Raw genomic sequence first — 57,671 nt, 5'->3', positions numbered from 1 at the left:
AACGGTGGGGATTCGGTTAAAGCCTTAGTTTTTTTGACAATAATTCTTACCGTATTTCTGCAATCCCTCACGGCTCAACCGATCGCGAAACTCCTAGGGATTACCTCCCAGGAAGTAACAGGAGCGGTGATTGTGGGCTGTAACCCCTTAAGTGCCTTGCTGGCTAGATTTTTCTTGGAGCGGGGGGAAACCGTAACTGTGATTGATACCGCTCCGGATTCCAGCTTGTTTACTCCCCAGGCAAACTTAAAAATTCTAACCAGTACAGCTTTGGATGCCGCAGTTTTGGAAGAAGCGGGACTGGCGGCGATCGGAACTTTTTTGGCCGTGACGGACAATGGTGAAGTGAATGCGGTTTTGGCTCAACGGGCTGCGGAGGAATTTCAGCCGCCGCGCGTGCTGGCTGTCTTCCCTCGTGAAGGCACAACTGCTAACGGACAAGTTAACCAAGCTTTTTCGACCCATGCGTCTTTAAAAACTTGGAACGAGTATCTCCAAAATGATGCCGTTCGCTTGGGCGAAACCATCCTCCACGAAGGCGACTTAGAGGGACAACGTCAACGACTGCTCAAGTTGATTAACCAAGGGGAATTGCTGCCTCTTCTACTCGATCGCAAAACATTTCTACAAGTGATTCCTGCGGAAATTGAGTTTAAGGTCGGCGATCGCATCATTTACCTGTTGCATGATCCACGCCCTAAATTACTCAAACTGCTCTCCGGTGCCACCCAACCCCGATTGATGTTGGAAAAACTGTCGGAAGTTGAAGGCAGCATTCAATCGGCCTAATTTTTGCCGATGATCCAACGTTTACCATTTGGTATAACTGGAGCCCAGGTAATCTTATTTTTGCTTGCTAAGCATCCGATCTCCCTAAATCTTCCTATCTTCTATGGAGAGGCTACGCCAAGAAACAGGGGGACCTTAACAGAATTTATCTAAATTTCCCCCTTTTTTTAGGTTTTAAGGGGTTGTCGAATCTGTCGCATCAATGAATTAATTTGATACCACTGTATTTGATACCACTGTCCTAAATTCATGGAATACGGCTATAAATTCGACAGGTGATAGCCATCCGGATGCAGTCCTGATAGGTTCAAGGAGATCATTTCGCTTTAGGTAGAAGGTACCATCCGTTTTTTTAATGAAGTCAATCGCCTTTTTGCAGTGTCATTTTTGGGCTCATAGACTAATGCTTGCTCATAGGATTCTAGGGCTTTATTGTCCAAGTTTTTGCGCTCGTAGGCATGCCCCAAGTTGTTCCACGCCGTCGGGTATTCCTCATAGGCTTTTAGCGCATCTTTGTAGGTACGAATTGCCAAATCGTACTGTTCTTGCGCAAAGTAGGCATATCCCAACGCATTGCAAACTGCAGCCAAGTCTTGGCCTTCTAGCTGATTGGCCTTGATTGCCTTTTGGAGCTGAGTCACCGATTGGGCAAATAACCGTTTGTCGAGATAAATACTTCCGAGTTCGTAGTATTCCTGGGCTGTTCCCTTGCCTTGAGCTAATTTGCGTTGCAAGCGAGACAGGGCATTTTCAAGTTTGCGCGTTTTGAGCACCTGGCGTAAGACGATCGCGCCCGCTGCAACCAAAATGACAAGCAAAATGCTGATGTAAAAAATGGGTAAGTTATCCTGCATACTGTAGCGATACCAAACAGTGTTTTGAGTTCAGGGTTATTTTCCCATTTCCCGATCCCTCCTATCTAGGGAAGGGACAGAAGATTTTCCAGAAGCAGGGGGAGTGTGACTAACAGGTTCCTCCAGCCCCCAATATCGTAGCCGATCGTTCAACCACCCCTGCTGCTTGAGCCGTTGGAGTGTTTGATTGACTTGATTACGGAGCTCCGCAAATTGCAACCCTCGCGGCAAGACAATGCTCAAGGGATAACGACCTAGGGCTTCCGGCAGAATGCGATCGCTAGGATACTGACGGACCCAAGCGAGGGCTGTGGTGAAATCTAAAGCCAAGGCAGCAATTTCGCCTGAGGCTAGTTTTTCTTGGCCAGCTTGATAGGAAGGGAGTTCAACCAGAGTCTGCTGGGGAAACTGGACTTGCAATAGGGCGATCGCGCTGGACTGTTTTAAAACGCCGATAGGGAAGCTGGTGAACTGAGTCAGGCGGGACAGTTGCGGTTGGTTAGTCAGCAAAACGGTGCGGTTGTAGTAATAGGGGGGGCTGAAATCGACCATACGCCGCCGTGAAGTGGTTGCCGTCATTTGGGCGATCGCCAAATCGACCCGATCATCCATCACCGCTTGCAAGCGATCTCGATAACGAACCACTTGAAATCGAACTGCTTCCGGTTTCCCTAGAAGCTCTTGTGCAAGTTGGTGGGCTAAGTCAATTTCGAAGCCTTGAAGTTGTCCCGTTTCATCTCGAAAGGCTATGGGATAAGCGTCTTCAGTGACTGCTACGGTTAAATATCCTCGTTTTTGAATGGTGACCCAATCCGCTGCCCAGACAGACTCGATCGCAGCATTGGATCCCAAAAGTCCGGTAGTGGCTGAGATCGTAACCAGTAAGGTTTTTCCCATCATGGTTGTTGCCTGAAGCGTTCGCTGCCAGCGTTGGCTTAACAATTGAAGCATTGGCCTAAGGGAACAGGGTGCAAATAAAATTCCAAGGGGAAGGGAATGGGGTGGGAGAGTAGGAGGGTGAACAGGGATGTCATTTCTCAGCTAATCCCTGAATATTAAAAGGGTGAACCAGAATCGTTTCTTGTTTTGACTTTCATCAAAACGAAGACGCCTTCAGGCTTCACCCTTAAAATAATCGCTATTTGACTGAGTTAGTAATTGGTCTGAGTTAGGGAGTTTTCTAAGCTTCAGATAGATAACTCTGTTCACTGCTAGAAATACTCTAGTTAATGTTTAATTAATGCCTAACTCACCCAGCGCCTAACTCGGGTGTATCACCCATTTCTCTAGCTGGCTTTCTTCGCAAGTTCAACCACTTCAGCAAATCCTGCGGGATCCAAAACAGCTAGTTGAGCCAACATTTTGCGGTTGATTTGGATATCAGCCTTCTTCAGCTTACCGATCAGTTGGCTGTAGCTAATTCCATGCATCCGAGCTGCGGCGTTAATCCGGGCAATCCATAGACGACGGAAGTCGCGCTTTTTCTTACGACGATCGCGGTAGGCATTGCGCAATGCCTTCATGACTTGCTGGTTAGCAATCCGGAACAACCGGGAGTGAGATCCACGGAAGCCCTTCGCCAGCTTTAAAATCTTCTTACGACGCTTGCGGGCAACATTCCCGCGTTTTACACGTGCCATGAGTAACCTCTACTTTGGGGTATGGGTGAAAATTGTGACCGGGAACCAGGCAGTAGAAAGCCCTAGCCCAAGTCTGAGCACAGCTAACTGAATCAAGTAACTGAATCAAGAGCCAGTCTTTATCAAGTTAGTCTGCTTAGGAAGCGAGTCTTCAGATTTCATCCTACTCGTCCTAACGGGGTCGTTTTAATAGGTCAGTCCGATCTAACTGATCTAACTGAATCTATCTGATACGACGATCTGCCTTACAGATAGGGCAGCATCTTCCGTACGTTTTCGGCATCCCGCTCATTGACAACAGTCATTCCAGCAAGACGACGCTTGCGGCTGGGGCTCTTGTGTTCCAACAGGTGGGCGCGCGAGCTCTTGCGACGCAGGATCTTGCCACTGCCGCTGGCCTTAAAGCGCCGAGCCGCAGATTTCCGTGATTTCAGCTTAGGCATGGATGAAAATCCAAATCGACACAGTCTCTAATCCTACTGTGATTTTCTGTCAGATGGCAAGTGGTAATTCGATCGGATGCACAATTTATCCACTTCTGAAAGAATCCGCTAAACTAAATAGCAAGACGAACAGGCATCTGTTCACGACCAGACTCCATGAAACCTATTTAGTTCATGAGAAGTGGGCCAAGCCCCACTTTTTTTATTGCCATCCTCCTATGACCCATCCTCTCATTCCCCAAGTCATCGACCTTGCTGCACCCGTTGCTGCTGAACTCGGGTTAGAAGTGGTTTCAGCAGTGTTCCGGACAAATCAAACCCCACCAGTCCTACGGGTGGATGTACGAAATCTGCAACAAGATACCGGCTTAGACGATTGTGAGCGCATGAGTCGTGCGTTGGAGGCCGTTTTAGATGAGGTGGGAATTATTCCTGATGCCTATGTTTTAGAAGTTTCTAGCCCTGGAATTTCTCGAGTGCTGAAGACCGATCGTGAATTCATTTCCTTTAAAGGCTTTCCTGTCATTGTTACCTTAGATAGCCCACTGGATGGCAAAGCCGAATGGATGGGTAACTTAGTGGGGCGAGATGATGGGTTTGTTTATCTCAACCAAAAAGGCCGCACGATGAACTTGCCGCGCGATCGGGTTGTCCAGATTCAGTTGGATGAGCGGAAGAAGCGCTAACCGACTCCACTATCCCTTTAAGGGTTAGATTGCCATCTGCCTATGCTAGGGATCCCGTTCAGAATTTTCAATCTTGAATTTTAATTTTAGGTTCGTCATAGTGCGATTCTCTCACTCCCTTCGCCTAGCCAGCCACTCAGCAATAGCCACTCAGCAATGAATTTTTCTTAAATTATCCCTTTGAAGTTTAAGTCCTGAGTCTAACGCCTACCCTCTCAATATATTGGAGAATTACCATGTCAAGTATTCCTTTGCCCGGTCTTAAAGAAATGATCGATGGCATTAGCCGAGAGCGCAACTTGCCCAAAGTTGCTGTTCAAGAAGCCCTACGCGAAGCCTTGATGAAAGGGTATGAGCGCTTCCGGCGGACGCAGAAAATGGATGCCTTTGATGAAGAGTATTTCAACCGGTTTGAGGTGGAGCTAGATATTGATGAAGAAAGTTTCCGGGTTCTAGCAACGAAAACGATCGTTGAAGAAGTCACCAACACTGACCACCAAATCGGCTTGTCAGAGGTTCAAGATGCAGGGCTACAAGAAGCAAAGGAAGGGGAAGAAGTATTAGTCGATGTCACCCCTGACCAGGGTGAGTTTGGCCGTATGGCGGCCATTCAAACGAAGCAAGTCCTGGCTCAAAAGTTGCGGGATCAGCAACGCAAGTTGATTCAAGAAGAATTTCAAGAACTGGAAAATACAATTCTGCAAGCCCGAGTTCTGCGGTTTGAGCGCCAGTCGGTCATTATGGCCGTTAGTAGCGGCTTTGGACAGCCAGAAGTGGAAGCAGAATTGTTGAAGCGAGATCAATTGCCCAATGACAACTACCGCGCCAATGCCACTTTTAAGGTTTACCTCAAAAAAGTCAGTGAAGGGGCACACCGGGGACCGCAGTTGTTGGTATCTCGGGCCGATGCAGGACTTGTGGTCTATCTGTTTGAAAATGAAGTTCCGGAGATCCAGGATGACGTAGTGCGGATCGTGGCGGTGGCGCGGGAAGCTAATCCCCCCTCTCGCTTTGTGGGCCCCCGAACTAAAATTGCGGTAGATACCTTAGAGCGGGATGTTGATCCCGTTGGGGCTTGCATTGGCGCACGGGGATCTCGGATCCAGGCAGTGGTGAACGAGCTACGGGGTGAAAAAATTGACGTGATTCGCTGGTCCCCTGATCCTGCCACTTATATTGCCAATGCCCTGAGTCCTGCACGGGTCGATGAGGTTCGTCTCATGGATCCTGAAGGTCGGCAAGCCCATGTTTTAGTGGCGGAAGATCAGCTCAGTCTTGCGATCGGGAAAGAAGGCCAAAACGTCCGACTAGCGGCTCGTTTAACCGGTTGGAAGATCGATATCAAGGATGGTGCGAAGTACGATCGTGCAGCAGAGGATGCCAAGATCGCGGTTGAACTTAAACAACGGGCTGATGCAGCTGCGGCTGCGGCTGCAGAGGAAGAAGAATTTGAAGATTTGGAAGAGTTTGAAGAACCTTTGGAGGACGTTACGCCTCTGGAGGATCGGGAGTCCGAACTGCCGGAAATCGATGAAGAAGATGACAATGCAGAAGAGTAACCCTGAGAGAACGTCTTGGCTGTCATCGGCGATCGTGAATCGGCCTTGCCTACGGAGCACTCGCGATAAAGGGCCCCTGTAATCTATGGAACCTAACTACCGTCGATGTGTGAGTTGCCGCAAAGTCGCTCCTAAAGCTGACTTTTGGCGGATTGTCCGGACTGTTCCCGATCAAGTTGTTCAATTAGACGAGGGGATGGGGCGATCGGCCTACCTGTGCCCGAATGCGAATTGCTTGCGAGAGGCGGAACGCAAAGATCGCTTGAGTCGATCCCTACGATCGCCGATCTCAAAATCTCTCTACCAAATGCTTTGGCATCGTCTTGCTGAACCCTCTAGCTCAGGCTAGGGGATTAACCCTCTATCCTCAGGATGGTCAGGGTTATACCGATTAAATTCCCCTTAGTAAATCGATAACCTTCAACTCGAAAACTAGAGATTTCCTGGACTGGACTGACCCGGTTGGGACAGTCCAGCAATAGAATGATAAGAGTAAGGGGAAATTCAGTCTTCCAAACGAGTTGACAAGCTGCTGTTTGCGCTCTAGGCTAAAGCGACTTCGGATCGTTTAGCAAAAGCAGTGATGATCTCCTTTGCCTAATGATCAAGAGACAGGCTTCCCGGTCAATTTTCGCTTAAGGTCTAGTTACCCCTAGCAAAGCCGAGGAGTTCTAGAGCACACCTTCAGCGTGGGTCGGTTGTATTTATGCTTCGCCCATCATTATGCTGGTAAAGGTTGAATTGAAAAGGTCGATTGTGGCTTAATCAACTTAAGCGCAAGCGCTAAGGTTCAGCCTGAGTAGTAGTTCTAGTCAAGTACAGAAGGCGACTTATGTGACATCTGGATTGAACGAGGGATTAGTGGATGAACAACGGAAAAGTGAGAATTTACGAGTTATCAAAGGAACTAAACTTAGAAAACAAAGACATTCTGGCGATTTGTGATCAATTGCAGATTGCCTACAAAAGCCATAGCAGTACGATTACAGAAGCAGAGGCAGAAGGCATTCGCAGCGCAGCGCAGCAATATTCATCCACTCAGGTTAATCCCTCGAAACCGTCTCCTGTCCGTAAATCCAGTGCGCCCACCGTTAAACCTAGGAACAACACGCCCTTGAACAGTCAGAAAAAGCAACAAATTTTGGAAATTCGTCGTCCTGTTACGCGGTCTGACGCCTCTGGTAGTGAAAAACCTGAACTGCTAGGGCCACCTGCTTTACAAACTTCCCGGCCTTCGGAAGTATCGGTTGCAGTCATGCCAACGGAGGTGGAGCCTTCCGATCGAGTTGCCGTCACTACACCCATTGAGGACGCTGGCTCCCCCGTTGCTCCTCGAGAAGAATGGGCTCAACCGATCGACCCCGAGCAGATTGCGCCGTTGTCTCCAGTGAACCCCGATCATTCCTCTGAAGCAGAAGTTATCCAGTCTGCTGCAACTCACGCTTCAGAGCAGGGAGTCTCTGAGAGCGAGGCTAAGCCCACGGCTACAAAACCCGTTGCCGTGAAGCCAGTGGAAGGCAAGTCAATGGAGGATAAACCTGCCTTTGCAGCGAAGCCTCCTATGCCTAACAAAGAGACTGCTCCCAACAAAGAAGGGGTCAGTAAAGAGACTGCAAGTAGTAGTCCGGCTACGAACAAATCGGATGGAAGCAATAAACCGGGTGGAACCGCTGGTAGTTCCACTAAACCAGAAGCGCCCTCTCGTCCCTCTGCGCCTCCACGGCCTGTTCTCAACAGTAAACCCATTCTCAAGGCTAAAGCTGCGACCGGTGGGGAGAAAGCAGCTCCTTCCTCCCCCGGTAAGTCTACTGGTGAGGGCAAGAGAACGGGAGATCGACGTCCTGCGGCTCCTGGTAAAGCCCCGATCGCGCCTGCTAAGCCCCAGATTGTTGAGCTAAAACGGCCTAAGCCCATCGCTTCCCCTGAAGAGAGTGGGACGGAAGAAGTGTCAACCAGGGAGCAGCCTGTTCTGAAGGGGCGGCCTAGTCGCAGCGGAACTCCAGAGAAAGAAGCAACGACGTCCCCCGTTGAACTCTTGGCTAAACCAACACCGCCCAAAGCTCGTCGCAAGGTGTGGGAGGACGAAGACGAGGAGAGCGCTGAAAAAGCCAAGGTAGGGCCAAAGGCTAAACGTCGGGGGCCTCGCATTGAAGAGGATGATGACGAAGATTTTGATCTACTGGAAGATGATGATTCAGCTGTTACACCAGCCCAAGTTAGTCTGTCCTTAGCACGGCCTCCTAAGCCAAAATCTACTACTGCAGCCAAGCCTGTTGCATCGTTAGCGCCGACCAGTCAGCCTAAGCGCCGTCAGTTTACGCGTCGCGATCGGCGAGATCAAGGCTCCAATAAAACTGAAAAGCCAGAAATTATTACTTTGACCGGCGGCGTCACCGTTCAAGAACTGGCCCAAATGATGGCGGTTTCCGATACGGAAATTATTCGGAACCTCTTCATGAAAGGTATCGCTGCGACCGTCACCCAGACCCTTGATGTGGCGACTGCAACGATGGTGGCCGAAGAGATGGGAGTCTTGGTAGATCAGGCCGAGAAGGAATCGGAAGCGAAGAAAGTCACCGAAATGATTTCCGAGGAGGATCTGGAAAATCTCCAGCGCCGTCCACCGGTGGTTACCATCATGGGTCACGTTGACCACGGGAAAACCACGTTGCTTGACTCGATTCGTAAGACCAAAGTGGCAGCGGGTGAGGCTGGCGGGATCACCCAGCACATTGGTGCTTATCATGTTGATGTTGAGCACAATGACGAAATGCAACAGGTGGTCTTCCTGGATACCCCTGGTCACGAAGCCTTCACTGCAATGCGGGCACGGGGAGCACGGGTCACGGATGTGGCCATCTTAGTGGTGGCCGCCGATGATGGCGTTCGGCCCCAGACAATTGAGGCTATCAGCCACGCAAAAGCAGCGGGTGTTCCAATTATTGTTGCTATCAACAAAGTCGATAAAGAAGAAGCTCAGCCCGATCGGGTGAAGCAGGAACTCACTGAATTTGAGTTGGTTCCAGAAGAGTGGGGCGGCAGTACTGTGATGGTACCGGTCAGTGCAATGACGGGTCAGAACTTGGATACCCTACTGGAGATGATCCTGCTGGTGTCTGAGGTAGAGGATCTGAATGCAAATCCGAACCGACTAGCCAAGGGAACCGTGATTGAAGCCAACCTAGATAAGGCGAAAGGGCCAGTCGCAACCCTACTGGTTCAGAACGGAACCTTGCATGTGGGCGATATTATCGTTGCAGGTTCTGCACTAGGTAAGGTGCGTGCCATGGTGGACGATCGGGGTCGCCGGGTGAAGGAAGCTAGCCCATCCTTTGCTGTAGAAGTTCTTGGATTAGGTGATGTACCCGCTGCAGGGGACGAATTTGAAGTCTATAAGGACGAGAAAGAAGCCCGTGCGGTTGCGGATAGCCGTGCAGAAGCGAAACGCCAGTCTCGCCTGATGGCAGCGATGTCCTCCCGTCGAGTCAGCCTAAATACCTTGTCTAGCAAGGCCCAGGAAGGCGAACTCAAGGAACTTAACATCGTCATGAAGGCAGACGTTCAAGGGTCTGTTGAGGCAATCTTGGGATCCCTCAAACAGTTGCCCCAGAACGAAGTTCAAGTGCGGGTTCTCTTTGCAGCACCTGGTGAAATTTCCGAGACGGATGTGGACTTGGCTGCCGCATCGGAAGCAGTTTTGATTGGCTTCAATACAACCCTGGCAACGGGTGCGCGTCAAGCCGCCGATCGGGCCGGGGTAGATGTCCGGGAGTACAACATCATCTACAACTTGTTGGATGATATCCAGGCAGCCATGGAAGGTTTACTGGAGCCAGAACTGGTGGAAGAGCCCCTGGGTCAAGTGGAAGTCCGAGCGGTCTTCCCGGTGGGCAAGGGGGCTGTGGCCGGTTGCTACATTCAGTCCGGTAAAGCGATTCGGAACTGCAAGGTTCGCGTTAAACGTCGCGGTAACTTGATCTTTGAAGGTAATTTGGATTCCTTGAAACGGATGAAGGAAGATACCAAGGAAGTCAATGCTGGATACGAGTGCGGGATTGGCATCGACAACTTCAACGCCTGGGAAGAGGGCGATATTATCGAAACCTTCCGGATGGTGACGAAACGTCGTACTCTGTCCCCCTCTCGGTAACAGTAGCGTTCCCGCGTGGGTATAGTCTGCATGGGCTAACTTGCCTCCGCGATCGCTTAATTCAATAAGAAATGAGAGAGCAGGGACAAATGCCTGCTCTTTTGTTTTATGTCTGTAGTTTTGGATCCAGATTTGGATGTCTGAGTTGGAACAGGTTTGAGGCGAGGGCTATGCAATATCGTCGGTTCGGTAAAACTCAGCTTCAGATGTCCGTGGCGTCGCTAGGAACAATGCGCTGCTTGGCGTCGCAAGCGGTGATGGAGCAAACGGTACAAACCGCGATCGCTGCGGGGATCAATCATCTGGAAACAGCCCAGGGCTATGGCCACAGTGAACGGCTTTTGGGGCAAGTCTTGCAGCAGGGCCAATGGCCACGATCGAATTATATTTTGACGACAAAGTTAGTTCCGACCCCGGATGCAGAGTCCATGGAGCGGGCCATCGATCAATCCCTGGAACGACTCCAAACTGACTACTTAGACTGCTTAGCCATCCATGGAATCAACACTTTAACTCATTTGGATTGGATCCAATCTACAACGGGTTGTGTGCAAGCGGTGCAACAGGCGATCGCCGATGGGCGAGTGCGACATCTTGGTTTTTCGACCCATGGATCCTTAAAAGTGATTTTAGACGCGATCGCGACTGGACACTTTTCCTTCGTCAATTTGCACTATGGTCTATTCTTCCAGCGAAATTTAGCGGCGATCGCCCAAGCCCAAGCCCAAGATCTGGGGGTATTTATTATTTCTCCTGGAGATAAAGGAGGAATGCTCTATACACCTCCGGATCTATTGCAAAAACTCTGTCACCCTTGGTCTCCATTGGCTGCAAACTATGGCTTTTTACTAACGGATCCTAGAATTACTACCCTGAGCCTGGGGCCTGCGAATCCCCAAGAACTTAAGGCTGCCTTAAATGAGGTAGAGATAGCTACAGGGGAAATCAATTCTGCATTAGAAGATGCATCCACGATCGCAACCACCGTCGCCCAGACGATCGCACAACGGTTAGAAACTCATCAAAAACAGGTGTTAGATCGCGATCGCTGTAGCCAATGCTATGAATGCTTACCCTGTCCGGAGGAGATCAATATCCCCGAAGTCCTACGGTTACGCAACTTGGCGGTGGCCTATGACATGCAGCAGTTTGGGGAATATCGCTATGGCATGTTTGAAAATGCGGGACATTGGTTTCCAGGCAAAAAAGCGAACCATTGTACTGACTGTGGCGACTGTCTACCCCGGTGTCCTGAACAGCTAGAGATTCCAAAATTGCTCCGCGATACCCACGATCGCCTAGGAGGTAAGCCCCGCCGCAGACTTTGGGGAGACTAGCGCCAGTAACTCAGCACCTGACTAGCGCCAGTACCGTCGTCCTTGGATAAAAATGCCTACCGTCCAGCCCAGAATATCCTCCAGAGTGAGTGAATTAGCCACCTTAACGAAAAGATGGGTCACGCTCATTGTTTTAGTGAAGAAAAACTGCATGACGCCTAAGGGGGTAATCGGTAGAACTTCCTTCAAAATCCAAGCTAATAGCAAGCAGGGAACTAATCCCCAAAGAACCTCCGTCGTAATGCTCAACCGCCAAAATCGTTGATGCTCCAAAATGAAAACGGCTAATGCACCGATCGCCAGCGCGATCGCAAAGGGAAGAATTCCAGCGAAGGGAGAGGTTAAAACGATATTAAGCAGCGACCCTAATAGATTGGGCCATAACGTAAGACCCAGAAAAAACAGCCATTCTACCGCTACGACTCCTAGGACCGTCATCAATGCGACTCCCAGCAGCGCATCCCAGGGTAGGTAACGCAATGGCCCCCAAGGGCTTCGTCTTAGCACAATATCGGTTCTCCGTGTAAGCTGAGTTTATCTAGATCAGCGTTTATTTAGATTAGGTTTGTCTAAGTCGGTTAAGGGTTTGGAACAGGGTTGACGAATAATCAACCAGATTGGGTAATCAAGAGTTTAGAGGATTGTAAGCGATGGGATTGATGAACTCCAATAGCCAGACTGGTTTTCAGCCGATCGCCGGATCTCCTCCGATTCCCTCTGCAATCGTCCAGTGCCTGACGGTTAGTTTAGCGATGAGTAGTCTAGTTCTGGGAATCTGCATTCCTGCTAAGTCTGCCCCAGCCACTGCCCCAACCACTGCTCCAACCATTGCTCCAACCACTGACCCAGTAACTCGTCAAACAACTGATCAAGCCACTGACCAAGAGGCTCCCAAGGGAATCACTAAAGATCGTACAAAAGCGCTTAACCCAGATAGCCCGACCTATCAAGATAGCCAAAATTCTACGATCGCATCTCTCCAGCCCGATCTTACGCCGTTTGGTGTGAAGCAGTTGAATCAGGGGATGTGTGAATCTTCGGTGCCCGGTGTGAGCGATCGGATTGACTTTCAATCCAACTTAAGTCTTCCCAGCCTTTGGTTGGCTCGGGATCAATTTTCGGCTCAGGCCAAATTTGGGAGCAAACTCCTAGAAGGATGGCTTGCCTGTCCCCAGAATGCGATCGCCCAGCCTAAAGTCAGTGTCATCATTAATGAACAACTCTGGAGCCTCCTGGATTATCTAGAGCGCTATCAATTTCTCAACCAATTTGGCACCGCAGCCCAACAGGAAGGTTTTAATCTGCGTCTTTTCAGCCGTCAGGGGCATATGCTAGCCGCCTATACCTGCGTTGTGCCCGGTCAAACAGAACCCGTGAATGGGGGGCAACGCCCCTGTGCGATGCAACTGGACGCCTTAGGACGGGGAAGTGTGCGAGGGCGGTCTACGGGGCTTTTCGGATCGATTCCCACAACTGGCGGTATTGCTCAGCCATAGCCGGGGAAAGGGGCTGAAGAAACTCACTTTGATTAAATCGATCGAGATCGGGCAGTAACAGTGTATTGCGCTGCAGGTCAGCCGATAGCGTATCGGGTTTTAGGGTCACCAGACTGGGTGAAGTGCCTTGACTAATCAACGTGAACTGGGGGGCAAACTGTGGTTGCAAACCCAACGTGGTCCATTGGGCGATGAGGCGATCGAGATTTGAATGGGTCGTGACTGGCGGGGTCGGGGTGGGTTGTACCCAGAGATCAGCCCAGAGCAGGGTGCCAGAGGGGGGGAATACAGCAGCAAGGTTTGGATTGCGACGTAGTTGAGTGAGAATTTCGCTTGAGGAGCCAACCGCCACCCAGGTATCACCCAGAATCAAGGCTTGTAAATAATGTTTAGAACTGTAGAATTTGACATTGCTTTGCAGCGATCGTAGCTCTGAAGCAAGATTAGACAGTTTTTGTAGATCGTTAGGATTGCAGGATTGACCAAGCTTTTTCAGGACTAGGCCAATGACTTCGCGCGGTTGATCCGGTAGTGATAATCGTCCCTGAAACTCCGATCTCCATAGATCAGCCCAATCTGAGGGAGGAGCCATGCCCTTCTGTTCTAGTAAATCCTTGCGATATACGATCGCCAAACTCCCCCAGCGATAGGGAATGCCCCAGATCTGCCCATTGCCCGCATTAAAACCCTCGTCGTTACGCCGCACTAAATCTTGAAAAATTCGAGGTAAGTTGTTCCAAGCAGCCCAAGCTTCAGGTGCGCTGCCTTGCCAACTATCCACCCCGATCGGTTGAATCAACTTTTGACGAATTGCGATCGAAAGCCAATCATTCCCCAAACTAACTACATTGGCCGCTTGCTGATTGGGAGATGGGCCAATCCAGGGAAGGGGCAAGGGCACGATCGGTTTCGGCGTGGGAATCTCGCCCGTGGCTTGACGTTTCCAGCGTTGCAGCAGATTAAATAAATCCTGTAACTGAGCCTCTGGCCGCACATCCAGATTTATTGAGTTTTCCTGGGGAAGGCGCTTGCGAAATTCCTTGGTTAGCAATGCAGGTACTGATCCCCGCAGTAGCCGAATGCGAAAGCTGGATTGGCTAGCTACCTGACATCCTGTCAAAGCAGATCCAAGGGCTAGGGCAGTAGTACTCGACAAAAAGGTTCGACGATCCATGATGAGGACGAGGCTGACGGGACAAGATTGAGGGCTAGGATTTGGCCGCATTGCAGCATCCTGAATTCTAACCGTTGTTCGCGCTAATTTTGCTGAATTGGTAGGGAGGGATTGAGGAATTGTGAAGGATCCCTATCATCCCACTGGAGAAGCCTGCCGATGTTCCACGCCAAAACCGACCAGAAGAATTTCCGAAGGTGGGACAGCGGTAATAGGACGGTGGTAAGTGACGATCGTTCGCAGTCGGGTATCTGGGGAAATAAAGCGCATTTGATCGACCGCGACGGATTTCCGGTAAAAGGTAGTCATTTCCAAAATCTGGCGGCTAGGTTGGTAGGTGAAGCGACCTGCGATCGATCCCCCTTCGGAATAGCCTTCATCCCGAAGATAAACCCCACGAATAATCGAGTCATCCTGGTCTGCGGTGGCGGCGGCAACTGGGAGCGGTAATTCCCCCCCCGCAACTAAGTCAGCATTGAGGAGATTTTCTGGAACAAATAGGGCCTTAAGACTCATGCCAACCCGATCTCCCTTTTCCGAGACGGTGTCGAAGTGAATAGCAAATCCTGGACAGGCATGGGGAGCGTCATTTTGCGCTTGCTCGGACAAAACCGTTGTTAACAATTTTTGCTTGGTCAAGTCATCTAAGGGACTGGCTTGAAACTCAGTGTGCGATCGTTCAATTTCATTCTCCGCAAGATAATGATAGGTACGCTCGGTAGCCCAATGTCCTGCGCAGGCTTCAAAAAATGCTTGGAAACTCAGCATTCACAATTCACAAATTCAACTAGGGTGATCCTAGAAGATCGCTCGGCTGAAAAGCAAATTACCCCTGAAAAGCAAAGTACAACAGTCATCAAATTAAGGTCGTCAAACACGGTCGTCCAATACAACTGACAGTAACAGGGCATTACGATTTAGTTACAAATTCTTGCGTTATATAGCAAGTTCCGTAGATAATTCAGCCTAAGCGTTCTCGAGATCCTGTAGAAAACTCGAACTCTTTTAAATAGGATTGGGTTGCAGAAGATTTTGGGTCGTATATTATCAACTTCTTGATTCCTGTCTGATTGATTTTTAGATTAAATATTTCGCAACGTAAACTAAATTTTGCGTCTTAAGTAACGGCTTTTCCATAAAACGTTAAATGATTCCGCAGGAAATCCACCTTCGATCGAATCCCTCCCTAAGATGGGGGGTATTACACGGAGCATGGGGTCGATCGCATGGACACGCTACAAACCCAAGTTACGTTGCTCAATCAAAAGATGGATGCATTATTCCAGGCGATTGAAGAACTAAGTCGTCAGGTTTCTAATGCACTCGGTGAGATGCGAGCAACTACCCAAATCCATTCACGTTCGCATAGTGGTGAAACGAATCATCATCGTCACATTTTGGATGATCTTTCCGATCACAAAGATATTTTGATCGATAGTAACGGCGCGGAAACGATGGCTGCAAGTAGCGATCGAATCATGTCCCCGGAGTTGCAAATTCAACGGCTGACGGCTCAATTGACCGCTGCTTACAATCGAATTGCAGCCTTGGAAGAACAATTATTAGCTCGTCGAATTTCTTAATCTTGTAGATGCTGTTGACGGTCTAATAGATCTTCCACGGCAGTTACGAGTTGTTGATTATTCCACTGTTGGTAGAGATGGGCTGCGATCGCGCAGCCACCTGCTCCTACGCCTTCTTTGACAAATCCCTGTTCATAGACTTGTAACTGGGGATAGCGGGACTGGGTAAAATCTAACGCAGTGGCAATCAGTGGAACCTTGCCAATACTTTTACTCAACCCGATCGTATCTCCGGTGGGATCTTCCGCTACCCAGCGTGTGGTTCCCACAAGGATATTCTCAGGGTTCCAGACAAACTGCTGCAAATTCTGTCGGTTTCTATGATCGGTTTCAAAATCTGAAGTTCCATGCTGCTGAATGCGTTGGGCGAGGGCATAGACCGCTAACATTTGTGTTCCCCCTGCTAGCAGTACACCACAAAACGAACTGGCCGCAATCATCATACCAGCGACTACAGGTTGCATGGGATCCCCGATCGCGGCCAGTAGTTGTAAGGGATATTGGGCATCGTTCGGGGAGAGGATAAGATTTTGCAGCGCTGATTGAACTAACTGTTGCTTTTGGGTGTGGTTGCAGGTGGGATGGCTACTATTGACCTTGCCTAGAGCTGGAATGCCCAATCCCAATAGTAATGCCAATGCAGTTGTTGTGCCTCCGACAACGCACTCCCCAATAATGAGATAGCGATTTTGCAAATGCTGGCCTAATTTTTGGCCGAGTTGAAGTCCGGTTTGAAATAAATGCTTCACTGTCGTCAGATCCAAGGCTTGACCGGTGCTAAGACAACGGGCTGCCTCTCCCCCGCAATCAATAGAGGGAATGGGGGGAGAATCTAATAATCCAGCATTAACGATATGGGTAGGGATGGAAAGTTGCTCCACGATCGCCCGAGAAATCAACGTCGGCGAAGCCCCAGCTTGTAAGGGGGGTAAGGGATAGCGGGGTTGGGATTGCACACCGTAATAGAGAAATTCAGCATCGGCAAGGGCCGTATGGCGTCGATCGTTTGGCGTTGCCCCCGCTGCGGAAATGCCTGGAATCAATCCGGTCTCTGTAAATCCCAGGACACAAACAAATTCTGGTTGTTGTCCTTGGTAGCACTGAAGCCAACGTTCTGCCTGCGATCGTTGTGTATAGATGTTAATCATCCCAATCAATTATCCAGTCAATTATCGGGTCGATTATCCAAAGTATGGCGTACTTGCAACGATTACTCATCCATCAACACTTGTATCCATTTGGGCGGATCGGGAATGGGATTGCCAAGGCGATTGCATAGAATATAAGCCACTACATGCACTAAGCCAACATAGAGGATATTTTTGATGACGATCGCGGTCACCGTTAGCCCTTGAACTAAATTCAAACTCGGCTGTTGCAGAATGCCCAGAACATTAAAAATCCATTCCACAAACCCCGTGACCTGAATCGTGGCATAGAGCCATAGGTCATCCCCTAGCAAAATTGATACTAGCCAAATCCGAAAAAAGGTTCCAAAGGTCGTCAGCACCGTGCCTATAAAAATGGCAAAGCTCCAACGGCTGCGACGAAACCATAGGCTCCCAAACGTCCAACCCAAAACACCATAGGGCATCAAAAACTGAATCGCCCGCACAGGCCCCATCAACACACTTAACAGCAAAGTTGACACGAGCACCCCCATCCCTGCCGCCCGATTGCCCCATCGCAGATAAATAATCGCGATCGGCAGCGGAAAGAAGAGCAGCATTGGCCCTAGGGGAAAGTAAAAATTGACCAACCACAGCAAGCCCGCAGCACTGGCCAGAAAAGCAGTTTCCACCATGACGATCGGGCTATGGGGATCAACCCCCTGCCGCTTAGTTTCGGGGGATTGTTCCAAATTAGGCACAATATCATCGATCCAGCCCCGATCGTCATTGGCTTCGGGAGAACCTTGGGAATTGTTGGGAATAGGAGCAGTCATGCCAGCGGCTTAGGATTCAACAGATCTAATGTAACGTTAGTTCGAAATTGTCACATTCATAAAAAAAATCACGCACCCACCCACCTACTCGTTCTACCCTCCTACCCACCTACTCGTTCTACCCTCCTACCCCTGCACCACCTGTACCTTGGCTGCACAAGCCTTTGCTCGATTGCGTGCTTCCTCGATCGTCTCGCCCAAGGCCAGCGCCACCCCCATGCGACGGTTGGCATAGCTCTTGGGCTTACCAAAGAGCCGTAACTTACTCGTCGGTACCTGTAAAGCTTCTGCCACGCCTGTGAATTGCGGATTCTCCGTCGATTCCGTCCCCAGAATCACGGCTGAGGCACCGGGTTTAAGCAGGTCAATTTCGCCGATCGGCAAACCCGCGATCGCCCGCACATGCAACTCAAATTCGGACATGTTTTGGCTAATCAGGGTTACCATGCCCGTATCGTGGGGGCGGGGGCTGACTTCACTGAAGTAGACCGTCTGTTCCCCAGCGGGATCCCCCTCAATGAATAATTCCACTCCAAACAGTCCCCAACCGCCCAAGGCTTCTGTAATTTTGGCCGCGATCGCCTGACATTTCGCCAGGGTTGCTTCTGACAGCGGACAGGGTTGCCAGGATTCGCGATAATCGCCGCTAATTTGCACATGGCCGATCGGCGGGCAAAAATGGGTGCCATCGATCGCCCGTACCGTCAGCAACGTGATTTCTGTGTGGAAATTGACAAACCCTTCAATGATGACCCGATCATTCTGCGTCCGTCCCTTGGCGTGGGCATAGTCCCAAGCGGGGAGAACATCCGCCTCCGTCTTCACTGTACTTTGGCCTTTGCCCGAGGAACTCATCACGGGCTTGACCACGCAGGGCAGCCCAATTTCCGCGATCGCCGCTTGGTATTCCGCTGCGGTATCTGCAAAGCGATAGGGCGAAGTTTTCAATCCCAGGGTTTCTGCTGCCAGTCGTCGGATCCCTTCCCGGTTCATGGTCAGAAACGTAGCGTTGGCCGTTGGAATGACTCGCCAGCCCTGCTTTTCCAGTTCAATCAACGTCGGTGTTGCGATCGCTTCCACCTCCGGCACGATGAAACTCGGTTGCTCCTGTTCAATTACCGATTGCAGGGCGGATCCGTCTAACATGCTGATCACATGGGAACGGTGGGCGAATTGCATGGCTGGGGCATCGGCGTAGGCATCCACTGCAATCACTTCAATGCCTAACCGCATCGCTTCGATCGCCACTTCCCGCCCCAATTCCCCTGAACCAAGGAGTAACAGGCGTTGCGCTCCGGGTTTGAGGGGGGTTCCCCACGGGGATAGGTCAGCAGTAGAGGGTACGGCAGGTTGGTTCATAGCCATTTTCCTAAGCAGTTTCCTAAGCAGGTGCACGCTGGATTATCTCACTCCTCGGGGACGCAACCGATCGCCAGCCGCGTTACACATTGCAATCTTTGACCATCCGTCTTATTACAGTTCTGCAATCTTTGACATTCTGTCTTTTGACCCGGTAAATCCTTTCTTAACAGAATGGGGGACGGTAATCCTCGAGCGTAGAACACTGGTACTCAAATGTTAAGAAAGCTTTTTCTGGGATTGATCGCGATCGTTGCCACCCTTTCCTTTGCCCTGCCATCCTATGCTGCCGATGCTGCCGCAGGTGCTAAGGTTTTCGCGGCCAACTGTGCAGCTTGCCATGCTGGTGGACGCAATGCTGTGAACCCCACAAAAACTCTGCAACAGGCTGATCTCGACAAATATGGGATGGCTTCCGCAGAAGCAATCATCAAACAGATCACGAACGGCAAAAACGCCATGCCTGCCTTTGGTAGTAAGCTCCAACCAGAGCAAATTGAGAATGTGGCGGCTTATGTACTGGCTCAAGCCGGTAATGGTTGGGCAAAGTAAGGAGATAGGCACAGCCGAACCTGGGTAAGGTCTGACTTGGGCAAAGTAAGCACCGGGCAAAGTTAATACGAGTAAGGTACACAATGGATCAAGTCTGACCTTTGTGAGTGAACTTTGTGGGGCTGTGAGTCAGAGTTGCCTGTGAGTCAGACTGCCATTAATTGTCAATATTCACCCTAGGAAGAGGCTTAACCATTCTTAAGCCTCTTTTCTCTTTGACCTAGCGACTGCGTCTCTTGGGGTTTCTGCTGTAGATGCTTATTCTGTTTGGGGCAACTTTTCCGGTTGTTTGGAGGTCTATAGAGAAGATAGAGTAAGAGCAACTATTGTGCAAAATCACCGTTGCGCAAAATGACCGTTTTTGATCCTGATTCCCTCTAGGGTCGTCATCATTCATCCTAGAAAACCTAAGGGATGAGCCTTACTGTGGCCGTTCCAACCGCACAAGCTAGGGGTTGAAACCTCTAATGCAAGCGTGTCTAGCACCTCAATGATGACAGCCCCCAGTGGTTCGCCAACCATGGATGGATGAATAGTTAGGGATTTGCAAAGAAATAATATCCCCTCTTCATTCCCCTACCCTCCTACCCTTTTACTCTCCTACCCCTACCCAATTGGGATTTTATTTATGCGCTATGCCCTTATGACCGGAAAGGTTCTTTTGGGAAGGAATTTTGTCCCTCAAAGCAGGGGTTTTGTCCCTCGAAAATGTTGGCCTAACCCCTCGTTTTAGGAGCAGATCCGCTAGGATACATTTGTTGTGAAATCCATCTTTGGATTGATGCTGAAATACGGGTTTTCGGTTTTCTCGATCATTCTGGCCAGGATCGGTCTAGATTAGTAAGAACTCAAGTTGATTTGGACTTTATAGGATATGCGATCGCAGTTTCTGGGTATCGTGGGCGGTGTAGCGCTCAGCCTCAGCCTTGGTGGGGTGTTTAGTGGAGTGGCCACAGCGGCAATGACGGACGGTCAAGTGTCGCGAGTGGTGGAGTCTCTTCGGCAGGTTGGTGTACAAAGTCCCAAAAGTGAGGGTCTGTATAGTGATTGGCGCGTTAAAGCCACCAATATCCCCATTTGGTCCAAGTCTTGCCTAGGGAAACCCTTAACGCCGCAGCAGTTCAATGATAGTCCTGTCACCGCCCGCAACATTGTGAACTGCGTGATTAAAGACGTGGCGACGACGGAAAATCAGCAGGCCAACGGCGATGAAGCGTTGACTGTGAGACGGATTGCAGCTTGGTGGATGACGGGAGATAGCAGCCTTTACAATAGTCCTGGTACTGCTGCCTATACGAATCAAGTCCTTAGCTTGTACCAACAATCCCAAGACAAGCCTGCCAATACTGCTAAGCCCACAGGTAACACCAAGCCTACGGACAGCGGGGCGACCAGTTCCAGTACTGCGGATAAAACGGTCAAGGTGTCCGCAGGGCGCAGTACTGCCTACGATCGCTACATGCAAGTGGGCTACACCGCCACCCAAAAGCGTAACCATCGCACAGCTTTAATCTTTTTCCGACGGGCACTGGACGAACGTCCCAATGATACCTACGCGATACAAGCAATTAAGAACGTAGAAGCCTATCTGGCTCAAGGTAAGGGTAGCACGGCTGCCTCTCCATCCGACAATCAACCGTCCCCGGAACCCCCCAAACCCTAATCAAGCTGTTATTCGATATTTTGTTGGAAAGGTGCTGGCTTGAAATTTGCTTGAAATTTGCTTGAAATTTGTTAAGTCCGTCTTGATTGGAGACCGATTGATGAAACGTTTAGCTGCTTGGGCGATCGCCTGTTCAATCCTAGTGCTGCCGAATGCTGCGATCGCTGCGGAATGGAAGAAAATTACTGAAAATTCTGTCAAAGATACCTTTTTCATTGACACCAGTTCAATCCAGCGTTCTGGCAATACGGTGACCTACTGGGAATACCGTGAGTTTCCAGAGCCTAATAATCCTTTTTTAGAAAATACGATCGAGGAAGCGCTCCATGGGGTTGTGATTCGGTGGTCTGCGGATTGCAGCTCCAAAACCCAACGCCTCCGCCGAGTTAATGCGTTTGGCAAGGATCGGAAATTGATCCAGCGATTTGACTATGGAGATACAGGCACCTTAGTGCAGCCGCGTCAGGGTAGCAGTGGTTACGAGGTTTTACAGTATGCCTGTGCCCAGCCCGTCACCTAGGTCGCCGGGGGGGCCGGGGGGGCCGGGGGGATGTCAGCATTCTACTTCAGTCAACCCTACACTTCACTCGCTATACTTCACTCGCCGTTCAACCCCTTAATCCTCACTTTTTTTCTTAGGACGGTTTAGCTCTTGGCTTTTGGCTTTTGCTGCTTCGTAGGCGGTTTGGTATGCCTTGCCGCCTAGCATGACATCGCCGTAGTACTCGTAGGGCATTTCTCCATAAATAGGGAGTGGATCGTCTTCTGGGTAATCCTCTTGTGCTTCTTCGATCGCAGCTTTAAGTTCTTTGAGGGTCAGTGATTGGGCAGAAAAATAATACAAATCTTCTGCCTTCTGTTTAAGTTGATGGATATTGGGATCCACTAAGCAATCTGCCAGTTCCAACCAGCAATGTTCGATCGGTTGAAAAGGCGTACCGGGAAATACCAGAAAGCCCTGTACATACAGCACCTCTTCTCCTATCTCCAAGGCAGCTTGGTACGCAGTGTCAAATGGAGATTTGCCCTTACGACCGGTTTTTTGGGCGATCGCGCGGGATTGTTCGAGATTTAGAGGTTTATTCATAGAGACTGGAAATACCGAAACACAGGCTAATCGGCTAATAGCGTAGCGTAGCGACTGACGACGATCAAGCCACGATTTCAAGTCAGAACGTTCTACTGGAGCGTTGGATTACTGAATTAATTTTTGATTTAAGCAAAGAAATAAATCTTTCAAGGTCTTCAACTCGTTCAAATCAAAGGTTGGACACAACTCAACCCCAAACTGACCTTCGAACTCTTCACAGAGATCCCATTCCCAGTCATACCAACAAACCAAGGGAATATGAAGATCCTCAATCAGGCGATCGCTCGGGAGCAACCGAGCCGCTTCTAAGCCGGAGTACGTTTCTAATTTGCTATAGAGAAACTGAGCCAGTTCCGGTTTGATACCTAAAGGCTCCCAGAAGCAACGATACCAATCATGGGATCCGTAGGCAGAGCGATCGCGCAAGGTTTTATTAATTTTTCGGCGCAGTTGTAGGTCGGGCCTCATATCGGGATAGGTCCGGATTGCTTGCCACCAATTGTTAAACTTGCGCCACATGCGTATAGAGAAATCGAAGTTTGATGCGTAACCCACGCCCTCAGTATTCCCCGCACCTTTGGAAGAATTGAAATCGTCGGGGAATTGACATGGGAACAAAACTTGAAAAACTCTATCACGCTGCTCGATCGGGAATTAGCCCCAGTCCGGCAGCTAGTTTGGCTGTGCCATAGGCAGCTTCGGTGTAAGGAGCAGCTTGTACAGGGATTCCGAGAGATTTTGCCCGAATTTGCGTCCAAGTCGTATTTTTTGCCCCTCCTCCAGCTGTATAGACCTGCTGTAAGGGCGTCGCGCCGAGGTCTTCTAGTAAGCGATAGCCTTGGGTCTCAATGCGGGCGATTCCTTCTAACAGTCCCTGCAAAAACTCTTTAGAACTGGCTGGACGGGGTGCCAAGCGGGGGGGCAAGGTTGGATCGTTAATGGGAAAGCGATCGCCGGGTTGGAGTAAGGGGTAATAATCATACTGAGTGGGCTGGTTTGGATCGATTTGTTGACTGAGTTGTGCGATTTCGGCATCGGTAAAAAGTTTTCGGAGAACCGCGCCTCCCGTATTTGATGCACCGCCCACGAGCCACAAGTTGCCTAGACGATGGCTGTAAATGCCGTAGCGGGACACCTCTAGTCGCGTGGAACTCAATAGCTTCAAGACCAAAGTGGATCCCAACGATGTTACGGCTTCCCCTGGCTGCTGGGCTCCACTGGCTAAAAAGGCTGCAATGCTATCGGTAGTACCCGCATGGATCAGACAAGTGGCTGGAATGTGAAACCGTTGTGCTAGGGGCGATCGAATCGGCCCGATCGCTTGGCCTGGAGCCACAACCTGCGGCAGTAGGGACTGGAGGGAATGAGTTTCTAACCAGCTCGGATAGGCCAAGGTTTCTACGTCATAGCCCAGTTTGAGGCTATTGTGATAGTCGCTGATACCTAACTGTCCATGGAGTAAAAAACTGAGCCAGTCAGCTTGGTGGAGCAGACAGCGAGCCTGGTCAAAATAGGGCTGATCTGCAAACCACAGGAGTTTGGCGAGGCTAGAAGTGGCGCTGAGGACAGTGTGATCAGGCGGTGCCAGGGTTTGCAGCATGGCAACTTTGTCAGCGGCGCGACTATCGTTGTAGAGAATGGGGTCTGAGATCGGTCTACCTAACGTATCGCAGACCAGAACGGTAGACGACGTGCCATCGATCGCAATGCCTGCCAAGTTCGATCGCACGCTAATGGGTAATTGTTCCAACAATCGATAAAGAGTTTGTTGCCAGAGATCGGTCAGGGGCTGATCCGGCAGGGCTGCGGGATACTGAAGGGGAACTTGGGCTTGAATTGCGCCCGTAGCGTCGATCGCGATCGCCCGTGCCCCAGAGGTACCAAAATCAATTCCTAAAAACAAAGCACTCGATCGCATGGATAGGGAAGATGGAAATCAGTTTAAACCCCTACGGCTTATCTAATTTGCTGTAGCTAAACCAACAAATTGTCTGCAATTTTCTTGAAATATTTAAATTTTCTCCCATCTTATTTGATGGAATGGGTCAATTCTCAACAATGGTTAAAATATGTTCATCTCTGCTATACAATCTCGTTGCAATTTTCTAGAATAGATACTTTCAAAATGTTGTTTTTCTTCTCAAGAGTTGTCCATGAAGTATTTATTTGACATTGTGGGCGTTGCACCAATTTTATACTTTTTTGAACAACAACAGGAACGGTCTAGTCAGATACATCCAGTCCAAGTGGAATATGTTTTGAGTAATCGCTGTACGTTGGATGCTGTATTAACTTCGATCGAGCAAATTCCTCGGAACCATGATTGGATCTTGGATGAGGTGGTGGATTCGGTGGTGCAGTTTTGGATGAATAATTTAGAGGTGATCCAGCATTGGAAAACACGCTTAGAAGATGGTGGAAAGGAACAGGTTTTAATCAGTCGTGTTGGAGATTTGAGTAGTTTACGCAATGAACTCAATTTCCTTTTCCATCAATAGCGATCGCGATTTGATATAAGGAATTCCTCGAACACTTTCCCGATGTCAAAGCAGTGATTTTGAACGGTACAGAGAGCCCCGCGCAATGCCCCCAAACCCCGTGCAACAGCAGAAACATGACTCAGGTAAGAAGCATCAGAACGACTGCCCACGGGTCACCTAAAAAGTCGATCGCTCTTGCATTACAAAAACGTAGAAAAGGACGCGATCGCGCAATGCCTCCTATCTCTGTTTTCACAGATGGGTTTCTGGGGAAGTGGGTGCTAGATCTCAATTGGGATCTAAATCGGGTGCTGTTGCAGTGAATGGATGAGCAAGCTCAGCGAGGGGAAGAGTAATCGTAAAGCAACTCCCTTCGCCCACTTGGCTGTGGAGCCCTACTTCCCCACCATGCATTTCCACAATACGTTTGACTAAGGAGAGTCCTAGCCCCGTGCCTTGGTACTGCCGATTCAAGGCGCTGTCCACTTGGATAAACGGTTGGAATAGCTTTTTGATATTCTCTGGAGCAATGCCAATGCCAGTATCAATGACAGCAAACTGAATGGCGGCGGTGGACATCGTTGCCGTGGTTGCTACCGCACTTACTTCTAGAGTAATGGTTCCGCCTTCCGGCGTAAATTTCACTGCATTCGTTAGAAGATTAATCAGTACCTGGCGCATTCGTCGCTCATCCACCCACAGATCCGGCAGTCCCTTGGGAATTGTCACTTGAAGTTGAATTTGTTTCTTTAACGCCTGTTGCCGAATAAAGACTAAGCTGGATTGGCAAAGCTGATTAATTGGGGTGGTTGAACACTCTAATGTGACTTGACCTGCTTCAATTTTAGCGAGATCTAAAATATCATTGATCAATTCCAGTAAGTGATTGCTGCTGCGTTCGATCGTGTTCAGAGCTTTGAGTTGTAGCGGATTAATCTCACCAAACACGGCATCTTGTAAGCCTTCCGTCATGCCTAAAATTGCATTCAAGGGAGTCCGGAGTTCATGGCTCATATTTGCAAGAAATTCATCCTTTAATCGGGTGGCGCGAGCTAATTGTTCATTCGTTTGTTGTAACTGTGCTTCATACTCTTTGTAATCGCTGATATCCCGACAGACACAAATCATTAAGCCTTCGTCGGTTAATGTGAGGGAGAGCCCCTCTGCAAATTGCGTACCATCTTTTCGAGTCGCGATCGCTTCGCCCTGCCAGGATCGATCGCGCCCTAATACAGGCAACACTTCTTGCCCAAACCGTTCGATTTCCTCTGGACTGTATAACATTCGCCAACTTTGGCCCAAGAGTTCCTCTGGTTGCTCGTAACCAAACAGTGACAAATGGGCTTGATTGAGATAGATATAAGTATCATTTTGTAAAATGGCAATGCCATCGATCGCCGCTTCTATAGCTGCCAGTTGGCGTTTCATCGCCTGTTCAATCTGTTTGCGATCGGTGACATCTTCAGAAATGCTTAACAAATATTGCGGATTGCCTTCTTCATCGGCAATGGCTAACTTTTTGGTATGGAGGAAGCGTACGCCTTGATGATGGGTGTGAATTTCATTTTCTAGGAGCTCTGAAACTTGTTGAGAGGCTAAAACTGCTCGATCTTGGGCTGTAAATTCATCTGCCTCTTCCGGGGCGAACAAATTATAGTTATTTTTGCCAATTAACGCTTCTCGCGGATAGCCTAAAAGTTCCTCTCCCGCCTTATTAAATCGCACAAACCGCAAATCCTTGGCTTCCTTCACACAAATCATATTGGGAATATTTTCGATAATAGAATCCAAGAATTTTTCGCTATTCTGCAACGCTTGTTCTGCTTGGCGACGATCGGTAATATCGCGCAAAATGGCACGGGTGGCAACGGGTCGATCGGCCTCGTAGCGACAGTTAATACTGCCTTCCACCAACACTTTACGCTGGTCTTTCGTAATCAACGTTAGTTCAACTTGTTCAACTCTGAATAACGTTCCCGCTTGCATGGAGTCAATCATGGCTTGATAGTGAATTTGGCAAGTGGGATGTAGCACATCAAATAGCGTCATTGCCTGAACTTCGGCCTCTGTGTAGCCCAGGGTTTCTCGCCATGCTTTGTTGACATATTCCAAACAACCCGTTGTAAGCGCAACACTTTGAATCAAGTCGTTGGCATTGTCGAGAAAGTCCTGAAGTTGGGCTTCCCGCTCTTGTAATTCTGCTGTTCGTAGGGCAACTCGATGTTCCAGTTCCGTATTGAGTTCTTCTAATGCCTGATTGGCCTGTTGGAGTTGAGCCGTGCGTTCTTCCACTTTCCGTTCTAGCTCTTCTCGGGCGATGCGAAGATCTTGCTCCACTTGCTTCAGGGAACTAATGTTCCGCAGAATTCCAATCCGCAGAAGATGGCCGCCCGGTTGAGCTAAGTGAGATTCCGAGAGTAGCATGGGGCTGGCTACGCCACTGGAATCCCAAATTTCGACTTCTGTATCCGAGGCTAACTGATCAAAATCAGCAGCCCTCGCCGTGACCAGTTGGGTGAGGGCTGGCTGGTTGAGGACTTGCATCGATCGCCCGATCGCCGCAGCCGGAGAACAGTTACAAATGGCTGCTAGGGATTGATTAATAAACAGTAAGCGATTGTCTTGATCCGCAATATAAATGCCATCGCGCACATGCTGGACGGCGTGGGTTAGTAATTGAATCAGTTCTTCAGCCTGTTTCCGCGCGATCGCTTTATCAACTGTGGTAGATAGGATTTTAAGATAATTGCGATCGGGGTCTTTAATTAAATAATCGTAAGCTCCCTGTTGCATTAAGCGTACTGCAATTTCTTCATCACCGCTGCCCGTTGCAATAATGAAGGGTAGCTTATGGGCCTGGACTTGTTCCACGAGCTCCAAAGCCGTTCCATCCCCTAAATGGAAATCCAGAATTGCGACATCAAAGGAGTCTTGGGCTAAAACAGATTGCGCCTCCGCCAGAGAAGTTGCTACGGTATATTGATAGGGAAGAAACGTCTGCTTGACGCAACGAGTAAAAGCCAATTGATCAATGACATCGTCTTCCACTAGTAGAACTTTGATGGATGGAGCAGCAGCAGAGCTCATAGGAATGTTAGAGGGTAAGTGCGAAACAAGTCAGTGCGAAACAAGTCAGCGTAAAACAAGTCAGTGTGAAACAGTAGCAAAACAGCCAGGAAGCTTAGTTCTTGATTAATTAACCATAGAATACTAGATAGTTCACTATGAACTCATCTCGTTGGGAGATTGGCTGAGTAGCCAGTATTGGTAAATAGCCTGTAGAATTTCTAGAAAGTTTTCGTAATCTAAGGGTTTAACCATATATCCTGCAACACTCAGCCTAAAACTTTCTTGTCGATCTTTTTCCTCCTGGGAAGTTGTAAGAATAATCACCGGAATCATCTTTAACACTGGATCACCTTTGAGCACTTGAAGTAACTCTAATCCATTCATACGGGGCATATTCAGATCTAGTAAAATTAGAGCAGGTTTAGGATTCTGGGCATTCCGTAAAAATTCTAAAGCTTCTTCGCCATCTTCTACGACATACAATGGGTTGGTGGCCTGAATCTCGCGAAGTCCTCGTTTGACGTTAAGGACATCGATCCGATCGTCTTCTACCAGCAGAATAGGGTCAGAACGTTTCATACATCCTCAATCAGGCAGTTTGAATCAGAAAGACCATAGGGCAGGGTAAAAAAGAACGTACTCCCTTGGCCCACTTTAGATTGGAGCCAGAGTTGTCCACCATAGAGTTCAACAATTTTTTTGACAATCGCTAAGCCGACGCCTGTACTTTCCGATTTATCTCGGGGTACTAGGGTTTGGAAAATTTGGAATACTTTGTCAAAATGTCGTTCCTCAATACCAATGCCTGTGTCTGCAACAAAAAATTGCCAGAAGTTTTCTTCCTGGGTATGACCAATTCGAATGGTGCCCTCGGGTTTGCCCATATACTTGACCGCATTGCTAATCAAATTTTGAAAGACTTGCTGAATCCGGGTGCGTTCCACCAAAACCGTCGGTAACGTGGTCTCAATCATAATCTTCATCTCTCCTGGCACAGCAACCATATCAATCACCTCCGCCACGAGTTGGTTCAGATCAACCTCGGTTTTTTCGTCTCGGACTCGGCCCACCCGAGAATATTGCAAGACGCCGTCGATTAAAGTCCCCATGCGCCTTACCCGACCTCGCATCAGTTGCAGCATTTCCTGCCCGTCTTCATCCAAGCGATCGGCATAATCCCGCAACAACCAGTCGGCTAAGGATGCGATGCCTCGTAGGGGGGCTTTGAGATCGTGGGATACGATGTAGGCAAAGTCCTTCAGTTCTTGATTTGCGATCGCTAACTCTGCCACCAGTTGATTTTGTCGCAGTTCCGATCGCTTCCGTTCGATCGCATGCAAAATCGAACGTTCCAACAGGGTTGCACTCAAAGTTTTGCCCTTCACTAAGTAATCTGACGCCCCCGCTGCCATCACCTTCTGATCAATGTCGTGATCTCCTACCCCGGTTAACAAAATAATTGGTTTTTTACAGCCCAATTGCAACGCAGCTTGTAAAAGTTCCAGCCCATTTTCCTTCCCTAGACGAAAATCTAACAAGTAGACATCATGACGATTTTGGCTAATTTCTGCGAGTCCAGCCTTGTAGTGATCTACCCAGGTAAGTTTGAAGACAACCTGCTCGGCCTCACTCAAAAAATCTCGGGTGACAATGTAGTCATCTTCGTCATCATCGACCAATAAAACTCGGCAAATCTCTGTAGCCATGGATGAACTCGTTGGAGAGGCAGAACGGTTGTGGATCGAATCATAGGGGCGAAAGATGGACAACTTGATGGTAATAAAGGGTGCTCGAGAACCGGGATACCTCAAGGGCATCCCCAAGGATCAGCCTAGGTCATAACCCGCGCAGTAAAGTTCCTGCTAGAAATTTCTTATTAAATCGGAGCCTGCTGTTGCAGGGGTAAGGTGATGACAAAGGTGGCTCCGGCACCGGGTTGACTGTAGGGAACGATCGTTCCTCGGTGGCGTTCTACAATTTTGCGGCAAATCGAGAGGCCAATGCCCGTTCCTTCATAGTCCGATCGACCATGGAGGCGTTGAAATACTTCAAAGATGCGATCGTGATACTTTTCCTCAAATCCAATCCCGTTATCGGCGACAGAGATCTTCACCTTTTCCTGTTCCACGGTTGCAGTGACCCTGACCACTGGCGGCACCCCCTCGTGGCTGAATTTAAGGGCATTGCCTAACAGATTTTGAAACAGTTGACGCATTTGCTGAGGATCGGCTTCAATCCTAGGCAATTCACCCACCTCAACAGTTCCGCCCACTCGTTCAATGCGAATTTCTAGGTCGGACAACACTCCATCAATGACATCTCGTAAATTGACCGCTGTAAAGGGTTGATTTTTGGTGGTCACCCGCGAAAAGGTAAGCAGGTTGTCAATCAGCACTTGAGCGCGGTTGGCTGCGTTCAGCATGCGCTGTAGGTAGTCTTGACTTTTTTCGTCTAGTAAATGACGCGATCGACTGTTCAGCCGATCGCCAAAGGCTTGAATTTTGCGCAGGGGTTCTTGTAAATCATGGGAAGACACATAGGCAAAGCTTTCCAACTCCTTATTGCTACGCTCTAGGCGTTCTGTGAGTTCCCGTAACTCCGCTTCCACTTTTTTCCGTTCCTCCAGTTCTACCTGCAAACAACGATAGAGTTCCGCTTGCTCTAAAGGAATTTCCAGTTGTCTTGCCAATTGACGCATGAAAGCGACTTCCCAATCCTGCCACTTGCGCGGCTGAGAACATTGATGGGAGAGGATCAGTCCCCAGAGCCGATCGCCCAAAATAATCGGGATCGAAAGCCACGCCTGCACATCAAAGGTCGCCATAAACCCGCGCATGTAGTCCACAATCTCCGCCTGCTCCCGATCGCAAATGCGGGTAATTCTGCCGTTCAGATAACTGTTGTAGCAGCTCTGGGGAAAGGCTTCCGGAGGAAAGGTGACTTCAAAAATACTGCCCCAGGATTCCCCGACCGATTCCGCAGTGGCTTTGCTGGTGCCGTCGGCAAACACTTGGAACACCACCACCCGATCGGCCTGAAGGAAGCTTCTAACTTCTTCCACGATCGTCGTTAAAATCTGGTCTAGCTCCAGGGAGCTGCGAATTCTTTGGAGGACGGAGGCCAACAAGGTGGATTGGGTCAGTTGTTGCTGGAGTGCCAAATCGCAGCCTGTCAGTTGTGTAAGGTTTCCTGCATCAGTCATAGCTTGTGTGCGGTTCTTGGGTGTGCGGTTCTTGAATGTAATGATGGACAAGCTCTGGTGTGCAATATGGGAGCGAAGGGGCAAGGATCGCGAGGGTGGTTTAGGAGGCTCGATCGGGTAACTCGACAATTTCAAACCAATAGGTGCCCAGCATTTTCATAATTTGCACCATGGATTCAAACACCACTGGCTTAGCTATGAATGAACTGACCCCCAAATCATAGGTACGCAGAATATCTTCTTCCGCCTTGGAGGTGGTGAGTACCACAATGGGAATTTGCCGTAATTCAGGATCAGCTTTGATTTCCTTGAGGGCTTCACGACCGTCCTTCCGTGGCATATTCAAATCTAAGAGAATTAAACTGGGGCGGGGTGCGGTTTTGGGATCATGATAGGCCCCGCGATGGAGCAAATAATCCATTAACTCTTCCCCATCCACGACGAAATGCAGATCGTTAGCAAGGCGATTTTCTTCTAGCGCCTCTTGCATCAGAAACCGATCGTCCTCATCGTCTTCTGCGACTAAGATTGTGATGCTTTTTCTTTTGTTAGCCATGGTCATTTCTTTGGGGTAAATGGTTTCCAGAAGCTGTCAGGAGAGACTCCACCGGGATAGATTCTATCGGAAGAGACTCCATTGGGACAGGCTCCATTGGGGCAGACTTTAGCGGCAAGGTGAAGATAAACGTTGCACCTTGATCGGGTTGGCTTTCAGCGGTTAAGGTTCCGCCGTGGCGTTCTGCAATTTTACGGCAGATTGCCAAGCCAATCCCCGTGCCTTCATAGGTGCCGCGTCCATGGAGACGTTGGAAAATGTGGAAAATACGATCGGTATATTTCTGTTCAAAGCCAATGCCGTTATCGATAATCCTTAATTCACACCAAGCTTGGTTATTTTTGGTCATGATTTGCGATCGCACCTGAATTTTGGGGGCGCTGTCTTCGCGGCAGAACTTGAGGGCGTTACTCAGTAAGTTTTGCAGAATTTGGCGCATTTGTAGGGGATCGGCTTGCACAATCGGGAGCGGATCGCAATCGATCGTGGCTTCCGTTTTCTCAATCCGAATCTCGAGATCAGACAATACCCCTTCTAGTACCTCCTCCAAATTCACAGATTCAAACGGCTGGCCCTTGGTTGTGACCCGAGAAAAGGCTAACAAATCATTAATCAAAACTTGGGCACGACTGGCCGCATTCAACATCCGCTCTAAATAATCTTGTCCCTTGTCATTCAGCGAGTCATGGCAGGTCGCTTTTAAGCGATCGCCAAAAGCCTGAATTTTGCGCAGGGGTTCCTGTAAATCGTGGGAAGAAACATAGGCAAAATCCTGGAGTTCACGGTTACTAATTTCTAACTGCTCTGCTAATTGATGCAGCTCTTGAACAGCCCGTTGACGTTCCTCCACCTCGTTTTGCAAATGTGTTTCCATCCGTTTGCGATCGGTAATTTCACTTTCGATCGCAATGAAATGCGTCAATTGGCCAGATTCAGCAAAAATCGGATTAATCTGTAACAGAATCCAATAGGGCGTGCCATCTTTGTGATAGTTCAAAATCTCGCCCGAGAAGGGTTGCTGCTGGATGAGGGATTGACGAATCTCGGCGATGGTGGCTGAGGCGGTATCTGGCCCTTGCAAAATATTTCCCGGTTTACAACCGACCACCTCCTCCAATTGGTAGCCCGTGACGCGGTAAAAACCATCATTGACCCATTCAATATAGCCTTGGGCATCCGTGACAATGACCACGTTATCGGTTTTACTGGCAATCAGAGAGAGCTTTTGTAACTCTGCTTCCGCGTTTTTCTTGGCGGTGATATCGGTGCGAATGGCTAAGTATTGATAGGGTCTACCTTGAGTATCCAGAAATGGCACGATCGTAGTGTCCACCCAATAGTCGGATCCATCTTTGGCTTGGTTTTTGATTTCGCCCCGCCAAGTATGGCCCTGGGCGATCGTGCGCCACATCTCTGCAAAAAACTGACGGGAATGGTACCCCGAATTCACAACTTGGTGAGTTTGCCCAAGCAATTCTTCCCGCTGATATTGGGAGATTTCACAGAACTTGTCATTGACAAAGGTAATGATTCCTTGGGCATCGGTAATCGCGACAATGGCAGTCTGATTTAGAGCAGCGTTGATATCCTGGAGTTTCTGTTCCGCTTGTTTTTGAGCGGTAATATCCTTGGCAATGCCCAGAAATCCCGTAATTTCATCGTGCTCCTTCCGAATGGCCGTAATCGAAAGCAGCACAGGGAACCGTGACCCATCTTTGCGAATATAGGTCCACTCTTCCTCCGAAATTTGTCCCCGCTTGGCCCTCGCGACAAAGACTTCAAAGCCAGGTTCGATCGAAGTTTCCAACTCGATGGATAACCGCCGTGATCGATCGACCACCTCTTGGCCATCATGAATCAGCGCGGGCGTCACTTTGCCCACCACTTCCGCCGCTGTGTACCCTAATAGCCGCTCGGCGGCAACGTTAAAGGATTGAATAGTGCCATTCAGATCCGTGGAAATAATGGCAAAGTTAGCGCTATCTAAAATGGCCTGTTGGAAGGTCGATAAGCCCGTCAGTTCCTGCGAAATTTGTTCTAAATATTGATTCTGTTCATGTAATGCCTGTAATGCTTGCTCTAATTGAAGGGTTTTCTTAATTGATTCCTGTTCATAAAGGGATTGCAGTTGCTCAAGGGTAGCAACCTGTTCTCGCAGTTGATCTAGTTCACTAAAATGGGTATTTCTCATCATCACTCCCAGGGATCATTCACAGAGCCCACACACAGGTTTAAGGGGTCAACGGCTGTCATTTATCGGGGTAGCCCCTTTGCAACTTGGCGCAGTGCTGCACCACGGGCCATTATTTCCTTTCGTCCAAAAACAGTCAGGTCATCCATAAGAAGCCTATTTCAACCCAGTTGAAGAGTACGAGGAGTGCGTTCTACCCATGGTTCAAGGTTGTGCCTCAATCCCCTGTGATGCGGGGTCTAGGGGGCTCGATCGCAATGAATCACGACTTAATCACAACGCAATCACAACGCGATCACAACTAATCGAAACGCAATCACAACGCAATCACAACGCAATCACAACTAAAACGTGTGCAATCGTATTGTGCAATCGTAAGCAGGATGAGGATGGGTAGAATGATCAACGAAGGACAAAAAGGAGAAAATTGAAGGAGAAATCGCCGTTATTCTAGATTTATGAACCTTATTTGTGCATAATTCATGCAATCCCGGTGGTAAAACGTAGAATGACAGTGGAGCATGGCTCCATGCCACCCAGTGAAACTTGGGATGATTCCCTCTAAGGCTTTCCTAGATATCATTATTCTACCCAGACTGCAACAGGTAGCTACTATGAGTCACAATAACTCACAATATTAAACGAAATCCTGGCGTGGATTCCATCGCGATACCTTGCAACAGGCTCTGTGATTTGGTGGCTAGACCACTTGGTAGGTAAAGCGCAATGTTGCCCAGGTTTGGTGGTCAAGGGCGATCGTTTCTGGTTGGCTGACACTTTGCGCCGTTGGACTGGCGGCTTGGAGATCCTGAAGGATGGCTTGGACAATTTCCAAGGGCCGATCGAGGGGGTGAAGAAAATTATCAGGATCGGTGGGCACACAGGCTTGAGTGCGAGAAAAGGGAGTTGTACTGGCGATCAGAAAGGCTTCGGCCATCCCCGTCGTATTGCGCACAATCCATTCCGGATTGGCTGGACTGCTCATCAATGGCTGAGTTAAACCAGGGACAATTTCTCCAAAGGCGGAATTCAAGGTCGGTAGAATCAAATAACTATTGCGCCGACTATCCCAACCGACCAAAAGCCAGTACAGCATTTGGGAACCCAAATTTTGTAGATGATATTGCAGATGACTGCCTGCGGGAACCGTTGGACTGTCTAGGGATACGATCGTCTTGGCACGGATGGGCCCTGTCATTTGCTGGGTCAATGCTTTGACCTCCGGAGAGACCATGTCCAGGGTGGCTCGAAGTCCCAGTTTAGAGGCGGTTATATTTTCTGTACTGCGGAGAATTTTTTTAGCTAAGAGGGTTTGGAGGGTTGGCGATAGACGTTTAATGGCCACTTTAACAGCTTCCCCCCGATCGCCTTGGGTGTGGGGAATAGGGGCTTGGGTGGGGGTAAAGAGCCCATAACCGACGGGAACCACCAATTCTGACATCGGTGTATTAGGCAACAGCGCAACTTGGGTTGCCTGCTCATCCATTTTGGCCAGCAGGCAGTCTGCGGCTCCCTCTCCTGCATTGATGGCAGTCAAGTAGGGAACGTTGGACAGCGCACTGACGGCATCGACCCGTTCAACCTTCGTCAGGTGCTGATCGAGGGCGATCGTTAATTCCGACTGTCGGGGTAAGACTCGGATTGATTCCTGAAGTGCTTGCCCCGGAGCGATCGCCCAAAGGTGCTCTGGGGTGGTGGATTCGACAAACCGCACTTTGGCACGTAGACCCGTTCGTTCCAAGAGTTGAACCTGACCTACGATGCCCTCCTCGGCTTGAATCAATAACAGCGATCGAACCATCAATTGTTCGAGAACCGTGGCAGGCAGCCCTCCTAACCAAGCTTCGCCAATACCCGTTTCAGGATTGACGGTGGTGATGATACCAATGCCACCACTGGAGTTAAGGGAGAAGGCCCCAGGGGCTGAGGCTTGTTCCTTGAGCTTGGTGCCCGTCAATCCTGGCGATTGGGGCTGCATGGCTGCTCGGGTCATTGCCCAGACCGTCTGGAACGGTGTGCCTGGAGCCGCCTGCCAGAGGGCCTGGGTCAAGCCATAGGTCAACCGTCCAGCGCTCCAAGAGGCAAAATCCAGTTCGGTGGCTGATTGTAGAACAGCTTGCCCAGAAGGTGTAGCGCCAGGGAATCGGTCAGTGGTGGCGGTCACAAGTAGCCCTGGAAAGGACGGCAGTTGGGAGAGGGTAGAAAAGGCTGTATCCGGAGCGGTATCCAGATCGGAGAAGTCAGCAGTGACTAAGGGAGGGCGCGATCGCAGACGCACATTGCCCTGCACGCCCTCGCCACTGGATTGAAAACTGGTATCGAGAATAGTGGTGATTTTGTCTGTGGGCAGCGCCCCTAACCACTGTGCCAATTGGGCCAAGGGTATTTCCCCTTTGTTCGCCGTCAGCAAGGTGGGCTGTCCCGTTTTGCCAATGCAGCCAAGGCCGCTGAAGTGGACGAAGACGATCGTGCTCGCAGTCGCCTGTTGCCCTAAGTGTTCGCGAATGGTTGCAGCGATCGCGTCGGAAGTGGCGGCACTATCCGCCAAGGTTAAAATATTCTCAGGCGCAAATCCCAAGCGATGAATCAAGAGTTTCTGTTGCAATTCGAGATCCGTCAGACATCCCTTCAAGCTAGCGTCGGGGTATTGATTAATTCCAATCAGCAGAGCTAATTTTTGGGGGTTCTGCCCGATCGGTGCAGCTTCAGCCGCAGGGATTGGCCAAAGGGTCTGGGATAGCACGGTTTGGCCCACGCCCAACCCCGTGAGTACCTGTCCTGATCTCCACAGAAAATCCCGCCGCTTCATGGGAAACAAGATGCTTGACTGAATCTGATCCCCATTGTAGAGGGCAAAGGGCCGCTCTGACTGTCTGGGTGCGCTGCATCCCAAGGAATGTAAAAGCCCAAAAAACACGATTTTTTAGCCTAAATAACGGAATTGAGCCAGAATTGAACTAAACCAAAACCCAACAAAACCTTAACACTGACCAAGAACGGAACAGGTCACGCTAAGCTGTAGGGCAAGTCCACCCAGCGTTCCGATTGAGGTGCTATGCGGGTTTTATTAATTTATCCTCAGTTTCCAAAGAGTTTTTGGTCTTTTGAGAAAGCGTTGGAACTGGTCGATCGCAAAGCCATGTTACCGCCTTTGGGGCTGGCGACCGTTGCTGCAATTTTGCCCCAACAATGGGAATTTAAACTGGTCGATCACAATGTCACGGAGATTACACCAGCGGATTGGGATTGGGCCGATCTGGTGATTCTCTCCGCCATGATTGTGCAAAAAGAAGATTTTCTGGCCCAAATTCAAGCGGCTAAACAGCGCCAGAAACTGGTTGCCGTGGGGGGGCCCTATGCCACAGCCCTGCCCCAGGAAGCGATCGCGTCGGGGGCGGATTTTTTAATCTTAGATGAGGGCGAAATTACACTACCGCTTTTTGTGGCGGCGATCGACCAGGGGGAGCGATCGGGTATTTTCCGCTCCAATGGAGAGAAACCGGACGTGACCACTACGCCCATTCCTCGATTTGATTTACTGGATTTTGATGCCTACGATAGTATGTCCGTGCAATTTTCGCGGGGCTGCCCCTTTCAGTGCGAATTTTGTGACATTATTGTGCTCTATGGCCGTAAGCCCCGCACGAAGTCTCCCAGCCAACTCCTAGCAGAATTGGAGCGGCTGTACGAATTGGGGTGGCGGCGCAGTATTTTCATGGTGGATGATAACTTTATTGGCAATAAACGCAATGTCAAGTTATTACTCCGGGAACTAAAGCCATGGATGGCGGCCCATAATTATCCCTTTCGGTTTAATACAGAAGCATCAATCGATCTGGCTCATGATCAAGAATTGATGGACTTAATGGTGGCGTGTAATTTTAATGCGGTCTTTTTGGGGATTGAGACTCCTGATGAAGCCAGTTTGGCTTTAACGCAAAAATTCCAAAATACACGATCGTCCCTGGCAGAATCGGTGGAAAAAATTGTCCAGTCAGGATTACGAGTCATGGCTGGGTTTATTATTGGCTTTGATGGAGAACAGGCCGGCGCGGGCGATCGGATTGTGCGGTTTGTGGAACAAACAACGATTCCCACAGCGATGTTCAGTATGTTGCAGGCATTACCTGACACAGCGTTGTGGCATCGGCTCAATCGGGAGGGGCGGTTGGTTGATCCCGATCGCAACACCTCGGGGATGAATCAAACCACCTTGATGAATTTTGTGCCGACTCGTCCGATCGAAGACATTGCGCAGGAGTACGTCGATGCGTTTTGGCGGTTGTATGATCCCATGGCCTATCTGGATCGCACCTATCGCCATTTCCTGAAATTGGGTGCCCCGGTGTGTCCCAGTCGAGTCCGTCAGGTGAGCTGGGTGAATATTCGAGCCTTGTTAACCCTCTGTTGGCGGCAAGGGATCGTTCGTAAGACGCGCTGGCGTTTTTGGTGGTATTTACTCAACATTTTTCGGCACAATCCCAAGGTGTGGGAACCCTATTTGGGCATTTGTGCCTTGGGAGAACATTTCTTGGAATATCGGCAAATTGTTCGGACTCAGATTAAGGCTCAGTTGGCGGAATATGTGACAACATCCCCCAATCCAGACCCAATGCCCCAGGAACCGACCCTGACATTGCCCGATCGAGTCGGAGTATAGGACTTTTCGCCGCCTCATTTATTCATCACTGAATGAATGAATCACTGACTGACTGAATTGCTGACGTAGTTAATCACTGTTAATCACTGGCATGTTCATTCCTTTAATTCATCACTGACTCATTAATTTTTGATTGTGAATTCATGGAGAATTGCCCTAGTGGTCTGTCAATTTTGATTTTGTGCGTTAGTGATCTCCAGAATCCTTATGGAATAGTCGATTTGGAATAATGTCACTCACAATTTTAAGCTTGACGCTCCACTAGGGTGATTCTCCATGAATTTGTTCAGGTTTTGTTTTTTTAGCTTTTCTAGAAAATTAGAAGGGCATGATTCAGAAAATTCTACAGATTCATCCCCCACCTTGGAGATTTCCTGTGCTATAGTCAGGTCGTAAAGATGATTTTTTCGGCTCTGGAACTCAAATTTGCTTCACCCAAACAGTGTTCAACGGTGTTTCTCCGAATTTAGCCTCTCTACACGTATTTTTTCGGAGATTCAGACATGTCGATTTACGTTGGTAACCTATCCTATCAAGTGACGCAGGAAGATTTGGAGCGTACATTTGCAGAATATGGTGCGGTTAAGCGTATCCAACTACCGGTTGATAGGGAAACGGGGCGTTTCCGGGGATTTGCTTTTGTGGAGATGGCAACGTCTGCGGAAGAGGATGTCGCGATCGAGGCATTGGATGGGGCTGAGTGGATGGGGCGCGATCTGAAGGTCAACAAGGCTAAGCCTCGGGAAGAGCGGAGCCCCTCTTCCGGCGGTTGGGGTAATGGTGGTGGTGGTGGCGGTCGCCGCGATCGTCGGTACTAAAACCTTCTGTTTACCCTAGCCAAATGGGATCGCCCTTAAATTTCACTTGGATTGAATGGCCAAGATCAAACATCTTGGATCGTAAGCATCTCAGGTTGAGCGATTTAGGTTGAACATCTTAGATTGAGCAATGTAGGTTGAATCGAGAATTCATCCAAGTGAATCTAGGGGGCGCAAAAATTAAGGTTTAGTCTTGGTTTGACCAGACCGTAGCATCCATCATCACTGCATCTCGCTGAACAATAGCAGAGCCCTTGTAGATTCGAGTAGCTACGCGATTCTACAGGTCGTTTTGTTATTTTCGCTTCAGAAGATGATTACTTTCAACAGGAGGAGAATGGCAGCATGGCTCAAATTATCTTGGGTGAAAACGAAGGAATTGAATCGGCATTACGACGATTCAAACGCCAAGTTTCTAGGGCAGGGATCTTTCAAGATATGAGAAAGAAGCGCCATTTTGAAACTCCCCTGGAAAAGGAAAAGCGGAAAGCGCTAGCGAAGCATAAACAAAGTAGACAGCGCTTTCGTAGTCGCTAAGCATTGCCGCTTTAACTTAGCGTTTACGCTTAATCAGCTTTTATGATCATTGGGCCACCTGACTTGTTTGCTGCAAGGGGTGGCCTGACTGTTTAGAAGCCCGATCGGGAGATTCCAAGCTTTCCTAGCTTTGATTGCCAGGTTTCGCTTCTACAGCTTCCAGGAGAGGAGATTGCCCCTCACTATTTAATATCACTGGAGGTTGGTGGTTCTGAGAGGGGCTGATCGGGCGCACTCGGATTGGGCGAAGGGGCAACAGTGGCTGGAATAGCTGGTATGAAGGGAGTTCCTGATGTGGGACTAATAGGAGCATCCGTTGGGCTGAATGGAAAGCCTAGTAAATTATTTGCTGTCCGATAATAAGTAGCCCAAGTTCGAGTGTCCGGACGTGTTCGCCAATTTTCGCGAGTTACCTCCAACGTCAGTACCGGAGCTTCTGCGCCTTGGTTACGCCCCAATACATGAATCACCACAGAACTGGTCAGGATATCCCGATCGAAACTGCGTTGGGCTGCTGCCCGTGCCACCAACTCTGCCCGTCGAATAAACGAAGTGTAGGATTCATTCGTGACCCGATCGAGGCTAATATCTAACCGCGCAGTCGAGGCTTGGGCTCTAGGCACCATCAGCATTGTTGGAGCAACCCATAGGATCGTTGCAGTTCCCAGGAGGAGGCTTAAACTCAAGACGCTTGGCAGCAATCCTAGGGTAGACCGAAGTGCAGAAACAGGGGATCTGGGTTGAACGGAGCGATTTAGTAGGCGATCTAGCATATGGACTCAGTGTGATTCAGTGTGATTCAGGGTGACTCAATCAACCCCTCCATTCCCTCCTCAACCCAGGATCGCATGTGAGCCGTGTTAGTTGAAGCTTGGGTACGGAATTGGGCAGAAAAATCGCGATCGAAATCGCTAACAGCCCCATAATAGTGCGAGAGCCACCAAACCGTTCGGGAGATTTGTCATGAGCAAAGTTTGGGTGATAGCGGTAGGCATCAACCACTATAGGCTGTTACAACCCTTAAAATGCGCCCAGCAGGATGCCCAAGCAATTGCAGATTGGTTTGTCCAAGCGGCGGGGGTGCCCCAAGATCAAGTTTTGTTAATGACGGAGGCGTCGCCCCACCACCTTGACGATCCCACCTATCCCGATCGATCGACCTTGGAATATTGGCTAGATGTCCTTCGGAAGCAGCGCGTTGAAGCAGGGGATGCTCTCTGGATCTTTTTTAGTGGCTATGGAGATTTGTGGCAGCAGGAAGACTACCTCCTCCCGATCGACGCAAATCCTGCCTGTCCACCGGACTCCTGGTTCAGCCTCAAAACTCTGTTTGCGACGCTTAAGACCTTACCCACCGATCGCATCTTGGTGCTGCTGGACATCAACCGCAGTCAATCCGTACGTCAATCCAGTTCAACTGTCCAGGGTGGAAGTCAGCAGTTAGGACAGCATACGGCTCAACTGGCTCGGGAATTTGGCATTGCCACAGTTCTTTCTTGCCAACCGAGTCAATTTTCCTACGAGTCTCCCCTCTTAGGTCAGGGATTGTTTACCCTTGCGGTCTTAGACAGCTTACGGGCCGCATCCGGGCAGCCATTGTCCGAGTGGGCTAAGTTGTTGCGAATCCGTTTACCGGAACTAGGACAACATACAGGGCGACCGGAGCAGGAACCCAGCATTATAGCCACACCGGAACAGCTAGAGCGGTTATCTATTCCAGCGATCGTGCCTTCAAACAACCGACTCTCTCCGTTATCGGAGCAAGCTGCGAGTCCCCAGCAACTGGATTTTGCCAGCCATCAGAAACTTCAACTCCCATCACCGGATGGGTTGACTGCTGAGTTCGATCGGCCAGAACAGTTATCGCTGGAAACGCCCTTGGAGTCCGATCGGCAGTCCCAGATAGCTAAAACCGCCCAAACGGCTCAGACAACCCAAAGGGCTCGCATACCTAAAGGGATCTGGGGGATTGGATTGCTCGGGGGACTGATTTTGTTAGCCATAGGATTGACCCATTGGGGCAGGCTAACCCTTCTGGGGGGAAATTTGAATCCTCGATCGACCCCAGAACCTTCCTCTCCTTCCTCTCCTTCCTCTCCTTCCTCTATACCTGTCTCTCCTAGCCCTATGAATTCTACTTCGGACTCCTCTCCTCGGCGCTTGAGGGATTCCGTGATTGCTAGTCCCGGTCAACGGATTTTAGAAGAGGCCCAAACCTCCCTGCCCCCTCTGAATCCCGCTGATGTAGGTCGGGCCATTGCACGGGCACAGCAGGTTTCCAGTCAAGATCCCGCCTATCCTTTGGCGCAACGACAGATCGATCGCTGGTGTCAGGATTTGTTGGATTTGGCGGAACAGCAGGCACGGCAGGGAAATTTTCGGGCGGCCATTGCGACAGCCCAACGGATTCCTAAAAATCAACCGAGTATTGGCCCAACGGCTCAACGGGCGATCGCAGAATGGCAGCAACGAGTACGATAAAAGAGCTGTGTGAAGGGGATGAAAATACTGGAACCCAGGATGTAATTCATGACCTGCCCATTTGTCATTTATCCATTTGGTGTAATTTATCCATTCGTTGTTAGCCCACTGCTGACTGCCCCCCTGGAAAAAAGCAATCCTACCTGGCAATTTCGGCAATGGATACAGCGCTTTGCGGAATGGGTAGAGGTTAAAACAGCCAGTTGGAAATTTTCTCCTTCAATGCCAAATGAGCCAGTTTTACCAACCGTTCCCTCACAAATCTGGGAAGTGCTTTTTTGGTTGGTAGTGCTGAGTGCTGTTGGTTGGATTAGTTGGTTGGTAGTGCGATGGTTAGATCCCTATTGGGTAAACCGCCGCCGCGATCGGGCCTCCGCAAGATTGCAGACTGCCCGCACTGAACTACCCAAATCCTCAACGGAATGGTACGAACGGGCGCAATCCTATGCAAGACAACAGAATTACGCGGAGGGATGTCGGGCTTTATATCTGGCGATGTTGCAGCAGTTAAGCGATCGTCAAATCATGACTGCCGATGCTAGTCGGACGGACGGGGAATATTTACGAATCTTGCAAAGTTTACCCACCGTAAGATCAATTACGGCTTACAAGCTTTTAATTCAAGTCCATGAGCAAATTTATTATGAGCGATCGACCGTTTCGGAACAAATATTTTTAAAATGTCAGCAAGCCTATCAAACGATAGTGGAGCAGACGAGTCTTGTGAGGGGTGAGAATTAAAAAGTGAGAATTACTGCTTCAACCGAAGGGCTGACTACCAAGGATTGCTGTTTCCCTCATCTAAGACTGATTGACGAATGATTTAGGTTGACATTATGCTTCCGGCTGCAAGTAGTATTTCAAACAGCGTTTCAAAACGACAATGGCTATGGATTCTGGGAATTAGTGTCATCTTACTGTTAGGTCTAATTTTCCTTGCACCCAGTAATCGATTGATTGATGGTTCTTCCTATGGTCGATCACCAGATGGCTATGCAGGGTGGTATGCCTATATGCAGCAACAAGGTGTGAAGATCGATCGTTGGCAACAGCCCTATAAAAACTTAGTTCGATCGATCACGAAATCCAGCGATCGGAAAGAGACGTTTTTGCAGGTGTATGGGGAGGGTGCAGTTCAGCAGCTACCGAATGATTTAATTGCTTGGGTGAGTGGGGGAAATCGTCTGGTGGTTTTGGCGCGACAGGGCAAGGCTACGGAGGCTCCCTTTGTCTCATCCCATTCCACACCCGCAGGGACAGTAACCATTGCAACCACGCGACGCCTTTCTCCCCAAAGCACTTCTCCCCAACTTAAAAGTGCTGACGCTGCCAAGAACCATCCTGTTTTATTAGGCGATCGCTATGGTGGAGTGGTTACCCGTGAAATACGTGGAACGGGCGAAATTATTCGGGTGACGACGCCCTATTTGGCGGCTAATGCCTATCAAGATACCCCTGCAAACTATGCTTATCTGGCGGAGTTGATGGGAGAAAAGCCCGATCGAATATGGGTGGATGAATATCTCCATGGCTACAAAGACGCAGAAACCCAACAAAAGGAAATGCGGGGTGATCTCGTTAGTTATCTGATCTCGACACCTTTTCTATTGGTTTTGATCCAAGGGCTGGTGGTCGTTGGAGTCCTCATTTATGCTAAAAATCGGCGCTTTGGTAACATGCGTTCTATTCCCACGCCTCCGGTTAATAATAGTCAGGTCTATATTCAAGCTATGGCAGGTATCTTACACAAAGCTAATAGTCATGATTTTCTAGTGAATGTTGTAGGGACTGCTGAAAAAGTCCATTTAAAACAACAGTTGGGACTGGGGGGAAACGCCGATGATGAGGAAGATTTAATGGCAGTTTGGCAAAATCAGACGGAGCGATCGGTCACTGACTTGAAGGATGCCCTCCATCCGCGCATCCCCCTAAAACGAGAGTCTGACCTTCTTCTCTGGTTACGCAACTGGCAACAAGTTCGTAAGCTTATCGATCGGAAATAGCAATATCACAGTAATTTAGTTGTACTGGAATTTGGTTTTCCCTGGCAGCTTTTTTCTTAAAAGGCCCATTTTTACTGGTTTTCTTCCCCCTATCAGGTGAGTTGAAATGTCTGAGATGCAATCTGAAATGAATCTCGTTTTTTCCCGCTTAGAACAGATACTGAGTCAGGTCGTTGTTGGCCAAGAAGTGACAGCCCACCACCTGCTCATTGCATTGCTGGCGGGGGGACATGTAATTTTGGAAGGGGTTCCGGGTACGGGAAAGACGTTATTAGCACGGGTTCTCTCGCAATTAATTCAAGCGGATTTTCGACGGATTCAATTAACGCCTGATGTGTTGCCGTCAGATATGCTGGGCATCAATATTTTTGATTTAAATACACGCAGTTTTACATTAAAACAAGGCCCGATTTTCACTCAAATTCTTCTGGCAGATGAAATCAACCGTACGCCGCCCAAAACCCAATCGGCACTGTTGGAAGCGATGGAAGAACAACAGGTGACGCTGGATGGCCAAACTCTGGCACTGTCTGAATTATTCTGGGTGATTGCGACGCAAAATTCTTTAGAATTTGAGGGAACCTATCCATTGCCCGAGGCTCAACTCGATCGCTTCCTGTTCAAGCTCATGGTGGATTATCCGGAACCGAGTGCAGAAAAGCAAATGCTATTGAATACCCAGGCGGGATTTCAGGCGAAACGGTTAGATTTAGCGAAATTAAAGCCCATTACAACCGTTTCACAAATTCTAGCAGCACGACAAGTGATTCAAAGAATCAAGATTCAGGAAACGGTATTAGATTACTTGCTGGCACTGGTACAAAAGTCGCGCAAACATCCTGATATTGCTCTGGGGGCATCGCCTAGAGCGGCGGTGGCATGGTTGCAGGCGAGTAAGGTACAGGCTTGGTTAGTGAATCGGGAGTTTGTGACGCCGGATGATGTGAAGTCGATCGCGGTTCCGCTGCTACGCCATCGCCTGATTCTCCGCCCAGAAGCCCAGTTGGATGGTTTAAGTATTGATGCGGTGATTCAAAGTTTGCTGGGGCAAGTGACGGTGCCTCGTTAGCAGTTAATGCCCCGCCATGAGCAGTTGGGTAGCCGTTAGGTTGACACTGGCATACAGGGGAGACACGATCGCTTGCTCTCCCTGGTAAACTTGCTCTTCATACAATCCATCCACCCATTGTAGAATGGTTACTTTTTGGGCGATTGGATCGACAATCCAGTATTCCGGGATCTGTCGTCCAGCATATTCGGTGCGTTTGTGACGATAATCCCGACTTTCTTGCTGGGGACTAACCACTTCAACCACCAGTGATGGGGGTGGCATATCCTGCGTAATTAAACATTGACTAGCACCCGCTAATGCAGCAGCAGATTCTTCTGATAAGACCATGAAATCAGGTTCGCGGGCTGTTATCCGTGCTCCGCTGACAGCAATTTGGGCTTTGACTCTCAAGCAGTAATAGGGCAACCCCAGTTGCAGAAAAGTTGCAAACAGAAAGGATGCAATTTGATTATTTAAGTCACTTTCGGGGGGTATAGCTATTAATTCCCCATTGACCAGTTCATAATGGATGTCTGTGCCATCGTCATAGTTGAGATAGTCCTCAAGGTTCATGAGCTTGGTGGCATTAGACTGGCTGGCAATAGACATAGGACTAGGGAAAATAGGCCCAATAGGAATACGCGATAGGTAAGATACCTTAACTATACAAGCTAAGATTATACAAGCTAATAATGAATCTTGTTATTCTCTTGTGATTAATGTTAATTACGCGATGAATATTAATTGGGCAATTAATGTCAATTGGTTTAATTTGTGATGCGGAGACGAGTGTTGCAGAGACTGATCGAGGTTTGCGGGGTGGGATGTGTGCTGAGGTAGGTAGAGAGTCGATCGCAGCCCTGATTCACCAAGCTGTTGATATTCCAATTCCAAACCGTTAGTCCCGATTGCTCTCCGGCCATGGCAAACCTGTCACCCTGAGTATTGAGTAATCCAGTTTTTAGGCTATCTCCTTGATTAATTAACGTCTTCAACAGTTCCCCTGTGTAGGGATTCCAGACTTTGACCGTGCCATCTTGGCTGGTTGAAATCAGCACTTGGCCATCGTGGGTAAAGTTCAAACTTGTAATGCCGTGGCTATGCCCAATCAGCTTCACAGATTTGTCTGTGCTCACGTTCCACACTTGAATCGTATTATCCCAACTGCCCGAAGCTAACCACTGGGTATCGGGGCTAAAGGCTAGGCTGGAGACTTCCAAGGAGTGCTTCCCTAAAGTTCGATCGCTGCGCGTGGCTAAATTCCAGAGCTTGATTTGTCGATCGCTACCTGCGGAGGCTAACCATTGACCATTGGGGCTGAATTGTAGGGCTTTGACTTCATCAGTATGACCCGCTAGGGTGGCAAACGGTTCGAGGGTATTTGCACGGCTTAGGGTGATGCTGCGATCGACGCCAGCACTGGCGATCGTCGAGCCATCGGGACTGATTTGTACAGTGTTAGTTCGCTGAGGGGAAATCGATCGCTGCTGGTTTAACTGACCATCTTGGCGAAAACTGTAGAGTTTACCTTTTGCGTCCCCTGCAACTATCTGATTACTGTTAGGACGGACATTGAAGCTAGTAATCAATTCCTTTGAATTAAATTTGGGCAATGGTTGCGACAATACAAGCTCTGGAGAACGATCGATTTGCAGATGAAACTGAGAAACAATCTTATCCTGCGTGGTTGCGAGTAATGTAGCTGAATCGGGAAAAAAGGCGATCGACGGTACTGTAGACAAAGGAATCACAGGTCGATCGACTAACTGCCAAACGTGAACTAACTTATCAGCGCCACTACTCAACAGGGTTTTTCCATCGGCTAGCCAGCGTACTTGGGTAATCTCTTCCAGGCTGCCCACTAGCGTTTTTTGAATTTCTCCAGTCACAGCCCAGAAGATAATTTTCCGATCGCTCCCCACACTGACAAAAGCATTACCATCCCGTTGCCAACTCAAATCATTGATCTGATCGCTATGACCTTCATAGGTTTGTAGCAACTTGCCATTGCGATCCCACCGCTTAATCGTGCGATCGGCGCTGGCAGTGAGAAATTCTGATTGATTAGGACGAAGGGCAATGGCGGTAATCCGGTCTGTGTGAGCCTTCCAGGTTTTGATTAATTTGCCTTCGATCGACCACAATCGCACAGTACCATCTTCACCTCCGGACAGAATTTGCTGAGGAGTTAAAAACTGGATACAATTCACCCAGCCTTGATGCCCCTTACCAATCCACAGAGCCCGTTGCCATTGTCGGTTCCAGAGGCGCACGGTTCCATCCCGGCTGGCACTGACCAACCGCTGACCATCGGGACTCCACTGCACATCCGTCACCCAGTCGCTATGGCCCTTCAGTTGCTCCCCTGGACGACCCTCCACGTGGCGCAAGTCGATCGTGCCGTTACTCAACGCACTGGCGATCCATTGTTGATCGGGGCTGAGTTGCATGGCTTGAATACGATCGCCCAGGTTCGCGATCGATTGGCTGGCGATCGGCTGGCTGCGCTGGTTTACAGCGAGATTATCTGCAATACTGTACTGTATGACTTTTCCATCATCCCCAGCGAACCAAATTCTATTCCCTTCAGCATTACTCGTAATTGTATTCACCGATTGATCACTAGCAATGCGATTGATCTCCTGGGTACGACTGAGGGCTTGTTGTAGCGTTGTGACTACTTTGATGCGCAAATCTCCCGGTAAGGGCAGAAACTTGAATCCACCCCGTTCCAAGTTCTGCCACCGTTCCCCTGCTTTAACCCCATCGGTCACTGCTTCCAGTTGTTGATTGGCATTGAGCAAAGCTTCAGAACTAGCGGTCAGTGCCTCAATTTCCCGCAATTGCGCTGTCCGTTGTCGCCAAGAGGCCAGTCCCGCAAAGCTCAGCGCACACAGCCCCAAACTCCCAATCAGCGCAACGGCAATCTGTGCTCTGCGCAGACGTTTCCGCGTTTCAATCATTTCCCGATCGCGGGCTTCGATCGAGGCTTCGACGAATTCCTGGGTCAGGCTGGTTAGCTCATCGGTGTAATGAATATAAAGTTCTTCAGCTTGAGCTAAACGGACGCCCCGGAGGAGAAATTCCGGTTTATATTCATGTTGTTGCCACTGTTGGGCTGATTGTTCCACTTGACGTTGGGATTTTAATCGACCACGATTTTCCTCTAGCCACCACCGAAGCGTTGACCAGTGGCGAATCAGAATTTCGTGGGTGACTTCGATCGTGGTTTCAGAGCTAATTAGATTAGGAGATACAATCGGAGATTCGATCGCGCTATCTACTGAATCCGCTATTGCATGATCTACTGTGGTTTTTGCCTCTTCCGTAGTCTTGGAAAATTCTTCAACGGATGGCTCCAGCGCAGAATCGATCGTGGAATCAATCGTAATCAATTGCGCAGCGGTTAACGCTTTTAACGTCCGTTCCACTAATTTCGGTGCATACTTCGTCACTGCCAACGTCGATCGGCTAATGCGACGACGGGTATCTTCTGTATTCTCGCCAACTTGCGTTAAATTGAGAAAAATCCACCGAGCGCAGGCTTGTTCATCGGGCGAGAGGGCATCATAAACCGCTTGGGCCTTGGTTTCTAATACACCCCGCAATCCGCCAATTTGTTGCTGATAGCTTTGCAGGGTTAACTGTCCATCGCTGCGGTAATGCCACAGTTCTTCCAGAACAAATTGCAATAACGGCAAATCCCCCGTCGTGCGATCGAGTTCCTGAAGCAACACTTCAATCAATTCCGGGTCAACGCTCAAACCCACTTGCTCTGCGGGTTGGGTAATAACGCGACGGTAATCCTCTTCACTGAGGCAGGCGGGAACTAAAATACTGTGTTTCTGAACCAGTGCAGAGAGTTCTGGTAATTCCAAACAGGCCGCAATGAAGTCCGCCCGAATCGTCAAGACTAATTTGAAGCGATCGCTGGCGTATTCCACGGCTCCTGTGATTAATTCAATAAACCGTTGCCGTTCCAATTCATCGGCTAGCGTAAACAATTCCTCAAACTGATCGATCGCTAATACCGTCAGCGGTTCCGTTTGCGATCGCAGCCAGTACACCCAGCCTTCGACTCCTTGGTACAGCACGCCTTCAATCTGCTCTGGCGCGTATGGGTTGGCAGCATCACGGTTCCCATAGGCAAGGCTACGGCTCAGGGCAGTAATGGGCCGATCGCCGGGGCGCATTTGGACAATTTGCCAGCGATCGCTATTGGGAATGTGCTGGCCTCGGCGTAGTTGGGGAAGCAGTCCCGCTTGCATAACGGAGGATTTCCCGCTGCCTGAAGCACCTACGATCGCGAGAACTGGATTTTTCACGCATTCCCGCAGCAATTGTTCAATTAAACTGTCTCGACCGTAGAAATATTGCGTTTCCCGTTCACTAAAGGCTCGTAAGCCCATGTAGGGACAAACCCCCAAATCGATGCCCGATCGATTTTTTAGACTGGTTTGTTCTGGAATAATTTCTAGAATGCCCCGCGTGCCCGATAGCCAAACCCGCAAGGGTGTAATTCCAGCCAATGCCTGCTGTAGGTGGGTAATCCATCCGGCGGCTGACAGGCCCTTTTGTGGATCGATCGCGCTTAAGATTTCCTGTAATGCCTGGGCAAAGAGGGCAGGATTCTCCAGTGGAGACTGAGCCGCAAGAATACATTGTCCGCGTCCCTGCTCATGTTGTAAGTCTTCAACCCAAGCCTCTAAATTGCTATTCTCTAAATGACTACCGTCGGGACAATCCAGAATAATAATTTGCTGATGGTCTGGGTGTTGCCGTAGATGTTGCCGCAGCCACGATCGACTGATTTCCCCCGTTTCTCCCAGTATTAAAGAGGCGTCCCCATCCTCTTGATTGCGAATCTGGCCGCGTAGATAGAGTAATAGCGTGGAATGATTCTCGGTTGCTGGGGGAGTGTTTTCTAATAGTTGACCGATCGTGGTTCTGATTTCGCTCCAATCCTGTCCCGGTTTGGGATAATATTCCACCTCAAATTGTCCGGCGCGGCTGAGTAACTTACTGAACTCCAGTGCGGCATTTTGGTGATTGAAGCCGTCGATGATGAGTGCCCGTCGGATTGGCTGGGCGTGGGAGATAGCTTGGGTTGTTAGGTAAATGGGAGACTTCGCTAAAATGAATTCGCCAATGCCTTCGACAATGCGTTTCGGCGTTTGTAGTGGATATTCCGCCTGGAGTTTGGATTCCCCCCGACTGCGTTTTTGTTGATTCACTAACCGCAGTTGTTGATTAGTTTGATCGACATAGCGCAGGGTCTGATGATAGATATATTTGTACAAACCATCCACATCAATCAAACCGTGGGCGTTAGTGGCTTCTCCCTGTAAACCCTTCATCAAAAAGTATGTAAAAATGCCATGGCCCAATTCTGGAAATTCCCAGGATTGCTGCGATCGATCGCAGGACAGCAACGCATATAATCCCTGACTTTTTTTCACCTGCTTTTGCAAGACATCGACCAATTGGGCGGCGGGATTGACGGGTAAACCGCGCAGGGTCATCCCCCCACTGTGGCAGGCATCGAGCCAAATAATTTGTTGGTGGGCAGCACAGGCAGACAGGGTTTGCAACAGGGTATGAATGGATAGTCCCGTTTCGGTGGGTCGATCGAGATCCGTGTCGTGTAAACACAGTACCGCTTCCTGCTGGGTTCCGGCGAGAACCCCGTGGCCGGAAAAGTAGATGAGAACGGTATCTTGGGGGTTGGCCTGTTGTTGAATTTTGAGCAGACTTTGCTGGATCGGCGTGATGACGGGAAGCTGTTCGGCAAAGTCATGGTAAATGCTAGCGTTACAGGTAGCAAACGAGGAAGACACCACTTCAGTTAGTACATCTCCCAAACTCTGGCAATCGATCGCGGAATACTGGAGGGTCGGTAAGGTGGCATCTTGATATTCATTGACGCCAATCAGGAGCATCCAAAGTTTGGCGGGTTCGTTGCGGGGGGTGGTGGCAGAGCTAACGGCACGGGGCATAGGGGAGAGCTAGGTCATTGTGGAAGGATGCAAGGGGTAGGATGCAATGAATCACTGAGGTGGAAATCCGATCGAGGTATTCATGGGAGATTACTTGCGATCGATTGCATAGGTGTAATCGAAGAATTGTAGGACTTGGCGACGAATACCAGCGGGAGGATAGAGGCGGGGTTGGAGGCTTTGGGTGGCGTAGGTGTCAGCGGCAACGACAATCCGACGGGCTTCGCTTAGGGACATTTTGCCATCCTTGAAGGCTTTGAGCACATTTTCCAATCCATTCGTGTATTGCGCCACGTTTTGGAAGTCGAATTGGGGTTGGTTCGCTGTTGGCTCGTCTGTACTGCCGGGTTGGGACGATTGGGAATTATTTTGAGGCGCGAGGGCGAGGGTGGGTAAGGTCACTGCCGATTGTAATTGCAACACATAAACGGTTCCGCTGGACAGTTCCACAATCCGATAGTTCCGAGGAGAGCTTAAACCGCTCAAGATGCCCACTGCACCACCAACCATACCCATGTGCTCAAAGGCGTTGGCTCGCTTGGAAACGGGGGCGATCGATCCGCCAATGGCCCCAAACAGGTTGCCCATGACGGCGCTGTTTTCCCTGGCCCGTTGTTCGCCCGTTTGTTCCGTGACGGTGCGGCCTGGGATGACAGCGGTCGCCGCAGTGATGGGGACGATTTGGCCCCGCACAACGATCGACTCTGCTACGATTTTTGCGCCGCCATTTTCGGGTTTAATTTTGATGCTGACGGGGGCTTGGACGGGAATGACTTCGTTGCCTTGCAGGTCGTAGATTGGTTGCGCCAGGGGCACGGTGTAGGGCATGTCTTGCTTTTGACCCACATCCACCACCATGTTGGCGGGCAGTTGGATGACGACCCCTGCACTTTGGGGAATGACGCCGTTGGTGCGGCTGGTTTGGGTTACGGTGGTGGGTTGGGCGGCAGCGGGTTTGCTAGTAGCAGGGAGAGCGATCGTGGTTACAACAGAGAATGCCAGGGCGAGGTTGAGCAGGTTGGAGGTCTTCATCTTGCCATCTCCTAAGGGTGAACTGAATCATTCGGTAAGCTGACAGTTCTCCCATAGGGGGCAAGCGATCGAGTTATGCAGCGTCTAGGCAATGCGGTCTAGGAAATTTCCGATCAACCAACCTGCTGACGGGGCGCAAAGTAGAACTCAACAATGCGATAGGCTAATTGTCCGGTTGCTGGAAATTGCTTCTTTTTCATGGCCTCGATCGCGATCGCATCCAAATCGTCGTAGCCCGTCCCCTTCAAAACATACAGGGTCTCCGGATCGAGCTTGCCATCGGCTCCGACAAGGCCGGAGATTTTCACAGGCTGGTCAAACTGGAAGTTGGGGAGCTTATAGGTGGCGGGGAATGGATAAATTAACGTCTCATTGTGACGATCGACAACGGGTGCAGCGATGGTGGGAAATTGTTTGTTATTGGCCTCGATATAGCGAGCCATCACTTCCGGCTTAAGGGTGCTGAAAAACAAGCCCCCCGCCCTTGTGAGTTCAGTTTGCTTGTCCTTGGCTCCATCGGCCTTATAGGATGCGGCAATGCGTTGATATTCCTGCTGCTTCTTTGCGAGTTCTTCAGCGGCAGAAGAGAGCTTGGCAGGAACGGTAGGGCCATCGGGTGGGAGGGGAGTCTGGCCGGAGGGATTGGCACCCGTAGGCTGATTGTTACCAGGGGTCTGGTTCGCTGCGATCTGCTGTTGCGTCGGATTGGCAGAGGGTAGCGGGGAGGGTGGTGTGTTGGGTTGCGTTTCCTGAGACTTGTTTTGGGAATTATCCTGGGATTTATCATCCTGAGATTTGTCGTCGTAACTGATCTCAGACTCAGGCTGCTGAATATTTCTGGGTTGATTATCAGTGGAAGGGGATTGGCCGGGGCGATCGGAGGACGCCCCGTTATTCGATCGCCCCGATGGGAAGGCATTGCTAAAATCCATGCCCCCATTGGAGATGCCCAAATTCGGCAAAGAGTAAATCGAGTTGGGATCGGAGGTGGTGCCGCTTGCAGAACCCAGGAGATTATCGGGCAAGGTACTATTATTCGACGGCGGGAAGGAAAAGGTACTTCCAGGCTGCTGCAAGGGAGAGAGCGGATTGCCCGACGGCATGACCATCGTGCTGCTGGTGCTGGGCAACTGGGCCAGTTCTTCCGGGGTCAGGGCAACGACGCCCACCGTGCGTGTATTGTCCGTCGGTTGGCTAGCCGTAATGCTAGGTAACCCCAGCAGGAACAATCCATGGGCCCCGATCGAAGCCACCATCGCGATCGTCATCGGTCGTTTCGCAACTTCCGTAACTAACGTCACCATGTGTTCAGAATTTAACCACGGTGAATTGAGGTGGGTCATGGCAGCTTGGATCCTCCGGGGAAATAGGACAGCAACAAGAGATCGAGCAGTCAGAGATCGGAATTTCGATCGGGCACAAGGTGAACGAACCGCTAACAAAGCCTACTGTTAGGAAACCACGTACAAAGTAAATCCCAAGTAAGTAGAGGAGTAGGTGGGTGGATGGGTAGGTGGGTGACTGAATCAGGGCTGTCTTGCTTAGCAAGTCCGTTAACGTGGGAATGCATCTAAGCAATTCAGCCTAGCAAATCATCCAAAAGAGAGCCATCAATTCGGCCTGTTTGCATTCTAAAGGTAGATTCAATCAATGAACCTTTGCCTTAAAAATTTGGATATCGATCGTTCAGATTACCCTAGTGACGATGGCTTGGGACAGAAAGTTGCCGATCGGGCGAAACCTAGCGACCCAGCGACCTAGCGACCTAGCGACCCCACCGCCCCAGATCCCGACCGCTCCCTTACGGAAGAGCCTCTAAAAACCCCGGATTGTCCCGCACTTTAACAATCATCAAGGAAAAATAAGGTAACTTCAGATCCGGCCAGTCCTGCAAATGGTCATAGACCCGCTGGGTGGCAGCCGTTGCCCGTTCTACAACGTAGCTTTGTTCCAGCAAGTTGTGATGCTTCAGGACATCCCAGACCTCGGCATAGACCGAACTGACTTTCATTAAAACCACCACATCGGCCCACTGGAGCGCTGTTTCCAATTCCGCAACGGAATAGATTGCGGGTAACACCGCAAGGCGCTGGCCCTGTAAGGTCAACGGCAGCCCTAACTCTGCCGCCGCTGCCAAGGGGGAACAAATCCCCGGAATGGTTTCGATGCGAGCAAAGGGCTGCGCCGTTTTGACGGCCTGGGCGAGGTAGGTGAAGGTGCTATAGAAGCTGACATCCCCTTCGGAAATAAACACCACATCCTGTCCCGCTTCTAGGTAAGGGAGGATCCGTTGGGCGGCGGATTTCCAGGCGGTTTCCAGGGTATCCTGTTGGCGCACGTAGGGAAAGTGCAGGGGGAGCCGCACCTGGTGGGCATGTAGCCAAGGCTGAACGATCGCCTCAGCCACCCCCAGCTTGCCATTTAGCCCTGCCGGAAACGCCACGATCGGCGTTTTGACAATGCGCCGTAGTCCTTTCAGCGTAATCAGTTCGGGATCACTCGGCCCAACCCCAACTCCGTATAGTGTCCCTAATCCCACGGGGTAGCCTCTCCACAGATAACAAGACGATCGTTACAACACAATAAACAGAACTGCATAGGTCAGAGCCGCATCCTTGAGAACACTGCTTAGAAAAACTGCTAGAACACTGCAACAGGGGAGGTAACGACTGTGAAGCCTATAAAATCCCTTTCTCCAAAAAGTAAGCTAATCTGTATAGTTCCTCAAAAAGTTGCAGCGTTTAACGTTACAGCATTATGAACAGGTGTAAAGTTGTGTTAACTTGTTCTAAGATTTAAGAGAGGACAATTACTGTCCATTCTTGACTGAGAGCCATTCAGCAAGTTGCCTTACCGCAAATTGTTTCATGATGGCTTTCTAGAGTGAACGCATATCGGTAGTGGGTGACACGGCAGGACAGAAGCCATTAAGGCCGAATCCCATCACCGATAACCCATTACCTTAATTCGCCCGATCGAGATGATGCTACCCACCGTTATTGTGCCAGGATATTTCGCACCTGCGACGGAATACCAAGCATTTGAGCAACTTCTCAGCCAACTCAGTATTCCCACGGTGACTGTGCCTTTAACCAAGTGGGACTGGCTGCCCACCTTGGGTGGACGATCGATCCGGCCCATCATTGAAAAGATCGATCGGACAGTGCAGGACGTTCGTCAGCAGTTCGATACCTCAGAAATCAACCTAGTCGGCCATTCCGCAGGCGGCTGGATTGCCCGGATTTACCTCGGAGCCACTGCCTACGACATTCACCCAGAGCCTGCGGGGGCGGTGCAGTGCTGGCAGGCCCACCAATGGGTGCGTCGTTTGGTGACCTTGGGGACGCCCCACACCAGTCAGGAACGCTGGACTCGCAAGAATTTAGAATTTGTTAATACCAGCTATCCCGGAGCCTTTGAACCGACGGTGCGCTACGTCTGTGTGGCGGGCAAGTCAGTCTATGGCGAGAAAAAGCTGGGGCAATGGCTCGCCTATAGCAGCTATGAGCTAACCTGCGGACGCGGGGACTGTTGGGGTGATGGCATTACGCCAGTGGAGTCGGCCCATTTAGCCGGGGCAGAGAATATTACGCTGGAGGGCGTGCGTCATGCGCCCAAGAGTCCGGGGCTATGGTACGGGTCGCCTACGATCGTCCCGCAATGGATTGAGTATTTAGAGGACTAGGGCTGGGTTGCGGGGTCGGCGACGGCAGCGCGGCGACGAGGAGCGGCTGGACGCTAGGCGGCAGAAAGGTTAACCGCAGGCGATAGGTATGGGGGCCGATCGAGGCTTGGACTTTGGCGTAGAGGTCGGCAGTGCGATCGGGGCTGAGCAGGTTGAGTTTGAGGTTCAGCAAGGGTTCCAGCGATTGTAGACTATAGAGATCTAATTCCTGGGCGGAGAGGGCGAGGATTTGGGCGGGGCTGGCGGTGGCTTCGATCGCTTTGCCATCCAGCACCATATATTCCACGGCGATCGGTTGGGGCAGGGGGATGGGCGGTTCCAGGTGATTTTGCAATTGCAAATGGTAGGGTGCCCCAATGCCTAGGACTTCGTGGAGGGTGACGGGTTGGGAGAAGCCTTTGGTTTGGATCTGCAATTGTTGGCCGAGGCTGAGTTTGCTGGCGACGAGGACGCGGGTGGCTTCGGAGATCAGGATTTGGCCGCCGACGGTTTGGGATTCGATGCGGGCGGTGAGGTTGATGTGGCTCCCGACGACGCCGTATTTGGCGCGTTTGGCGGAGCCGATATTGCCGACGACGACTTCTCCGGTGGTGATGCCGATGCCCATTTCCACTTGGGACAGGCCAATAAGATGGCTGAACTGGTTCACTTGCGCGATCGCCTGTTGCATGGCGATGGCGCAGGCGATGGCCCGATCTGCATCGTCGGGGCGCTGGGTGGGGGCTCCAAACATGACTAAAATGCCGTCGCCCATGAATTCGTCGATCGTGCCTTGGTAGTGGGTAATCACGTCGGTCATGCATTCCAGGTAACGGTTCAGGAAGGCGAGGACGTTTTCGGGGGATTGATGTTCAGCCGCAGCGGAAAAGCCCCGCAGGTCGGCCATCAGGAGGGTGATTTGTCGCCGTTCTCCCCCCAGTTTCAAGCCTTCGGGGGTTTCCAGGAGTTGGGTGACGACTTCGTCAGTGAGGTAGCGGCCAAAGGTTTTGCGGATGTCGGCGGCGCGGCGGGCGAGGTAGCTGGTGATGACGAGGATGGCAACGGTGTATCCCAGGCCGCTGGGCAGGACGGGTAACCACCAGCCGAGGCAAAAGGCCCAGTAACTCCCTAGGACGAGGCTGCAACCGATGCCGACGAGAACCAGAATGCGCAGGGGGGCTTGGCGGGGTTTGGTGTAGCGCCAGTACCAGGTGAGGATTGCGCCGAGGCTGATCCAGGTGACGATCCAGAGGGTTTCTAGCCAGTTGGGCCAGAACTGGATGCCCGATCGCCGATCGAGGACGGTGCTGAGGATCTGGCTGGTGAGGTGGGCGTGGATTTCGACGCCGGGGGTTTTGACGGCGGATTCGGCAAAGCCGCTGTCGTAGGGGGTCATGAAGCTGTCGTTGAGGCTGGAGGCGACGGCTCCGATCAGGACGATGCGGCCTTGAACGCGATCGGCGGAGACTTTTCCGTTGAGGAGGTCGGTGAGGGAGGCGCGATCGAAGCTCTCGGCTTTGCCCCGGTAGTTGATCAGAATTTGGTAGCCTTGGGCGTCGATGTTTTGGTAGCTGCCGTCGTTGGTTTCTAGGGGGGGGAAAAGGGTGGGTG

General features: G+C 50.0%; 47 protein-coding genes (1 of these 47 running past the window's edge). 20 read left to right on the top strand and 27 right to left on the bottom strand.

Annotation, left to right across the window (positions count from 1 at the left end):
- Window positions 1-789, top strand: partial view of a cation:proton antiporter gene (locus tag ACN4EG_RS09920; RefSeq protein WP_431629195.1) — the final stretch only. It extends 1,086 nt beyond the left edge of the window; the window shows 789 of its 1,875 coding nt (coding positions 1,087-1,875); its start codon lies beyond the left edge, outside the window; it ends in the stop codon at window positions 787-789.
- Between the two features lie 326 nt (window positions 790-1,115).
- Here ACN4EG_RS09920 and ACN4EG_RS09915 read toward each other — a convergent pair whose 3' ends face one another.
- The 4 genes from ACN4EG_RS09915 to rpmI all read right to left on the bottom strand — a co-directional run bounded on the left by ACN4EG_RS09915 (window position 1,116) and on the right by rpmI (window position 3,726).
- Window positions 1,116-1,643: a tetratricopeptide repeat protein gene (locus ACN4EG_RS09915; protein ID WP_431629194.1), complete on the bottom strand. Its 528-nt coding sequence runs from the start codon at window positions 1,641-1,643 to the stop codon at window positions 1,116-1,118.
- Between the two features lie 36 nt (window positions 1,644-1,679).
- On the bottom strand, window positions 1,680-2,594 hold the full coding sequence (locus tag ACN4EG_RS09910; RefSeq protein WP_431629193.1) for a transporter substrate-binding domain-containing protein: 915 nt from the start codon (window positions 2,592-2,594) through the stop codon (window positions 1,680-1,682).
- A gap of 335 nt (window positions 2,595-2,929) precedes the next feature.
- Window positions 2,930-3,283 (bottom strand): 50S ribosomal protein L20, encoded by a 354-nt coding sequence (gene rplT, locus ACN4EG_RS09905; RefSeq protein ID WP_431629192.1) that lies wholly within the window; start codon window positions 3,281-3,283, stop codon window positions 2,930-2,932.
- 245 nt (window positions 3,284-3,528) lie between these two features.
- Window positions 3,529-3,726, bottom strand: a complete 198-nt coding sequence (gene rpmI / locus ACN4EG_RS09900) for a 50S ribosomal protein L35 (protein ID WP_431629190.1) — start codon at window positions 3,724-3,726, stop codon at window positions 3,529-3,531.
- Window positions 3,727-3,944: 218 nt separating this feature from the next.
- On the opposite strand from rpmI, the gene rimP reads away from it, so the two are divergent.
- From rimP to ACN4EG_RS09875, 5 genes are all read left to right on the top strand, one after another.
- Window positions 3,945-4,412 carry a ribosome maturation factor RimP gene (gene rimP / locus ACN4EG_RS09895; RefSeq protein ID WP_431629188.1) on the top strand — a complete coding sequence of 156 codons (468 nt, stop codon included), beginning with the start codon at window positions 3,945-3,947 and terminating at the stop codon, window positions 4,410-4,412.
- Window positions 4,413-4,648: 236 nt separating this feature from the next.
- A complete protein-coding gene (gene nusA / locus ACN4EG_RS09890) occupies window positions 4,649-5,971 on the top strand; it encodes a transcription termination factor NusA (RefSeq protein WP_431629186.1) in 1,323 nt (440 codons plus the stop codon).
- An 85-nt stretch (window positions 5,972-6,056) separates the two neighbouring features.
- Entirely contained in the window at window positions 6,057-6,320 is a 264-nt protein-coding gene (locus ACN4EG_RS09885; RefSeq protein WP_431629185.1) for a YlxR family protein, read from the top strand.
- 516 nt (window positions 6,321-6,836) lie between these two features.
- On the top strand, window positions 6,837-10,121 hold the full coding sequence (infB, locus tag ACN4EG_RS09880) for a translation initiation factor IF-2 (protein WP_431629183.1): 3,285 nt from the start codon (window positions 6,837-6,839) through the stop codon (window positions 10,119-10,121).
- A 170-nt stretch (window positions 10,122-10,291) separates the two neighbouring features.
- Window positions 10,292-11,458: an aldo/keto reductase gene (locus ACN4EG_RS09875; protein ID WP_431629182.1), complete on the top strand. Its 1,167-nt coding sequence runs from the start codon at window positions 10,292-10,294 to the stop codon at window positions 11,456-11,458.
- Window positions 11,459-11,479: 21 nt separating this feature from the next.
- On the opposite strand, the gene ACN4EG_RS09870 is transcribed toward ACN4EG_RS09875, so the two are convergent.
- Window positions 11,480-11,965 carry a hypothetical protein gene (locus ACN4EG_RS09870; RefSeq protein WP_431629181.1) on the bottom strand — a complete coding sequence of 162 codons (486 nt, stop codon included), beginning with the start codon at window positions 11,963-11,965 and terminating at the stop codon, window positions 11,480-11,482.
- Window positions 11,966-12,108: 143 nt separating this feature from the next.
- Between ACN4EG_RS09870 and ACN4EG_RS09865 the strand changes: the two genes are divergently transcribed.
- Entirely contained in the window at window positions 12,109-12,954 is an 846-nt protein-coding gene (locus tag ACN4EG_RS09865; protein ID WP_431629180.1) for a hypothetical protein, read from the top strand.
- On the opposite strand, the gene ACN4EG_RS09860 is transcribed toward ACN4EG_RS09865, so the two are convergent.
- Both ACN4EG_RS09860 and ACN4EG_RS09855 read right to left on the bottom strand, forming a co-directional pair.
- Window positions 12,902-14,179 (bottom strand): extracellular solute-binding protein, encoded by a 1,278-nt coding sequence (locus tag ACN4EG_RS09860; protein ID WP_431629179.1) that lies wholly within the window; start codon window positions 14,177-14,179, stop codon window positions 12,902-12,904. The two genes, ACN4EG_RS09865 and ACN4EG_RS09860, sit on opposite strands and share 53 nt — an antisense overlap.
- 84 nt (window positions 14,180-14,263) lie before the next feature.
- Window positions 14,264-14,896: a phycobiliprotein lyase gene (locus ACN4EG_RS09855; protein WP_431629178.1), complete on the bottom strand. Its 633-nt coding sequence runs from the start codon at window positions 14,894-14,896 to the stop codon at window positions 14,264-14,266.
- Window positions 14,897-15,354: 458 nt separating this feature from the next.
- Here ACN4EG_RS09855 and ACN4EG_RS09850 point away from each other — a divergent pair, with 458 nt between their 5' ends.
- Complete coding sequence (locus ACN4EG_RS09850) at window positions 15,355-15,711, top strand: hypothetical protein (RefSeq protein ID WP_431629177.1); 357 nt, start codon at window positions 15,355-15,357, stop codon at window positions 15,709-15,711.
- On the opposite strand, the gene cobT is transcribed toward ACN4EG_RS09850, so the two are convergent.
- The 3 genes from cobT to purT all read right to left on the bottom strand — a co-directional run bounded on the left by cobT (window position 15,708) and on the right by purT (window position 19,015).
- Complete coding sequence (gene cobT, locus ACN4EG_RS09845; protein ID WP_431629176.1) at window positions 15,708-16,859, bottom strand: nicotinate mononucleotide-dependent phosphoribosyltransferase CobT; 1,152 nt, start codon at window positions 16,857-16,859, stop codon at window positions 15,708-15,710. The two genes, ACN4EG_RS09850 and cobT, sit on opposite strands and share 4 nt — an antisense overlap.
- Window positions 16,860-16,921: 62 nt before the next feature.
- Window positions 16,922-17,656, bottom strand: coding sequence for a DUF2232 domain-containing protein (locus tag ACN4EG_RS09840; protein ID WP_431629175.1), 735 nt, complete (start codon window positions 17,654-17,656; stop codon window positions 16,922-16,924).
- Window positions 17,657-17,782: 126 nt separating this feature from the next.
- Complete coding sequence (purT, locus tag ACN4EG_RS09835; RefSeq protein WP_431629173.1) at window positions 17,783-19,015, bottom strand: formate-dependent phosphoribosylglycinamide formyltransferase; 1,233 nt, start codon at window positions 19,013-19,015, stop codon at window positions 17,783-17,785.
- A 216-nt stretch (window positions 19,016-19,231) separates the two neighbouring features.
- Here purT and petJ point away from each other — a divergent pair, with 216 nt between their 5' ends.
- The 3 genes from petJ (at window position 19,232) to ACN4EG_RS09820 (ending at window position 21,750) form a co-directional block, all read left to right on the top strand.
- A complete protein-coding gene (petJ, locus tag ACN4EG_RS09830; protein WP_431629172.1) occupies window positions 19,232-19,567 on the top strand; it encodes a cytochrome c6 PetJ in 336 nt (111 codons plus the stop codon).
- Window positions 19,568-20,441: 874 nt separating this feature from the next.
- Window positions 20,442-21,230, top strand: a complete 789-nt coding sequence (locus ACN4EG_RS09825; RefSeq protein WP_431629171.1) for a hypothetical protein — start codon at window positions 20,442-20,444, stop codon at window positions 21,228-21,230.
- 100 nt (window positions 21,231-21,330) lie between these two features.
- The gene (locus ACN4EG_RS09820) at window positions 21,331-21,750 is read left to right on the top strand and encodes a surface-adhesin E family protein (protein ID WP_431629170.1); all 420 of its coding nucleotides are present in this window, start codon (window positions 21,331-21,333) and stop codon (window positions 21,748-21,750) included.
- 96 nt (window positions 21,751-21,846) lie between these two features.
- On the opposite strand, the gene ACN4EG_RS09815 is transcribed toward ACN4EG_RS09820, so the two are convergent.
- The 3 genes from ACN4EG_RS09815 to ACN4EG_RS09805 form a co-directional block, all read right to left on the bottom strand.
- Entirely contained in the window at window positions 21,847-22,317 is a 471-nt protein-coding gene (locus ACN4EG_RS09815; RefSeq protein ID WP_431629169.1) for a hypothetical protein, read from the bottom strand.
- A 108-nt stretch (window positions 22,318-22,425) separates the two neighbouring features.
- A complete protein-coding gene (locus tag ACN4EG_RS09810) occupies window positions 22,426-22,839 on the bottom strand; it encodes a hypothetical protein (RefSeq protein ID WP_431629168.1) in 414 nt (137 codons plus the stop codon).
- Between the two features lie 115 nt (window positions 22,840-22,954).
- On the bottom strand, window positions 22,955-24,238 hold the full coding sequence (locus tag ACN4EG_RS09805; RefSeq protein ID WP_431629167.1) for an FGGY-family carbohydrate kinase: 1,284 nt from the start codon (window positions 24,236-24,238) through the stop codon (window positions 22,955-22,957).
- 235 nt (window positions 24,239-24,473) lie between these two features.
- Here ACN4EG_RS09805 and ACN4EG_RS09800 point away from each other — a divergent pair, with 235 nt between their 5' ends.
- Window positions 24,474-24,818: a hypothetical protein gene (locus ACN4EG_RS09800; RefSeq protein WP_431629166.1), complete on the top strand. Its 345-nt coding sequence runs from the start codon at window positions 24,474-24,476 to the stop codon at window positions 24,816-24,818.
- 270 nt (window positions 24,819-25,088) lie between these two features.
- Here ACN4EG_RS09800 and ACN4EG_RS09795 read toward each other — a convergent pair whose 3' ends face one another.
- The 7 genes from ACN4EG_RS09795 to ACN4EG_RS09765 form a co-directional block, all read right to left on the bottom strand.
- Window positions 25,089-27,887: a PAS domain S-box protein gene (locus ACN4EG_RS09795; protein ID WP_431629165.1), complete on the bottom strand. Its 2,799-nt coding sequence runs from the start codon at window positions 27,885-27,887 to the stop codon at window positions 25,089-25,091.
- A gap of 135 nt (window positions 27,888-28,022) precedes the next feature.
- Complete coding sequence (locus tag ACN4EG_RS09790) at window positions 28,023-28,448, bottom strand: response regulator (RefSeq protein ID WP_431629164.1); 426 nt, start codon at window positions 28,446-28,448, stop codon at window positions 28,023-28,025.
- Entirely contained in the window at window positions 28,445-29,575 is a 1,131-nt protein-coding gene (locus ACN4EG_RS09785) for a sensor histidine kinase (protein ID WP_431629163.1), read from the bottom strand. The genes ACN4EG_RS09790 and ACN4EG_RS09785 overlap by 4 nt, the downstream gene beginning before the upstream one ends.
- Before the next feature lie 170 nt (window positions 29,576-29,745).
- The gene (locus tag ACN4EG_RS09780) at window positions 29,746-31,071 is read right to left on the bottom strand and encodes a sensor histidine kinase (RefSeq protein ID WP_431629162.1); all 1,326 of its coding nucleotides are present in this window, start codon (window positions 31,069-31,071) and stop codon (window positions 29,746-29,748) included.
- A 100-nt stretch (window positions 31,072-31,171) separates the two neighbouring features.
- Window positions 31,172-31,627 carry a response regulator gene (locus ACN4EG_RS09775; protein WP_431629161.1) on the bottom strand — a complete coding sequence of 152 codons (456 nt, stop codon included), beginning with the start codon at window positions 31,625-31,627 and terminating at the stop codon, window positions 31,172-31,174.
- Window positions 31,620-33,818, bottom strand: a complete 2,199-nt coding sequence (locus tag ACN4EG_RS09770; RefSeq protein WP_431629160.1) for a PAS domain-containing sensor histidine kinase — start codon at window positions 33,816-33,818, stop codon at window positions 31,620-31,622. Before ACN4EG_RS09770 ends, ACN4EG_RS09775 begins: the two co-directional genes overlap by 8 nt.
- A 700-nt stretch (window positions 33,819-34,518) precedes the next feature.
- Window positions 34,519-36,735, bottom strand: coding sequence for a caspase family protein (locus ACN4EG_RS09765; protein WP_431629159.1), 2,217 nt, complete (start codon window positions 36,733-36,735; stop codon window positions 34,519-34,521).
- Between the two features lie 138 nt (window positions 36,736-36,873).
- Between ACN4EG_RS09765 and ACN4EG_RS09760 the strand changes: the two genes are divergently transcribed.
- The 3 genes from ACN4EG_RS09760 (at window position 36,874) to rpsU (ending at window position 39,833) form a co-directional block, all read left to right on the top strand.
- Window positions 36,874-38,478, top strand: coding sequence for a B12-binding domain-containing radical SAM protein (locus ACN4EG_RS09760; RefSeq protein WP_431629158.1), 1,605 nt, complete (start codon window positions 36,874-36,876; stop codon window positions 38,476-38,478).
- A 503-nt stretch (window positions 38,479-38,981) separates the two neighbouring features.
- A complete protein-coding gene (locus ACN4EG_RS09755; RefSeq protein ID WP_431629157.1) occupies window positions 38,982-39,296 on the top strand; it encodes an RNA recognition motif domain-containing protein in 315 nt (104 codons plus the stop codon).
- Between the two features lie 345 nt (window positions 39,297-39,641).
- A complete protein-coding gene (gene rpsU / locus ACN4EG_RS09750) occupies window positions 39,642-39,833 on the top strand; it encodes a 30S ribosomal protein S21 (RefSeq protein ID WP_431629156.1) in 192 nt (63 codons plus the stop codon).
- Between the two features lie 182 nt (window positions 39,834-40,015).
- Here the strand turns inward: rpsU and ACN4EG_RS09745 are convergent, their stop codons facing one another.
- On the bottom strand, window positions 40,016-40,465 hold the full coding sequence (locus ACN4EG_RS09745) for a hypothetical protein (RefSeq protein WP_431629155.1): 450 nt from the start codon (window positions 40,463-40,465) through the stop codon (window positions 40,016-40,018).
- Window positions 40,466-40,796: 331 nt separating this feature from the next.
- Between ACN4EG_RS09745 and ACN4EG_RS09740 the strand changes: the two genes are divergently transcribed.
- The 4 genes from ACN4EG_RS09740 to ACN4EG_RS09725 all read left to right on the top strand — a co-directional run bounded on the left by ACN4EG_RS09740 (window position 40,797) and on the right by ACN4EG_RS09725 (window position 45,386).
- Window positions 40,797-42,314, top strand: a complete 1,518-nt coding sequence (locus ACN4EG_RS09740) for a caspase family protein (protein WP_431629154.1) — start codon at window positions 40,797-40,799, stop codon at window positions 42,312-42,314.
- Window positions 42,315-42,362: 48 nt separating this feature from the next.
- Window positions 42,363-43,055, top strand: coding sequence for a DUF4129 domain-containing protein (locus ACN4EG_RS09735; RefSeq protein WP_431629153.1), 693 nt, complete (start codon window positions 42,363-42,365; stop codon window positions 43,053-43,055).
- Window positions 43,056-43,150: 95 nt separating this feature from the next.
- The gene (locus tag ACN4EG_RS09730) at window positions 43,151-44,317 is read left to right on the top strand and encodes a DUF4350 domain-containing protein (RefSeq protein WP_431629152.1); all 1,167 of its coding nucleotides are present in this window, start codon (window positions 43,151-43,153) and stop codon (window positions 44,315-44,317) included.
- 106 nt (window positions 44,318-44,423) lie between these two features.
- Window positions 44,424-45,386 carry an AAA family ATPase gene (locus ACN4EG_RS09725; RefSeq protein ID WP_431629151.1) on the top strand — a complete coding sequence of 321 codons (963 nt, stop codon included), beginning with the start codon at window positions 44,424-44,426 and terminating at the stop codon, window positions 45,384-45,386.
- 3 nt (window positions 45,387-45,389) lie between these two features.
- On the opposite strand, the gene ACN4EG_RS09720 is transcribed toward ACN4EG_RS09725, so the two are convergent.
- From ACN4EG_RS09720 to ACN4EG_RS09700, 5 genes are all read right to left on the bottom strand, one after another.
- Entirely contained in the window at window positions 45,390-45,977 is a 588-nt protein-coding gene (locus ACN4EG_RS09720; RefSeq protein ID WP_431629150.1) for a Uma2 family endonuclease, read from the bottom strand.
- Between the two features lie 158 nt (window positions 45,978-46,135).
- The gene (locus ACN4EG_RS09715; protein WP_431629149.1) at window positions 46,136-51,364 is read right to left on the bottom strand and encodes an nSTAND1 domain-containing NTPase; all 5,229 of its coding nucleotides are present in this window, start codon (window positions 51,362-51,364) and stop codon (window positions 46,136-46,138) included.
- Between the two features lie 90 nt (window positions 51,365-51,454).
- A complete protein-coding gene (locus ACN4EG_RS09710; RefSeq protein ID WP_431629148.1) occupies window positions 51,455-52,396 on the bottom strand; it encodes a hypothetical protein in 942 nt (313 codons plus the stop codon).
- A 113-nt stretch (window positions 52,397-52,509) separates the two neighbouring features.
- On the bottom strand, window positions 52,510-53,739 hold the full coding sequence (locus ACN4EG_RS09705; protein WP_431629147.1) for a hypothetical protein: 1,230 nt from the start codon (window positions 53,737-53,739) through the stop codon (window positions 52,510-52,512).
- 458 nt (window positions 53,740-54,197) lie between these two features.
- Entirely contained in the window at window positions 54,198-54,935 is a 738-nt protein-coding gene (locus ACN4EG_RS09700; protein WP_431629146.1) for a precorrin-2 C(20)-methyltransferase, read from the bottom strand.
- A gap of 441 nt (window positions 54,936-55,376) precedes the next feature.
- Here ACN4EG_RS09700 and ACN4EG_RS09695 point away from each other — a divergent pair, with 441 nt between their 5' ends.
- Entirely contained in the window at window positions 55,377-56,081 is a 705-nt protein-coding gene (locus ACN4EG_RS09695) for an esterase/lipase family protein (RefSeq protein WP_431629145.1), read from the top strand.
- Here the strand turns inward: ACN4EG_RS09695 and ACN4EG_RS09690 are convergent.
- On the bottom strand, window positions 56,041-57,671 hold a 1,631-nt coding region (locus tag ACN4EG_RS09690), incomplete at its 5' end, for a CHASE2 domain-containing protein (RefSeq protein WP_431629144.1). The two genes, ACN4EG_RS09695 and ACN4EG_RS09690, sit on opposite strands and share 41 nt — an antisense overlap.

This window comes from Alkalinema pantanalense CENA528, assembly GCF_050753345.1.
In the GTDB taxonomy this organism is placed as follows: Bacteria; Cyanobacteriota; Cyanobacteriia; order Leptolyngbyales; family Leptolyngbyaceae; genus Alkalinema; species Alkalinema pantanalense.
The sequence above is the reverse complement of the archived record's forward strand: the minus strand, read 5'-3'. Positions and strand labels throughout refer to the sequence as shown.

What these genes read in the sequence shown, in the direction of transcription:
- ACN4EG_RS09915 (WP_431629194.1), bottom strand. Translation starts at nt 1,643, where the DNA reads ATGCAGGATAACTTACCCATTTTTTACATCAGCATTTTGCTTGTCATT.
- ACN4EG_RS09910 (WP_431629193.1), bottom strand. Translation starts at nt 2,594, where the DNA reads ATGCTTCAATTGTTAAGCCAACGCTGGCAGCGAACGCTTCAGGCAACA.
- rplT (WP_431629192.1), bottom strand. Translation starts at nt 3,283, where the DNA reads ATGGCACGTGTAAAACGCGGGAATGTTGCCCGCAAGCGTCGTAAGAAG.
- rpmI (WP_431629190.1), bottom strand. Translation starts at nt 3,726, where the DNA reads ATGCCTAAGCTGAAATCACGGAAATCTGCGGCTCGGCGCTTTAAGGCC.
- rimP (WP_431629188.1), top strand. Translation starts at nt 3,945, where the DNA reads ATGACCCATCCTCTCATTCCCCAAGTCATCGACCTTGCTGCACCCGTT.
- nusA (WP_431629186.1), top strand. Translation starts at nt 4,649, where the DNA reads ATGTCAAGTATTCCTTTGCCCGGTCTTAAAGAAATGATCGATGGCATT.
- ACN4EG_RS09885 (WP_431629185.1), top strand. Translation starts at nt 6,057, where the DNA reads ATGGAACCTAACTACCGTCGATGTGTGAGTTGCCGCAAAGTCGCTCCT.
- infB (WP_431629183.1), top strand. Translation starts at nt 6,837, where the DNA reads ATGAACAACGGAAAAGTGAGAATTTACGAGTTATCAAAGGAACTAAAC.
- ACN4EG_RS09875 (WP_431629182.1), top strand. Translation starts at nt 10,292, where the DNA reads ATGCAATATCGTCGGTTCGGTAAAACTCAGCTTCAGATGTCCGTGGCG.
- ACN4EG_RS09865 (WP_431629180.1), top strand. Translation starts at nt 12,109, where the DNA reads ATGGGATTGATGAACTCCAATAGCCAGACTGGTTTTCAGCCGATCGCC.
- ACN4EG_RS09860 (WP_431629179.1), bottom strand. Translation starts at nt 14,179, where the DNA reads ATGCGGCCAAATCCTAGCCCTCAATCTTGTCCCGTCAGCCTCGTCCTC.
- ACN4EG_RS09855 (WP_431629178.1), bottom strand. Translation starts at nt 14,896, where the DNA reads ATGCTGAGTTTCCAAGCATTTTTTGAAGCCTGCGCAGGACATTGGGCT.
- ACN4EG_RS09850 (WP_431629177.1), top strand. Translation starts at nt 15,355, where the DNA reads ATGGACACGCTACAAACCCAAGTTACGTTGCTCAATCAAAAGATGGAT.
- cobT (WP_431629176.1), bottom strand. Translation starts at nt 16,859, where the DNA reads ATGATTAACATCTATACACAACGATCGCAGGCAGAACGTTGGCTTCAG.
- ACN4EG_RS09840 (WP_431629175.1), bottom strand. Translation starts at nt 17,656, where the DNA reads ATGACTGCTCCTATTCCCAACAATTCCCAAGGTTCTCCCGAAGCCAAT.
- purT (WP_431629173.1), bottom strand. Translation starts at nt 19,015, where the DNA reads ATGAACCAACCTGCCGTACCCTCTACTGCTGACCTATCCCCGTGGGGA.
- petJ (WP_431629172.1), top strand. Translation starts at nt 19,232, where the DNA reads ATGTTAAGAAAGCTTTTTCTGGGATTGATCGCGATCGTTGCCACCCTT.
- ACN4EG_RS09825 (WP_431629171.1), top strand. Translation starts at nt 20,442, where the DNA reads ATGCGATCGCAGTTTCTGGGTATCGTGGGCGGTGTAGCGCTCAGCCTC.
- ACN4EG_RS09820 (WP_431629170.1), top strand. Translation starts at nt 21,331, where the DNA reads ATGAAACGTTTAGCTGCTTGGGCGATCGCCTGTTCAATCCTAGTGCTG.
- ACN4EG_RS09815 (WP_431629169.1), bottom strand. Translation starts at nt 22,317, where the DNA reads ATGAATAAACCTCTAAATCTCGAACAATCCCGCGCGATCGCCCAAAAA.
- ACN4EG_RS09810 (WP_431629168.1), bottom strand. Translation starts at nt 22,839, where the DNA reads ATGTGGCGCAAGTTTAACAATTGGTGGCAAGCAATCCGGACCTATCCC.
- ACN4EG_RS09805 (WP_431629167.1), bottom strand. Translation starts at nt 24,238, where the DNA reads ATGCGATCGAGTGCTTTGTTTTTAGGAATTGATTTTGGTACCTCTGGG.
- ACN4EG_RS09800 (WP_431629166.1), top strand. Translation starts at nt 24,474, where the DNA reads ATGAAGTATTTATTTGACATTGTGGGCGTTGCACCAATTTTATACTTT.
- ACN4EG_RS09795 (WP_431629165.1), bottom strand. Translation starts at nt 27,887, where the DNA reads ATGAGCTCTGCTGCTGCTCCATCCATCAAAGTTCTACTAGTGGAAGAC.
- ACN4EG_RS09790 (WP_431629164.1), bottom strand. Translation starts at nt 28,448, where the DNA reads ATGAAACGTTCTGACCCTATTCTGCTGGTAGAAGACGATCGGATCGAT.
- ACN4EG_RS09785 (WP_431629163.1), bottom strand. Translation starts at nt 29,575, where the DNA reads ATGGCTACAGAGATTTGCCGAGTTTTATTGGTCGATGATGACGAAGAT.
- ACN4EG_RS09780 (WP_431629162.1), bottom strand. Translation starts at nt 31,071, where the DNA reads ATGACTGATGCAGGAAACCTTACACAACTGACAGGCTGCGATTTGGCA.
- ACN4EG_RS09775 (WP_431629161.1), bottom strand. Translation starts at nt 31,627, where the DNA reads ATGGCTAACAAAAGAAAAAGCATCACAATCTTAGTCGCAGAAGACGAT.
- ACN4EG_RS09770 (WP_431629160.1), bottom strand. Translation starts at nt 33,818, where the DNA reads ATGAGAAATACCCATTTTAGTGAACTAGATCAACTGCGAGAACAGGTT.
- ACN4EG_RS09760 (WP_431629158.1), top strand. Translation starts at nt 36,874, where the DNA reads ATGCGGGTTTTATTAATTTATCCTCAGTTTCCAAAGAGTTTTTGGTCT.
- ACN4EG_RS09755 (WP_431629157.1), top strand. Translation starts at nt 38,982, where the DNA reads ATGTCGATTTACGTTGGTAACCTATCCTATCAAGTGACGCAGGAAGAT.
- rpsU (WP_431629156.1), top strand. Translation starts at nt 39,642, where the DNA reads ATGGCTCAAATTATCTTGGGTGAAAACGAAGGAATTGAATCGGCATTA.
- ACN4EG_RS09745 (WP_431629155.1), bottom strand. Translation starts at nt 40,465, where the DNA reads ATGCTGATGGTGCCTAGAGCCCAAGCCTCGACTGCGCGGTTAGATATT.
- ACN4EG_RS09740 (WP_431629154.1), top strand. Translation starts at nt 40,797, where the DNA reads ATGAGCAAAGTTTGGGTGATAGCGGTAGGCATCAACCACTATAGGCTG.
- ACN4EG_RS09735 (WP_431629153.1), top strand. Translation starts at nt 42,363, where the DNA reads ATGACCTGCCCATTTGTCATTTATCCATTTGGTGTAATTTATCCATTC.
- ACN4EG_RS09730 (WP_431629152.1), top strand. Translation starts at nt 43,151, where the DNA reads ATGCTTCCGGCTGCAAGTAGTATTTCAAACAGCGTTTCAAAACGACAA.
- ACN4EG_RS09725 (WP_431629151.1), top strand. Translation starts at nt 44,424, where the DNA reads ATGTCTGAGATGCAATCTGAAATGAATCTCGTTTTTTCCCGCTTAGAA.
- ACN4EG_RS09720 (WP_431629150.1), bottom strand. Translation starts at nt 45,977, where the DNA reads ATGTCTATTGCCAGCCAGTCTAATGCCACCAAGCTCATGAACCTTGAG.
- ACN4EG_RS09715 (WP_431629149.1), bottom strand. Translation starts at nt 51,364, where the DNA reads ATGCCCCGTGCCGTTAGCTCTGCCACCACCCCCCGCAACGAACCCGCC.
- ACN4EG_RS09710 (WP_431629148.1), bottom strand. Translation starts at nt 52,396, where the DNA reads ATGAAGACCTCCAACCTGCTCAACCTCGCCCTGGCATTCTCTGTTGTA.
- ACN4EG_RS09705 (WP_431629147.1), bottom strand. Translation starts at nt 53,739, where the DNA reads ATGACCCACCTCAATTCACCGTGGTTAAATTCTGAACACATGGTGACG.
- ACN4EG_RS09695 (WP_431629145.1), top strand. Translation starts at nt 55,377, where the DNA reads ATGATGCTACCCACCGTTATTGTGCCAGGATATTTCGCACCTGCGACG.